Source organism: Williamsia limnetica, assembly GCF_003217475.1.
Classification (GTDB): Bacteria; Actinomycetota; Actinomycetes; order Mycobacteriales; family Mycobacteriaceae; genus Williamsia; species Williamsia limnetica.
On the sequence record NZ_QJSP01000001.1, the window covers coordinates 461373 to 519043 of the forward strand.

Here is a 57671-nt window from a genome sequence, read left to right on the forward strand (position 1 = left end):
CGCCGACGGCGGTGACTGCTCCGGCCCCATCGGTCCGGGTCCCGGCGGCCGGGACGACGTCGCAGGCGGCGGCGGTCGGCGGCCACCGTCCGATCCGGGCGGAGACCACGGCGAGCCGGCCTGCGGCGAGGTGTCCCGGCGGCGCGGCGGGTCCCGGCGAGGCTCACCCGCACCCCGAGGAGGGATGGCCCGAGGCCCGTGGCGGCCACCTGAACCGTGCGCACCGTCTCCGTGGGTGAAGTACCTCAGTCGTTCAGGGTCGGGATGACCATCGGAACGTCGCCGGCGGTGCGCGGCCCGCTCCTGCTGTTCGCGGCGGTCGCCGTGTTCGGGACCCTCGTCCCGTCCATCGGGTCGGTCGTCGTTCACCCGAGTCCTCCTTGACGGCCCGACTCCAGATCGTGGCGATGTGTCTGTAAATCCAACCATCCCTGCAGGATCGCCACCGCGGCAGCCTGATCGACGACTCCCTTTTGCGCCTTCGCGCGCACCCCGGACGAGCGCAGGGCCTGCTGGGCGGTGATCGTGCTCAAGCGCTCGTCGCTGTAGACGACCGGTACCGGTGAGATCCGCACACCCAGTGCTTCTCCGAACTCGGTGGCCAGTTTCGCGGCATGACCATGTTCATCGCGCAGGGTTTTGGGTAGGCCGACAATCACCTCGATGGCCTCGTACTCCTCGACGATCGCACTGATACGACGCAGGTCCCCGTCATCTTTCGGTGTCCGTGCGACGGTCTCGACCGGAGTGGCGAGGATGCCGTCGGGATCACACGAGGCGACCCCGATGCGGACACTTCCGACATCGATGGCCAGCCGGCGACCGCGCGGCGTCAAGGTCATCGAATCTCGCCGACCAGTTCGCGCAGGCGCGCCAGCGCGGGCCCGATACCGGATGCGTCGGACCCCGATCCCTGTGCCAGGTCTGGTTTCCCGCCACCTCGACCGGACACCAGTGGAGCGAGTTCGCGCACCAGATCACCCGCCTTGATACCACCACTGCGGGCGGATTCGGTGGTGGCGATGGCAAACGGCACCTTGTCGCCGGACGCCGAGAACAGCGCCACCACAGCAACATCGGACGCCACCCGTCCACGAAGGTCGGCGGCGAGGGTACGCAGGTCGCCGGCGTCGAGACCGTCGAGTGAACCGGAGACCACCAGAACGTCGCCGACCCGGTGCGCATCGTCGATCAACGACCCGACCGAGGCGCGGGCGGCATCGGCCCGCATCTTCTCGATCTGCTTCTCGGCTTCCTTGAGTTTGGTCACGAGGTTCTCGACCCGCGCGGGAACCTGGTCACTGGGAACCTTCAGCGACGAGGCCAACCCGGCGAGCAGAGAGCGTTCCTTGGCGAGATAGCGGTAGGAGTCGAGTCCCACGTACGCCTCGATCCGGCGCACGCCCGACCCCACCGACGATTCGCCGAGCAGGGTGACCGGGCCGACCTGCGCCGACGTCGAGACGTGGGTGCCTCCACACAGTTCCATCGAGAAGGGACCGCCCATCTCGACGACCCGCACCACGTCTCCGTAGTTCTCGCCGAACAGCGCCATCGCGCCCATTGCCTTGGCCTCGGCCAGACCGGTCTCGAAGGTGTTGACCGGATAGTTGGCCTCGACGGCCGAATTGGTGATCTCTTCGATCTCGGCGCGCTGGGACTCGGTGACCGGACCTGAAGCGCTGAAGTCGAAACGCAGATATCCGGGTCGATTGAGTGATCCGGCCTGGGTGGCCGAGGGACCGAGGACCTGGCGGAGTGCGGCGCCGACGAGATGTGTGCCCGAGTGGCCCTGCGTCGCGCCGTGGCGCCACGCGTTGTCGACCTGGGCGAGCACGTCATCGCCCTCGGTGATCTCCCCCTCTTCGACGACGGCCTTGTGCAGCCATACCGTCTTGCCCAGCTTCTGCACGTCTTTCACGGTGACCCGCAGGCCCGCTGACGTGGTGATCGTTCCGATGTCGGCGATCTGCCCGCCCGATTCTGCGTACAGCGGGCTGCGATCGAGGATCACCTCGACCGTCTGCCCCTTCGTCGCGCTGCGGACCCGGCCACCATCGGTCACCAGACCCAAAACCCTGGCCTCGGTCACCAACTCGTCGAAACCCGTGAACAGCGTCGGGCCGCGGTCCAAGAACTCGCGATAGACACTGAGGTCGGCGTGTCCGGACTTGCGTGCGGTGGCGTCGGCCTTGGCACGGCTGCGCTGCTCGGCCATCAGCTCCGTGAACCCTTCGCGGTCCACCGCCAACCCGGCCTCTGCCGCCATCTCGAGGGTGAGGTCGATGGGGAAACCGTAGGTGTCGTGCAGGGCGAAGGCATCGCCGCCGCTGATCCGGGTGGCGCCGGACGCCTTCGTGGCGGCAGCGGCGTCGTCGAACAACTTCGACCCGGCCGACAACGTCTTGAGGAATGCCTCCTCTTCACCGACCGCGATCGAAACGATCCGCGAACGTTGTTCCGGCAGGTCAGGATACGACGTCGCCATGGTCTCGATGACGGCCTCTATGAATGCACCCATCGTTGCCTCGCTCGCTCCGAGCAGACGAGCGGATCGGACGATTCGCCTCAGCAGGCGGCGCAGCACGTAACCGCGGCCGTCGTTGCCGGGGGTGATGCCGTCGGCGATGAGCATCACCGCGGTTCGCGAGTGGTCAGCGATGACCCGAAAACGGATTGCATCGGCGGCGTTGGTCGCGGTGTAGGTGCGGCCGGTGAGGCGCTCGGCGACGGCGATGACCGGGGCCAGCAGGTCGGTCTCGTAGACATTGTCGACGCCCTGCAGGATGCAGGCCACGCGCTCGATGCCGAGTCCGGTGTCAATGTTCTTCTTGGGGAGCGGACCGAGGATCTCGTAGCCTTCTTTGCCACCACCGGGCCCGCGCTGGTTCTGCATGAAGACGAGATTCCAGATCTCGATGAAGCGGTCCTCATCGGCTTCCGGACCACCGTCGACCCCGTATTCGGGTCCACGGTCGTAGAAGATCTCCGAACAGGGTCCACATGGACCGGGGACACCCATGGACCAGTAGTTGTCCTTGAGACCGCGCCGCTGGATCCGCTCCGCGGGGACACCGATCTCGTCTCGCCAGATCGCTTCGGCCTCATCGTCGTCGAGATAGACGGTCGGCCAGAGCCGGAGCGGATCGATGCCGAACCCACCGTCGGCCACCGGATTGGTCAGCAGCGTCCACGCGAACGTGATCGCCTCGCGCTTGAAGTAGTCGCCGAAGGAGAAGTTGCCCGCCATCTGAAAGAAGGTGTTGTGACGGGTGGTGATGCCCACTTCCTCGATGTCGAGGGTACGGACACACTTCTGGATGCTCGTCGCGCGGTCGTAAGGCGGTGTCTGCTCACCGAGGAAATACGGTTTGAACGGCACCATTCCGGCATTGACGAACAGCAGGTTCGGGTCGTCGAGGATCAGCGACGCGCTGGGTACCTCTGTGTGCCCGGCCTTGATGAAGTGATCCAGGAACCGCTTCCTGATCTCATGCGTCTGCACTGGAGGTCCTCACGTTTCGACTGCATTTGCTACCGGCCCGCGAACGAACCGAATCCACCCTACTGGCATCAGCGCGCCGAGTTGGTCATCGCCCGTCATCGCCGACCGCGGACGATGTTGCGCAGCCGGCCGAGGCGTGGGCCGATCTCCCGTTCGTGGCCGTGGTCGGTCGGGACGTAGTAGTCGACGCCGACGAGTTCATCCGGAGGGTATTGCTGCGACACGACACCGCCGGGATCGTCATGCGGGTATCGGTACCCGACCGCATTGCCGAGTTTCGCTGCGCCCGCGTAGTGACCGTCGCGCAGATGGGCGGGGACCGCTCCGGCCTTGCCGCCCTCCACGTCGGCGACCGCCGCCCCGATCGCGGCGACCACACCCGCCGATTTGGGCGCGGTGGCAAGGTGAATCGTGGCCTGGGCCAGCGCCAGCCGCGCTTCGGGCATACCGATCAGCTGTACGGCCTGCGCTGCGGCGGCTGCGGTCTGCAACGCGGTCGGGTCTGCCATCCCGATGTCCTCACTGGCGTGGACGACGAGCCTACGCGCGATGAAACGGGGGTCCTCGCCGGCGCTGATCATGCGGGCCAGATAGTGCAGCGCTGCGTCCACATCGGACCCGCGGATGGATTTGATGAAGGCACTGATGACGTCGTAGTGCTGATCGCCGTCGCGGTCGTACCGCACCGCGGCCCGGTCGACGGCGGACTCGACGTGGCTGAGGGTGACCGCCACGGGGGTGACCGCCACGGCCTCCCCGTCGCGGGTGTTCGCGTCGGACAACGCAGCGTCGGCGGCCGCTTCGAGCGCGGTCAGTCCTCGCCGCGCGTCGCCCGCCGAGATCTTTTCCAGATGATCGAGCGCGTCGTCGTCGATGGTCACGGCGCCCGCAAGCCCACGTGGGTCTGCAGCGGCGCGTATCAACAGCTTTCGGATGTCCGGTCCGCCGAGCGATCTCAACTGCAACACCAGCGATCGCGACAACAACGGGGCGACCACCGAGAACGAAGGATTCTCCGTGGTCGCTGCCACCAGCAGCACGATCCGGTTCTCCACCGCATCCAGCAACGCATCCTGCTGCGTCTTGGAGAAGCGATGGACCTCGTCGATGAACAGCACCGTCTGCGTGCCGGAGATCAGCCGACGCCGGGCCGCGTCGATCACGGCCCGCACCTCTTTGACCCCCGAAGACAGCGCCGAAAGCGCTTCGAAGCGACCACCGGCAGCTGCGGAGATCAGGGCTGCCATCGTCGTCTTGCCGGTTCCGGGAGGTCCGAACAGCAGCACCGACGCCGCACCCGAACCGTCGATCAATCGCCGTAGCGGCGATCCGGACTCGAGCAGATGCTCCTGCCCGACAATCTCTTCGAGCGTTGCCGGCCGCATCCGCACGGCGAGCGGTGCACCAGCGGTCGGCCGCGGTAGTCCGGCAGTGATCGTGGCGGGCGGGGCCTCGGGGGCGGCGAACAGGCCGCCCTGGTCGTCAGTCATCGCAGGTGGTGATCAGTGCAGCCAGGAAGAGTCGAGCGCCTGACCGACGGTGTCTGCGAACCCGGCGAGTCCCGGTGCATCCGCCCGGCGGGCGGCGTCGGCGAGACCTGCCCAGCGGTCGACGATCACGCGGGGATCGGAGGTGCTCAGCGCCAGCCCGTGCGGCTCGTCCGTGCGACCGACGTCGGACTCGTCCACCGGGAGCATCCACATCGTCGACAACCACACCCATGCCAGCCGCGCCAGCACCGTTTTGCGGGCGAGTTCGCGGTCCGAACCCAGCGCAGGCCAGATGCCCTGGACCTCGGAACGCCATGCATCGATCATCGAGGTCTCGAGATCCACGCGACGCGCACCGCTGTCGCCGGACAGCCATGGGGTGAATGTCACGAGCGCGTAGGCGATGTCGAGGGAGGCGTCTCGGAATCCGCCCCACTCGTAGTCCATGAACTGCACACCCTCGTCGTTGATCAGGATGTTCTCCGGGCCGACATCGGACGGGCTGAACGCGCGATGTTCGCCTTCCCGGAAGAGTTCGCCTGCCTTTCCCAGAGCGTCGAGTACCTCGGGGTCGACGGTGAGACCGAACACGTCCGCGATCACCCGCGGAGCAGCACGAACCGCAGCATCGAACTGGGCTCGGAGCGCATCGACCGCGATGCCCTCGGCGCCCTGCCGGAGCAGCGCCGCAAAGTCGTTCTCGCCGCCGACCGTCGCGGCATGCATACGGCCCAGTGCCTGCCCCCACGCGCTGACGGCGTTGAAGGTGGCCACCACATCGTTGCTGCCGAGCAGTTCGGTCATGGATTTGCCGTCGCCGAGGTCGCTGAGCACCAACACCCGGGCACGCAGATCGAAAGCGATCAGTGCAGGTCCAGGCCGTGATTCCGTCGGTAGCGCCGTTGCGTACTTGTAGGAGGCGACCTCACGGATGAAGGCCTCGCCCGACACGGCGTCGCCGTCGCCGAGCACCTTGATAACCAGGGTGCGGTCGCCGGAGAACGGGTTCTGCGCTACACGCACCCGAACGACTTCGGTGCGTCCGCTCCCACCAAGGTCTTGCGGGTCGGCTAAAGACACCGGGGAGCCGGCGCGAGCGGCGAGAAGCCGCTCGGCTGCCTGCACCGCGCCGGTGATGTGGCTATCGGCTAGAACAGTCATCCCCTACAACCTACCGAACCGGGCCGCGAACCATAGCCGATAAGGCAACTCGTGTCAGGGATCTGGGGAGACATCCACCGACACTTCGATTTTGCTCTTACGGGATTCGGTGTAGATCACCCCCCGGAGTGGAGGTACATCCTCGTAGTCGCGCCCCCAGGCGACCGTGACGTGCCGTTCGCCGACCAGGGTGTCGTTCGTGGGGTCGAATGCGATCCACCGGTCGCCCGGTAGCCATACCGCGGCCCAGGCGTGGGATGCATCGGCGCCGAAGATGCGTTCTTTGCCAGGCGGCGGGTCGGTGGCGAGGTACCCGGAGACGTACCGGGCGGCCAGCCCCTGCGAACGCAGACACGCGATCGCGACGCGGGCGAAATCCTGACAGACCCCTTCTCGACGGTCCAGGACCGTGGCGACCCGGGTGCTGATCTCGGTCGAGCCCGATCGATAGGTGAAGTCGCGGAAGATGCGCCGGGTCAGCTCGATCACCACGTCGATCAAAGGCGCGCCGGGGATGAAGATCGTCGCGGCGTACTCGTGCACGGCGGGGCTGATCTCCGGGGGGAACAGATCCAGCCGGAACTCGACCGCCCGTGCGGACGCCGAACCGAGCGGCCGGGCGGCTTCCCACGGCCCCTGTGCCGTCGGCGTGTCGAGCAGTCTCTGGTCGATCGGATCGACCTCGACCAAGGACGTGCCCGTGACCTCCAGCCGGCGGTGCGGTGTACGAACATGGAAATAACTGTCGTGGTTGCCGTAGATGTCGACTCCGGTCGACCGGTCGGATGGTTCGGGGTCGATCTCGACCGCGCTGGTCAGCACCCGCTGCCCCGGCAGGTCTCGGGGCTGCAGGTACGCGCGCCCGTAGGAACTCGACACCACGTTGTCGTAGTCGTACCGGGTGCGGTGGGTCACTCGATAGCGACGGGACACGGACTGTTGCGATCCACCGCTCTGCAGGTTCACAGCTGCACCTCCGAGCCTGCGCCCCACAGGGGCTGCATCTCCACCGGGTAGGCGAACCGAGTGCGACCCAACACGTCCGAGATCTCCCGGAGGCCGGAGTTCAGCGTGCGCATGAGTTCGTCGAGTTCGACCCTCCTGCCGCCGGAACCGATGGCCGCGAGGTCGACCGGGTCAACGCGGCGCAATTCGGAGACCAGGTCTTCGACGACTCGCTCGGCGGCTGCGGAACGGACGTCGGTGGGCAACGACGTGAGGTCATCCCGCAATGTGGCCAACTGATAGATCATCGCTCTCGGGTTGCCCTCGTCGAACAGCATCAACGCGGCGACCGAACCCAGCCGGACGATTCCGCGGTTACGCCGCCGATAGATGATCGCCGACTCGTTGGCCACCAGATACGCCTCCAGCAAACCCTGTTCGGTGTCCGCGTCGCGCTGCGTCACCAGGACCGCAGCGGTGAGAGAGGCCAGCATCTGTGCTCGCTCTATCCGGCGGCCGATGTCCATGAACAGCCAGCCGGCGTCGTGGACCATCGATTCGGCCTGCAGTCCGGCCAGTGCGAGCAGCCCGTGCAGGATGTCGTCCTGGGCCCGGCCCAGACCCGAGCCGTCGAGATCCAATTCGTCGGCTGCGATGTCGAGGGCCGGTTGCGGTCCGAGTTCGGTGAGTGCGCGGTCGACCGCACCCAAGACCATCCAGGTGCTGGTCGAGAGCTGATCTCGCACCGCCCGCGCGAGTTGCTGCATCCGGTCCACCGCGAATGCCACCGAACCCGGTGACCGGCGGGCGCTGGTCATGGCGTGTAGGCGAAGTGTCGCGGCCTCCACCTCATCCGGCTCGGGTGCGCCCTCCCCTGAGACATCGCCGATGTTCTTGGCACCTCTGACGATCCCGCCCGTGCCGGTGCTCGTGGCGACGGCGGCCAGGAACAACGGGATCGACGCCGTCCCCGTCATCCAGGGTCGGTACCGGTAGTCCTCGTAGCGCTCACGCGCCACCCTGACCATCCGCGTCGTCAGTTCGGCGCGCTCACCGTAGCGTCCGAACCAGAACAGATCCGACAGCACGCGGGGCGAGCTGACCACCGCGGCATCGGTTCCGCGACGTGTCGCCGCTGATGCGCCGGGGCTGACAGCGATCGTCGCGTCCCGCACCGGCCGGTCCGGTGAATCGGGTACCCGGGACTGCGTGCCGGCCGGCTCCACCGTCGTCACCCAGACGTCCTTGCCCGCGATCGACGTCATCGCCGACCCGGCGGGACCGTCGGCGAGCACGTGGCCGAGACCGCCCGGCATCACCGCATAGCCGGACCCTTGCGCGACGCTGAACGCCCGGATACCCACTGGTGCGGCACGTAGCGGAGAGCCGAGCACCGACTGCCGAAACGGTCCCGGGGTGGTCGACGGTGCCACCGAGAACGGGGTCAGGCGTCGACCGACCCACTGCCATGGTTCCGATTCGATCTGTGCGGCGAGGGCAGAGCTGTCCCCCGCGGACAGCATCGGCCCCAGGGTCTCCTCGCCTGTCCGGAAGTTTGTCACGGTCATGTCCGACAGCTCGGCCAGCAACTTCGATCGCTGGAGATCGTCGCCCGCCCAGTAGGTTTCGACCGAGTTCAGCAGCAGGTCTTCGTCGAGGAGATACCGGCCGGCGGCCGCGAGCACCGTGTTCAGGGCCGGGTTCTCCACCACTGCACTACCGAGGGTGTTCAGTACCGTGACCGCACCTCGCGAGATCGCCTCCACGAGCCCGGTGACACCGAGCCGGGAATCGGTTCGCAGATCGAGCGGGTCCGAGTAGCTGGAGTCCACGCGGCGCAGGATGACGTCCAGGCGTTTGAACTTGCCGAGCGAACGCATGTAGACGGCCCCGTCACGGACCACCAGGTCGGCTGCCTCCACCAACGGGAACCCGAGGATGGAGGCGAGGTAGGCCTGGTCGAACGCGGTTTCCGATAACGAACCCGGGGTCAGCACCGCCACGGTGGGGTCTTCGATGCCCTGCGGTGCGTACTCGAACAGCGCGAGCCGCAGGGTGGCGGCGAACGCCGCCGTGGGACGCGGAACGCAGCGTTGGAACAGACGCGGGAACGCGCGCGACATGAGTCGGCGATCAGCGATCGCGTAACCGATGCCGGACGGCGCCTGTGCCCGGTCGGCGAAGACGAGATGTTCGCCATCGGCAGCGCGACCGATGTCACAGGCGTGCAGGAACAGGCTGTGGGGCTGGGTCTGCGGAAAACGCGCGGCCTTCCGGATGTATCCCGGATGTCCATAGACCATCTCCGGCGGGAGCACACCCGCCGTGATGGTCCGCTGATCGGAGTAGATGTCCGAGAGCAGCGCGTCGAGGACGCGGGCGCGCTGCGCGATCCCCTTCTCCAACTCCTGCCAGCGGGCACCGTCGACCAGGAGCGGAACGCAGTCGAGTTGCCATCGACGTTGCTGCGTTCCAGCACCCGCCGGAGCGTTGTAGGTGATCCCGTCGTCGTCGACGAGCGTCCGCACTCGACGGTCGGCCTGGCGGAGGCCGTCATCGCCGAGGCGTTCGTAACCGTCGATCAGTTCGGCCCACTGGCCACGCAGTGCCCCGGCCCCGTCGAGCAATTCGTCGAAGGTACCGGTCGGCGCCGTGGTCGTGCCGGCGGCCGACGTCGCGTCCGGGCGCCCCGGCATGGAGGCAAGATCGAACAATCCGTGCCGGTCAGACCGATATCGGTCCAGGATTCCGGCGGGTTCAACCCTGGGCAATGTCACCGAAGGACTGTACGTGCTCGCCGCATGTCGAGAATCATCGGTACGCCGGAGTCGGTCGCGAGACGAGCTGCGAATTCGCGCAGCTTCGCGGTGTCGACGGCGTCTGCACGGTGCCCGGAGGCCTCGAACCGCCCGTTGCGACGGGACTCTGCCTCCACCGCGTTGACGGGCGGACGCTCATAAGCCCGGCCCCCGGGGTGGACGACGTGGTACTTCGCGCCTCCGACCGAACGACCGTTGTGGGTGTCCACGAGATCGAATACGAGCGGGGTGTCGATGGTGATCGTCGGGTGGAGCGCGCTCGGGGGCTGCCACGCCCGGAACCTGATACCTGCGACCGACTCCCCCGCCCTGCCGGTACCCGTCAGCGGGACGGGGACCCCATTGCAGGTGAGGATGAACCGATTGTGGTCACCGCCGAGCACGCGCACCTGCACCCGCTCGATCGAGGAATCCACGTAGCGCGAGGTACCGCCGGCGGTCGATTCCTCGCCGAGGACGTTCCAGGGCTCGATCGCGCCGCGCAACTCGATCTCGACGTCGCGGATGTGCACTGTTCCCAGCCGCGGGAAGCGGAACTCGGTGAACGGCGCCAGCCAGGCGGTGTCGAAGTCGTATCCGGCCTCCCGGAGGTCCTCGGCCACGTGCGCGATGTCATCGATCACATAGTGCGGCAGCAGGTGCCGTCCGTGCAGGTCAGCGCCGTGACGTTGCAGTCGAGCCCGGTACGGGTCGTCCCAGAACCACGAGACGAGACTGCGGACCAGCAGCGACTGCACCATGGCCATCTGGTGGTGAGGCGGCATCTCGAAACCGCGCAGTTCCAGTAATCCGAGTCTGCCGCGGGTGGAGTCGGGGCTGTACAGCTTGTCGATGCAGAACTCGGCCCGGTGCGTGTTGCCGGTGATATCGGTGAGCAGGTGCCGTAATGCTCGGTCGGTGACCCACGGCAGGTGATATCCGGTGGCGCCTGCCTGGATCTCCTCGGTGATCCGGTCGATCTCGGCGAACGCGACCTCGAGTTCGTACAGGGCGCTCTCGCGTCCCTCGTCGGCGCGGGGAGCCTGCGAGGTGGTCCCGATGAATCGTCCGGAGAACAAATAGGACAGCGACGGATGGAGCTGCCAGTAGGTGAGCATGGAGACGAGCAGGTCCGGACGTCGCAGCATCGGCGACTCGGACGGACGGATGCCGCCCAGCGTGATGTGGTTACCACCACCGGTGCCGCCGTGACTGCCGTCGATGTCGAACGACTCGGTGCCCAGGCGTACCCGGCGCGCCTGGTCGTACAGCGTCTCGAGGAGCTTCGATTGCTCGGTGAACGACGCGGTCGGCTGGATGTTCACTTCGATCACGCCGGGATCGGGCGTGACCGTCATCGACGTCAGCCGCGGATCCGCAGGCGGGCCGTACCCCTCCACCACGACGGGTTTTCCGATCTCCGCTGCGCTGCGCTCGACCAGATTGAGCATCTCGGCGAAGTCGTCGCCGGTCTCGGTCGGGGGCAGGAACACATAGAGCACACCGCCGCGTTCTTCTGCGACCAGCGCGGTCACAGCACGCCCGCTCGGCTCGACAAGGCCCTGCTCGACATGGCTCGGCTGCGCCCCGGCGGCCTCGTCGGTGGCAGCGTCCTCCGCTTCGCGTGCGGCCTGCGCCGCCGCAGCCCGTTCGATCTGCATCTCCGGGGTTATCCACAGCGGCTCGCCGTCGCCGTGCGTGCCGTGAGGTGTCAGGGATGTGCCGGGACGCGGGCGCGGCAAGGGCTCCCCTGCCATCCCGGTCGGCGGTGCCTCGGGTGCGGCCGCATCCGGTTCGTCCGATTCCTGCGCAGCCACGTCGATCGCTTCGGGCGGCGGCGGGAAATCCGCCATCGCGGTCAGATCTGGCAACGGCTCGATGTCGAATGCAGTGGGATCGGCGTGGAAGAACTGCGGTTGCCCCTCCCAGAAGAGAGCGCTGAGCGGCAACCGCAACCCGGCGGGTGAGTTGCCCGGACTCAGGACAAGACGTCCGCGTCGGGTACGCCACAGGGAGCTGACCCAGCCCGTACCGCGCGGGGCCCGGCTGATCGGCAGCAGGTAGGCCGTCGGTGTGCTCACCGATGAATCGAGTTCGGCCAGCAATTGCCGGCGCCGGTCATCGGTATCGGTCTCGGGGTCGATGTCCTTCTCGACGGCCGCGGTCGCATCCGCTTCTTTGTCCGGCGGTACGCCGACCGGTAGCCGAACGAGCTCGGCCAACCTCAGCAGCGGATCCTCGTACGCCGGGATCACTTGCGAATCGGGCAGCCGCAGCCGGCGAGCCAGCGATTCGATGAACGCCTTGGGCGCCTTCGCCGTCGTCGGATCGGCCGGACCCAGTCCGCCCGGCGACTGCCAGTCGATGGTCGTCTGCGCAGCGGCCTTCGTCGGCCACGGGTCGTCCAGCAGGTCGGGGTCGTTCCACAGAGCCTTGCCGTCCGCACGCCAGATCAGATCGATCTGCCAGCGCGGCAACGGCTCACCGGGATACCACTTGCCCTGCCCCCGCTGCACCACACCAGAAGGCGCGTAGATCTTCTTGAGTCGATCGGTGAGGTCGGAGGCCAGTGACCGCTTGTGTGGTCCGTCGGCCGCGGTGGTCCACTCGGGATCGACCTGGTTGTCGAGCGAGACAAAGGTCGGTTCTCCGCCCACCGTCAGCCTGACATCGCTGGCGACCATCCGGGCATCGAGATCGGTGCCGAGATTCACGATCTTGCCCCACTGGTCACCGGTGTACGGCAACGTCACACGCGGGTCCTCGTGGAACCGGGTGACCTCGTTCGAGAAGTCCATCACAGCATGGCATTTGCCGGTGGCACCGGTGATCGGGGCAGCTGCGCCGGGATGCGGTGTCGCGGCCAGCGGGATGTGACCCTCACCCGCGAACAGACCTGACGTGGGGTCCATCCCCACCCATCCGGCGCCGGGTAGATACACCTCGGTCCATGCGTGCAGGTCGGTGAAGTCGGCATCGGGACCGGATGGGCCGTCGATCGACTTGATGTCGGAGGTCAGCTGGACCAGATACCCGGAGACGAAACGCGCGGCCAACCCCAGCCTGCGGAGGATCGCCACGAGGAGCCAGGCCGAGTCTCGGCACGAGCCGATCCCACTGTCGAGGGTGAACTCGGGCTCCTGGACGCCCGCTTCGAGTCGCACCGTGTAGCGGACGTCGTCGCGAACGGCACTGTTGAGCGCCACCAGGTAGTCGATGATCCGGGTCTTGCCGGTGACCCGGTGATCCTCCACCCATTTGCTCACGAGCGGATCGTCGCCCGCCGAATCCACCGGTCGGAGGTAGACCTCAAGGTCGCGGCGCAACTCCTCGGGGTAGGCGAACCCGACGTGTTCGGCGAACTCTTCGATGAAGAAGTCGAATGGATTGATCGATGTCAGATCGGCGACCAGGCCGATGATGAAACTCAGGACATTGGTGGGCTCCGGGAACACCAGCCGCGCAAGGTAGTTGCTGAACGCGTCCTGCTGCCAGTTGATGAAGTGATCAGCCGGTTCCACCTTCAGCGAGTAGGCCTCGATGGGTGTGCGTGAATGCGGTGCCGGACGCAGCCGCAGAACATGTGGATAGACCTTCGTCAACCTGTCGAAGTTGTACGTGGTCCGGTGTTCGAGTGCCACCTTGATGGTCAACGACCGATACCTCCATGCGCCGGTAAAAACCCTGGCTGCAAGTTGATCACAACTTCGGCGATGACGCCGGGCTCACTGATCGCGCAGGCCGTTGAAACCTGCAAACCCAGGTCGTCCAGGCACATCCAGGTACTGCAACAGCTGGGTGTGCCTGGACGACCTGGGTTTGTGCGCTAGTGCTTGGTCGACGCCACCTTCCGGGTGGTGCGACGGCTGTGTGCCCGGTGGATCAACAGCACCGCGATGCCGGCGACCACGATGCCGACGAGGTTGATCACCAGCTGCCCGGCCGATTCCGCGGCCACCCGCCATTGTCCGAGCGTCGCCGCGATGACGGCGTATCCGGCTGCGGGAACGGTGGTGACCGAGATGAACACCCCCACCAACGCGGCCGACTTCGACGAGACGATCGACAACATCCCCGCGGCGCCTGCCAGCAGTGCGACCACGAGTGAGAACGGGCCGACCTGATAGATTAAGTCGAGTTGATCTGCGGTCGTCACGTCCGTCATCTCGATCCAGCCGAGACGCTCCGCCATTTGGGCGCCCATGCCGGTCACCACCATGGCCAGCGGAAATCCGACAGCAAGCGCCAGCACCGACCGCCGCGCCAGTTCGAAGCGACGTCGAACGATTGCAACGGCAATCCCCGCCAGCGGTCCGAACTCGGGCCCGACCACCATCCCGCCGACGACGGTGACGGGAGAATCCGTCACCACACCGACCGCGGCGAGCAGGCAGGCAAGACAGAGAAAAGCCAGGAACGTGACGCTCAGAGTCGCTTCCTCGTTCGTGTGCTCGAGCAGCTCATCCCACACGACCGCATCGCTCGGACCGCCAGGGGCATCGCGTTCTGCCTGCTCGGCAGCGTTCGACAGCACGGTGTCGAGCAATTCGACGACTATGGCGCCCTCGGCGGGTATCTCCATGGCGCGCAGCGCTTTGAGCACCTCATTCGCCGCTTCCCGCGTGACATCGGCCTCTATGAGGTCGCCAACCGGTTCGAGCGCAGCGCCCGGCACCCTGGTCACGTGCGTGACACCGACCGCGTCCCGCAGCGCTGAGACGACTTCATCAGACCGACTGTCCGAACTGATGATTCGCAGATGCAGCACGCCTGATTATGTATCGTGCTGCCCTGCTTGGGGCGTGGTTTCCCCTTTGCGTCAGCTCTGCGGCGCCGCGGCAGCCTGTTTCGGGGCGGGTGGTTTGGCGTCGATCCCGGATTCTTTGCGCTGGGCCGGGGTGATCGCTGCCGGAGCGTCGGTCAGCGGATCGACACCGCCGCCGGACTTCGGGAAGGCGATCACGTCGCGGATCGAGGGCTGCCCGGCGAGCAGCGCGGTGATGCGGTCCCAGCCGAATGCGATACCGCCGTGCGGGGGCGCACCGAATGCGAATGCATCGAGGAGGAACCCGAACTTCTCCTGGGCCTCCTCGGTGCTGATGCCCATGATCTTGAAGACGAGCTCCTGGACCTCACGCTTGTGGATACGAATGGATCCACCGCCGATCTCGTTGCCGTTGCAGACGATGTCGTATGCGTAGGCGAGCGCTGATCCCGGGTCCGACTCGAGCACGTCGAGCGATTCCGGCTTCGGTGAGGTGAAGGCGTGGTGAACCGCGGTCCACGCTCCCGACCCCACCGCCACGTCGCCGCTGGCTGTCGCGTCGTCGGCCGGTTCGAACAGTGGGGCGTCAACTACCCAGGTGAAGGCCCAATCGCCTTCTTTGATCAGTCCGAGGCGTTGCGCGATCTCACCGCGAGCTGCGCCGAGGAGTGCACGCTGGGCCTTCGCCGGGCCTGCCGCGAAGAACACACAGTCCCCCGGCTCGGCGCCGACGTGTGCGACCAGGCCCGCGCGCTCGGCCTCGGAGAGGTTCTTGGCGACGGGGCCACCGAGCGAACCATCCTCTTGCACAAGAACATAGGCGAGACCCTTGGCGCCGCGCTGCTTCGCCCATTCCTGCCATGCGTCGAGCTGCCGACGCGGCTGGCCGGCCCCACCGGGCATCACCACTGCGCCGACGTAGGGTGCCTGGAAGACCCGGAACGGGGTGTCTTTGAAGTACTCCGCGCATTCGACGAGTTCGAGCCCGAATCGCAGATCGGGCTTGTCGCTACCGAATCGGCGCATCGCGTCGGCGTAGGTGATCCGCGGGATCGGGGTCGTGATGTCGACTCCGATCAGCTTCCACAGGGCGGTCAGGATCTCCTCGGCGACCGCGATGACGTCGTCCTGCTCGACGAAACTCATCTCGACGTCGAGCTGGGTGAACTCCGGCTGGCGGTCGGCACGGAAATCCTCGTCGCGGTAACAGCGTGCGATCTGGAAGTAGCGCTCCATCCCGGCCACCATCAGCAGCTGCTTGAACAGCTGCGGGCTCTGCGGCAATGCGTAGAACGTGCCGGGCTGCAGTCGTGCGGGCACCAGGAAGTCGCGGGCGCCTTCCGGGGTCGAACGCGTGAGTGTCGGTGTCTCGATCTCGATGAAATCGTGGCCGAGCAAGACGTTGCGAGCGGCCTGGTTGACCTTCGACCGCAGGCGCAGCGCATTCCCCGGGCCTTCGCGGCGCAGGTCGAGATAGCGGTATTTGAGTCGGGCCTCTTCCCCTGGGTTCTCGTCGAGCTGGAACGGCAGCGGAGCCGACTCGTTGAGGACGACGAGTTCGGTGGCGTTGATCTCGATGTCACCCGACTGCAGGTTCGCGTTCTCGCTGCCCGCGGGGCGCTGCTCGACCAGACCGGTGACCTGGACGCAGTATTCGGCGCGCAGTCGGTGCGCCGGCGTGGCGACGGCCTCGTCTCGGAAAACCACCTGCGCAAGTCCGGAGCTGTCTCGCAGGTCGATGAAGATGACCCCGCCGTGGTCGCGTCGGCGCGACACCCAGCCGGTCAACGTCACCGTTTGCCCGGCGTTCTCGGCTCGCAGTGATCCGGCGAAATGGGTGCGCAGCACAGTGTTCCTCTCGAAGCTGACTGAAGTCGTATCGTGCAACATCCTACGGCGACGACATTCGGCCGAGAATGCCCCTGCTCATGGGATGCTGGTCGAATGACATTCCGAGGTGGCGGACCACTCGACACGAGCAACGTTTCCGGCGGCGGCGGGGGTCGCGGCAAACTTGCCGTCGGCGGCGGTGCCGGTCTCATCATCGTCATCGTGGCCGCACTGTTCGGCTTCGATCCCGGAGTGCTGGGACTCGGTAGCGACAGTACGAGTTCGTCGACGTCGTCGCAGGATCAGTCGGCGATAGACGAGCAGATCAAGAGCTGCACCATCGAGCAAGCCAATGAGGACACGGTCTGTCGGATCGTGGCGACCACGAACAGCCTCGACGCCGTGTGGGCCGACATCATGCCCGGCTACGAGCCCCCGCAGACCAAGATCTTCGAAGGAAACGTCGACACCGCGTGCGGGCCGGCCACCTCGGACGTCGGCCCCTTCTACTGCCCCGGTGATCAGACCGCCTATTTCGATCCGTCGTTCTTCGACGTTCTCACCGATCGCCTCGGCGGTGGCGACGGCCCCTTGGCACAGGAGTATGTCGTGGCGCACGAGTACGGCCACCACATCGAATACCTGACCGGGGCGCTGCAAAAGGGTCAACGAATGGGTGCTGCGGGCCCGACCTCGGGATCGGTGCGCATCGAACTGCAGGCCGACTGCCTCGCCGGGGTCTGGGCCTTTCACGCGGACAAAGGTCCTGACGCGATGCTCGAACCACTGACCCAGCAACAGATCAACGACGTCATCCAGACGGCCAAGGCGATCGGCGACGACGCAATACAGGGTGACAGCTCGAACCCAGAGGGCTGGACGCACGGCTCGTCCGATCAACGGGTGCGCTGGTTCAACGTCGGCTACGGCGCGGGTGACCCGAACTCCTGCGACACCTTCGCTGCGGGGAACCTGTGACGCGCGCGGCCACCGGGGTCGACCACATCGCCGACGGATATCTCGAGCGTTCCTGCGCTCTGAACCCCATCGAGGCCACGCACCTCGGCGTGACCGGCCACGATCATCTGCTGACCGACTTCTCCCCCGCCGGCGAGGCCGATCGGGCAACGGCTCGTGGTGACGCGCTCGCAGCGTTGGCGGGCGAGCCGGCTGCAGATGACGTCGATCGCGTGACGGTGGCGACCATGAGCGATCAACTTCGTAGGTCGCTCGCCATCGACGATGCGGGTTTGCGTCTCGGCGAGGTCAACGTCATCGAATCACCGCTGCAGTCGGTCCGCGACGTCTTCGACCTGATGCCGACCTCCACCGCCGCCGAGCAGGACATCTTCCTCGCCAGGCTCGCGCAGATCCCGGGCAGCGTCGATTCGATCATCTCGGGCTTGCGATACCGCCTCGAATCCGGTCCACCGCTCACCAGCCGACAGGTGGGCCTCGTTGCCGAGCAGGCCGACACCGCGACTGCGTCGATCTTCAGCAACGCGTCCGCCATCGAGTCCACCGATCAGGTTGATCTCCTCGACGATCTCCGCGGCCGGGTGGGAACTGCGATGACAACCCTTGCGGCGGTGTTGCGTGAGGAGGTGCTCCCCCGGACCACGGATGTCGACGCCGTCGGCAGAGATCGCTACCAACTGCACTCTGCCGAGTTCGTCGGTACGGACATCGACGTCGACGATGCCTACGCCTGGGGACTGGACCTCCTCGAATCGATTGTGGCAGAGCAGGAAATGCTGGCCGAGCAGATCGCTCCCGGAGAAGGGATCGCCGGGGCGCTGGCAGCCCTGAACGCCGACCCGCGCTATCAGATGACGGATCGCAACGCGTTCGTCGCCTGGATGCAGGACCTCTCCGACCGCGCGACCGCGGAAGTCGGGGCGGTTCACTTCGACATCCCCGCGGAACTGACCGCGCTCGAATGCCGGCTCGCACCGTCTGCGACGGGGATCATCTACTACACGATGCCCAGCGAGAACCTCTCACGACCCGGTCGGATGTGGTGGTCGGTTCCCCAGCAGCAGAACGTCTTCCACACCTGGCAGGAAACGACCACGGTTTTCCACGAAGGCGTACCCGGCCATCACCTGCAACTCGGTTCGGCGATGGTCAGCCCCGAGTTGAATCGATGGCGAAAGCTGGCCTCGTTCACGTCCGGCCACGGCGAGGGTTGGGCGCTGTACGCCGAGCGGCTCATGGGCGAACTGGGCTGGCTCGACGATGCCGGTGACCGCATGGGAATGCTCGATTCACAACGTCTTCGAGCCGCCCGGGTGGTCGTCGACATCGGCGTCCATTGCGGCCTGCAGGCACCGAGATCGGTCGGGGGCGGTATCTGGGACGCCGAAAAGGCCTGGGCCTTCCTCGCGGCAGCAGTCGCGATGGACCGCACCGTGCTCAGATTCGAACTCAACCGCTATCTCGGTTGGCCCGGACAGGCGCCGTCCTACGCGCTCGGCCAGCGGGTGTGGCAGCAGGCCCGCACCACCTATGCCCGCACCAATCCGACCCACTCGCTCAAAGATTTTCACAACAAGGCGCTGGCCCTCGGCGGCGTCAGCCTCGATGTCCTACAGGCCGAGTTGGGCTGATCGGCCGACATTCTTGCCCGGCCCACCCATCCGCTACTCGGGTGGGTTCTCTGCGACCGGGAACGTCGGGGTGTGGGCCTGACTCCCCCAGGTCCGGCCCGTGTGTGGAGCCGGGGTGGGATCACCGCTGACCGTGAACGTACAGGCCACGGATCCGGCCATGATCACCACACTCAGCGCGAATGCGGACCACCACAACCGGATCCGCCGGTTCATGTAGCGGACGCCAACTGCGTACTGATGTGTGTCACGACGTCGTCGAGTTTGACTCGCCGCTGCTCGCCATTGGCGAGATCCTTCACCTCGACCTCACCAGCGTCGATCTCGTTGTCTCCGAGCACCAGTGCGAACCTTGCGCCGGATCGGTCGGCGGCCTTCATCGCACCCTTGAGTCCGCGCCCTCCGTAGGCGATGTCGACGCGAACGCCGCCGGCGCGCAGTCGTCCTGCGACAGCGACCAACTCGCTCTTCGCCGCGTCCCCCATCGGTACCCCGAAGACTTCGCAACGCGCATCACCGGCCGCGGCGATGCCTTCGGCCTCCAATGCCAGCACCGTGCGGTCGACCCCGAGTCCGTAGCCGATGCCCGACAACTCGAGTTTGCCGCCCAGCTGCTTCATCAGTCCGTCGTAGCGGCCGCCGCCGCCGATACCGGACTGCGCGCCGAGCCCGTCATGGACGAACTCGAACGTGGTCTTCGTGTAATAGTCGAGTCCCCGCACCAGTCGCGGGTTCTTCTCGTACGGAACACCGAGGCGATCGAGATGACCGATGACCGCGTCGTAGTGCTCGCGCGCGGAGTCGGACAGATAGTCGATCATCAACGGCGCACCTGCTGTGGCCTCCCGGATGTGGGGCCGCTTGTCGTCGAGCACCCGCAGTGGGTTGATCTCGGCACGACGCCTGGTGTCCTCATCGAGATCGAGGCCGAAGAGGAACTGCTGCAGCGCTTCTCGATATTGCGGACGGCACGTGTCGTCACCGAGCGAGGTGATCTCGAGGCGAAACCCCGTCAGACCCAGTGCGCGGAATCCTTCGTCGGCGATCGCGATGACCTCGGCGTCCAGCGCTGGATCGTCGATGCCGATCGCCTCGACGCCCACCTGCTGCAGTTGACGGTAACGGCCGGTCTGGGGTTTCTCGTATCGGAAGAACGGCCCTGCGTACGACAGCTTGACCGGCAATTGCCCCCGGTCGAGACCGTGTTGGATCACAGCCCGCATCACGCCTGCGGTCCCCTCAGGACGCAGCGTCACCGACCGGTCGCCGCGATCGGCGAAGGTGTACATCTCTTTCGACACGACGTCGGTGGATTCACCGACACCGCGTGCGAACAGTGCGGTGTCCTCGAAGATCGGCAGTTCGACGTGCGAGTAGCCGGCCAGCCGTGCTGCCCGCGACAACGTGTCGCGGACAGCCACGAATTGCGCGGACTGCGGTGGGAGGTAGTCGGGAATCCCCCGCGGAGCCTGAAATCCGGCGTTCACAATCCGTGACGTCCCTTCTGACGATCGTTTGTCGTCCCATCCTGCCCGGCACCGGGCAGATCGACCAAAAAGGGATTGGCGGCACGCTCCTGGCCGATGCTGGTCTGCTCTCCGTGCCCCGGCAGCACGACGGTCTCGTCGGCCAACGGCAGCATCCGCTCGGCGATCGAGTCGAGCAATTGCTGGTGATCGCCCCCGGGGAGGTCGGTTCGACCGATCGATCCCGCGAACAAGACGTCGCCGGAGAAACAGACCGGCACCTGACCGTCCGGGCTGTCGACCGATATCCCGAACAGCACCGACCCCTGCGTGTGCCCGGGCGCGAGATCAACCGAGAACTTCAGGCCGGCGACCTCGAGGTCTTCACGGTCGACGAGATCGATCACCTTGTCGGGTTCGCGGAACACGGTGTCGCCGATCATCGCTCCGAGCGCTCGACCGATCCCGGCAGCCGGATCGGCGAGCATGTGCCTGTCAGCCGGATGGATGAATGCCGGTATCCCGAATTCGTCGCACAATTCGGTGGCATTCCAGGTGTGGTCGAGGTGCCCGTGCGTGAGTAGTACCGCCACCGGGTTCAAATCATGTTCCGCCAGCAGCTTGCGAACGCCCGGGGCTGCATCTTGACCTGGATCGATGATGATCGCATCGGAACCGGGGTGCTGCGCCACCACATAGCAGTTGGTGGCGAACATGCCCGCGGGAAAGCCCGTGATCAGCATGGTCTGTACTCCTGGGTCGGGGGAACGTGTACGACCATCATCCCAGCGACGGTAAAACGCTTTTGCCCCGGCCGGGGCGTGCACGGCGGCGCGCCCGCACCACACTCATATAACGTGCTCTCAGCAACTGCTGGCAGACTCGCACCGGTGCCCTGTCCCGGGGCGACGCGAGTACATGACGACTTTTGACGGAGGATCTCTGCGGTGTCGAGCAACGAGCAACGACGGCTGGCTGCGAAACGCAAGCTGGAGAAGCGGTTGGAGCGGCAGCAGCAGGCTGCGCGCAAGCGCAAGATCATCATCATCTCCACGTCGGTGGTCTTGGTGGTGGCCGTCGCCGCGGTGGCCACGACACTCATCGTGAAGAAGGTCGCCGACGACAACGAGAAGGCTCGCTGGGCCGCCTGCACCTTTGTCGAGGATCCGGCGGATCCGTTCGCGGGCCTGCCGGACACCGTTCCTGCCGAGGTGCCCGCCGATCAGCAGCCCAAGTTCCAGCAGTTCCTCGATGAGCTCAAGGCGGGTGCGCCCAACCAACGCAAAGCGCCCATTCCCGGGGACAAGCAACTCAAAGAGGGCACGATCGACGCGGTCTTCGCGACCAGCCAGGGCGACATCCCGGTGCAGTTGAACCGGAAGGACGCTCCCTGCAACGTCGGAGCATTCGAAGGCCTCATCAAAGAGAACTACTTCAACGACACCTCGTGCCACCGGCTGACCAACGATCAGCTCAAGGTGCTGCAGTGCGGCGACCCGACTGCGACGGGTCGCGGCGGACCGGGCTGGCAGAGTCCTGATGAGCCACCCACCGGTTTCGCACCCGCCGGTCAGCCCGATCCGACATCCGGTGCGCAACCGGTGACCTACCCTCGCGGCACCATCGCCGTCGCCAACAGCGGCAAGAACCAGGACACCGGAGCCGGCACCGGTGGCAGCCAGTTCTTCATGGTGATCCAGGACGGCGTCCTGCCTGCGGACTACACGGTCATCGGCACGGTCGAAGAGCCAGGGCTGCAGGTCCTCGACAAGGTGCTCGCGGGCGGGATCACGCCGGGACTGCGTCCGAATCAGCAGACCGGATCGCTCGACGAGAACCCCACCGACGGCAAACCGGTTCTGCCGGTGGAGATCACCACCGCCACCATCACGAATTGAACGTGCCCCTCGGCCGCCGCCAGTGCTAGGCGGCCGAGGTGACGCGGTAGACGTCGTAGACGCCCTCGACGTTGCGAACCACGTTCAGCACATGGCCGAGATGTTTCGGATCGCCCATCTCGAAGGTGAACTTGCTGATCGCCACGCGGTCGCGACTTGTGGTCACCGAGGCCGACAGGATGTTGACGCGCTCGTCGGCCAACACTCTGGTCACATCTGAGAGCAGTCGCGACCGATCGAGCGCTTCGACCTGAATGGCCACGAGGAACACCGACGACGGCGACGGCGCCCATTTCACCTCGATGAGCCGTTCGGACTGTTCGCGGAGTGCACTGGCATTGGTGCAATCGGTGCGGTGCACGCTCACACCGCCCCCGCGGGTGACGAAGCCCATGATCTCGTCCCCGGGTACAGGAGTGCAGCACTTGGCCAGTTTCGCCAGCACGCCGTCGGCGCCGGGGATCACCACGCCCGCATCGCCGGTCTGCCGAGCCGGAGACGGCATCGTCGACGGCGTCGACCGCTCGGCGAGTTCTTCCTCGGCGTCCTCGAGCCCTCCGAGTTGAGCCACCAGTCGGCTCACGACGTGACGCGCCGACACGTGACCCTCACCGACCGCCGTGTAGAGCGCCGAGACGTCCACGAACCTCAGTTCGTTCGCGATGGCGCCCATCGAGTCGCTGTTGAGCAACCGCTGGATCGGTAGACCGCCTCTGCGAACCTCTTTGGCGATCGCATCCTTACCGCTCTCGAGTGCTTCCTCGCGACGTTCCTTGGCGAACCACTGTCTGATCTTGGCCTTGGCCCGCGGGCTGACCACGAAGGTGGCCCAGTCTCGGGATGGTCCGGCTGTGGCGGCCTTGGACGTGAACACTTCCACGACCTCGCCGTTTTCGAGGGTGCGTTCGAGCGCCACGAGACGGCCGTTGACACGAGCGCCGATGCATCGGTGACCGACCTCGGTGTGCACCGCGTAGGCGAAGTCCACCGGTGTCGATCCGGTCGGCAGCGTGATCACGTCACCCTTCGGCGTGAACACGAAGATCTCCTTGACCGCCAGGTCGTAGCGCAACGACTCCAGGAACTCACCGGGATCGGCGGCCTCCCTCTGCCAGTCCAGCAGTTGCCGCATCCAGGCCATGTCGTCGATCTCGGCCGAATCGGAGCTGTGCTTACCCTTTGTCTCCTTGTACCGCCAATGCGCAGCGATGCCGAACTCGGCGGTGCGGTGCATGTCGCGGGTACGGATCTGGACCTCGAGCGGTTTGCCTTCCGGCCCGATGACGGTCGTGTGCAGGGACTGGTAGACCCCGAATCTCGGCTGTGCGATGTAGTCCTTGAAGCGGCCTGCCATCGGCTGCCACAGCGAATGGACCACACCCACCGCGGCGTAGCAGTCGCGGAGGTCGTCGCACAGGATGCGCATGCCGACCAGGTCATGGATGTCGTCGAACTCGCGGCCTTTGACGATCATCTTCTGGTAGATCGACCAATAGTGTTTCGGCCGGCCTTCGACCGTCGCGTCGATCCGGGAACCGGTGAGCGCATTGACGATATCGGCGCGTACCCGAGCCAGATAGGTGTCGCGCGAGGGCGCCCGGTCAGCAACCAGACGGACGATCTCCTCGTACCGCTTGGGGTGCAGGATGGCGAACGCGAGATCTTCGAGTTCCCACTTGACCGTTGCCATACCGAGCCGGTGCGCCAGCGGCGCGATGACCTCCAGGGTCTCGCGCGCTTTACGCGCCTGCTTCTCGGGCGGCAGGAAGCGCATGGTGCGCATGTTGTGCAGTCGGTCGGCAACCTTGATGACCAGCACCCTCGGGTCCCGTGCCATCGCGATGATCATCTTGCGGATCGTCTCGGCCTCCGCAGCATTCCCGAGCGCGACCTTGTCCAGCTTGGTAACACCGTCGACCAGATGCGCGACTTCCTGCCCGAAATCCTCGGACAACGCCTCCAGGGAGTAGCCGGTGTCCTCGACCGTGTCGTGCAACAGTGCCGCGACCAGCGTGGTGGTGTCCATCCCGAGATCGGCGAGGATCGTCGCCACGGCCAGCGGATGGGTGATGTACGGATCGCCGGATTTGCGGAACTGCCCACTGTGCTTCGACTCAGCGGTGTCGTAGGCACGCTGCAGGACGGTGACATCGGCTTTCGGATAGCCGTCACGGTGCAGGGCGACAAGTGGTTCCAGCACCGGCCGAATGGAGCTCTTGGTCGCAGTCATACGTCGCGCCAGTCGGGCCCGCACCCGGCGGGAAGCCGATGTCGGGACCGGACCGATGGCGCTCTTGCCGGGCTCACCCACCGCCTGTGGTGAAGCGGCGGCGTCGTTCAACTCGCCGCCCGAGGTCTGCGTGAGAGCTCCGGGAGTCTCTTCTGCCATCTCACCACCTCCTGATGTGAACATCGCCCGCTGTCCGATCGAAACCACCGTTCGATCCGAGATCACAGACGATATCGATCAACCCTAGTCGCCTGATCTCGTTGTACGCGTGATGGCTCCGAGCTACCCCGGCGCGAGCGCCGCGACGTCGATGTCGCCGCAGGCCGCCGCTATCGCCGCGCGACCGTCGAGTTCGCCGAGTTCCATCACCACCGCGACGGCCACCGGCACGGCGCCCGCCTGCCGCAGGAGTTTCACTGCAGCGACGACCGTCCCGCCGGTCGCCAGGACATCGTCGACCACGAGCACCCGCACCCCCCTCAGGTCCAGTCCGTCGGCGGGGATCTCGAGACAGGCCGTCCCGTATTCGAGGGTGTACGCCTCGGTGTAGACCGGTGGTGGCAGCTTCCCTGCCTTGCGGATGGCCAGCACGCCCTTGCCGAGATGCAACGCCACACCTGACCCCAACAGGAATCCGCGGGCGTCGATTCCCGCCACCAGGTCGATCTCGTCGCCGGCGAAACCGGCGAGACCGGCGATCACCGCCCGCAGACCGGCAGCGTCGGCGAGAACCGGCGAGAGATCCTTGAATTGGATGCCGGGAGCGGGAAAGTCGGCCACTCTTCGGGTCAGTCGCTCTATCGCCGACAACGCGTCGCGGCCGGTCTGTGTCTGGGCGTTCATCGCCTTGTCCTCACGCTGTGGTCGGTGTGGTGCTGTACGTTGCCGGTCCGTCGTGTCCGGTCGTTCACGGCCGGGCCACCATCCAGCGGTCGATGTTCCACCCGGTCCCCGCCCGTGACAGTCCCGGCACGACGTTGTCGACATTGTCTCCCGCGCGCCGCGTCCGGGGCGAGGTGAACAACGGTAGCGCCGGCATGTCCCGCCACAGGAGGCTTTCGATCTCGCGTACGAGCGACAGACGATCCGCGGCGGGCACGGTCACCGCGAGCTGGTCGATCAACGCGGAGACCCTGACGTTCCGGTAGCCGCCGACATTGCTGGGGTCACCGCCGTAGAAGGCGTAGGTGTCGCGGGTCGGATCGGCGGCGCCTGTCGCAGCGAACCCGTTTCCGGAAGCCGTGATCAGCGCATCCGCATCGCCGCCGAGGCTGGTCGGACCGACCGAGTCGGAGGCGACGTCGGTGACGGTGATGCCGGCCGCCTGACAACTCGCAGCGATGGCAGCCACCATCTGGGCCCTGCGACCATCAGGCGCCAGGTACCCGACCCGGATCGTCAGAGGTCCATTGCCACGGCGTGCATCACGCGCCTCGCCTTCCGCCCGAACCGGGTCGGCGCGGAGATAGTCGCGCCCGAATTCGGCGTTGATGGTGCCGGTCAACAGTTCGTCCGGCCCGAGCAGATGGTTGTTGCTGACCGGCGTGCCACGGCCGAATTCCCGCGCCAGACCGTCGCGGGGAACGCAGGCAGCGAACGCACGGCGCAGAGCAGGACTCGCCAGGACACCTGTCCCGGCCATGACGATCCGTTCGGTCCCGAGAGACGACAACGGTGCGAGTCCGGCCGCAGGTGCGGGCGGGATGCTCGGCGAACCGCGCGGCACCGGGTCCACGCCGTAGGTACCGGCTGCGATGTCGAGCACGTCCAGGGTGTCCCCGCCCTTTCCGTCGGCCAAATCCTCCGTCAGAGCGGAATGGCGTGGCCAGAGCGCGATCCGGCGGTCACCGGCAGGCTGACCCCACCACCGGTCGTTTGCGCGGAGGATCAGACCACCGTCCTCGGTGTAGTCGGCCACCCGCATCGGGCCCAGGGCCGGGTACCTGTCGGAATCGAAGTCTCCCGGGGTCATCGCCCATCCGGTACTCCAGATTCTTGCGATGTCTGCGAGCTTGCGGCGATCCACCCGGCTGATCGGGTCCACGACGTCCGCGACTCCCGCAGCACGGGCCACAGCCTGCGGGGGCAACAATGTTCCGGGCCCGAACAGAGCTCGCCAGTCCCGGTATGCCCGGCCGCGGGCAAACGTCACGGTCGCCGTCTTCGAGCCTGGTCGGCAATCGACCGTGTCGATGTCTCGGTAGCCGGCGGTGCTGATGGCGTCGAAACCATTGAATCGCCCACTGTGGGCGGCCCACGCCAACACCAACGCGTCGCAGGTCAGCGGGACACCGTCCGAATACACCGCGGCCGGGTTGATGTCGTACCGGATGGTGAGCGCACCCGACTCCGCGGGTTCGACCACTGTCGAACCGATGTCGGTGTCGGCGATGACCCGGCCGTCCGGACCCAGGTAGCTGAACCCGGGCAGGACGCGTGACAAAGCCATCACCGCGCCGCCCGTGGAGCCGGACAGGGTCTCGGTGTTGTAGGTGGTCACCGCCGCATCGAGGACATAGTTGATCGTCGGTTCGGCGGGGTCCGAGCAGGCCACCAGCAGGCCCGCGACGGACACCGCCGCCACTGCGGCACCGACGACCGCGCGGGTGCTCATGACCCGTGAGGCTAGCGCTTGCGCCTGCGTTTACCGGAAGGGCGCGCCCCGGGCTGCGGCGAGACCGCCGTACGCCGGGCCGCGGGGGCCGTTTTGGTGAGAGTCGTCGTCGAACCGGGGCCTGCCGACCCGGTCTCGATGGCACCCGAGCCGCGCGTGTCCCGCTCGACGCGCTTCGCCAACACCTTGCGGGTGTGGGACCCGATGTCTCGACGGCGTTCTTTCAACGTCACCAGCAAAGGGGTGGCAAAGAAGATAGACGAGTAGGTACCGGTGATGACACCGACCATCTGCACGAGCCCGAGGTCCTTGAGCGTCCCGACGCCGAGCAGCCACACCGCGATCACCATCAACGACAGCACCGGCAGCACAGAGATCACCGTCGTGTTGATGGACCGCATGAGCGTCTGGTTGACGGCGAGGTTCGCTTGCTCCGCGTACGTTCGTCTGCTGGTGTGCAGTACGCCGCGGACGTTCTCCTCGACCTTGTCGAAGACGACGACCGTGTCGTAGAGCGAGAATCCCAGGATCGCGAGGAAGCCGATGACGGTGGCCGGGGTCACCTCGAATCCCACCAGCGAGTAGATGCCTGCCGTCGTCGCGATGTCGAAGAAGAGCGCGGCCATCGCTGCGAGCGCCATCTCTTTGTCGAAACGGATGGCGATATAGATGGTCACGAGGACGAGGAACACCAACAACGCGATGAGCGCCTTCTCGGTGATCTCACCGCCCCATGTGGAACTCACATCGGACGAACTGACGTCGTTGGGCGCGATCTCGAACTCGTCGGCGAGCGCGTTGGTGATGGTCACCAATTCCGCAGCGTTAAGCGTTTCGGTGCGGATCTGCACGGTCTGACTGCCGCCCGACCCCGCAGTCTGAACGGTCTGCGGATCTTCACCGAGGGCGTTCGAATAGGTTTCCTCGACCTGGCTGGTCGACACGTCCCCTGTCTTCGGGAAGGAGATCTGCGTGCCGCCCTCGAACTCGATTCCGAGGGTGAAACCACGGAAACCGATGCTCGCCAGCGAGATGATCACCATCGCGGCGGTGATCATGAACCACATCCGGCGGCGGCCGACGATCTCGAAGGCCCCGGTACCGGTGTACAGGCGCGAGAGGATCGAGCGATTCTTGGCGGACACGAAGTTCGCGTCGCTGGTCGGTGCCAGACGATCTGCTTCAGCCATTGGGCTCTCCTCCCGAGGTCGGTTCAGTGTGCGAACCCGGACTTGTGGTGACCGTCGCACGTTCGTCGGCGGCCTGCCGGCGTTCACGCGCAACTTCTGCCACCGCGCCGAGCCCGTTGACGCTCGGTTTGGACAGGAACTTCGAACGTGAGGCGTAGACCACCAGCGGGTGGGTGACCATGAATACCACCGCGATGTCGAGGATCGTGGTGAGGCCGAGCGTGAACGCGAACCCTCGCACGTCGCCGATCGCAAGGAAGTACAGCACCGCGGCCGAGATCAAGCTGACCATGTTGCCCGACCAGATGGTGCGTTTGGCGCGTGCCCAGCCACGGGGTACCGCCGACCGGAAGCTCCGGCCCTCTCGCATCTCGTCCTTTATTCGCTCGAAGTAGACGACAAACGAGTCTGCTGTCATACCGATACCGATGACGAGGCCGGCGATTCCGGCGAGGTCGAGGGTGAAGTTGATGTACCGGCCGAGCAGCACCATTATCCCGTAGACCATGATCCCGGAGGCCACCAGCGAGAGAATGGTGAGGATTCCCAGCATTCGGTAGTACGCCAGTGCGTAGATGAACACCGCGATGAGACCGATCAGACCCGCGATCAAACCGGCTTGCAGCGAAGCCCATCCCAAGGTGGCCGACACGGTCTCTGCGTCAGATGCCGCGAACGACAACGGAAGTGAGCCGTATTTGAGGACGTTGGCCAAATCTTTGGCCTCCGTCTGGGTGAAATCGCCGCTGACCTCGGTGGTGCCGTTGATGGCACCGTTGATCTGCGGTGCGCTCACCACCTTGGAATCGAGTGTGAAAGCGGTTGCCTTGCCGATGTTCTGAGCCGTGTAGCTCGACCAGCGCTCACTCGCTCCACCCTTGTAGTCGAGGCGGACTATCCACGCTCCCGCACCCTGCGTGGTGCCCGCTTCTGCCTCGGCGATGTCGCTGCCGCGCAAGATCTGCGGCTCGAGGAGATAGACCTGCGTCCCGTCTTCCGAACAGGTCACCAGGTACTCGTCTGGATTGTCGTTGCCCTGCAACGGGTCCGGCGCGGCCGGATCGCAGTTCATCTTCGCCATCTGCGCGGTCAGCGCGTCGAGGTTGGCGTCCTTGGGTGCCTGCCGGAGCGCTTTCGCCTCGGCAATCGCCTCTTCTGCGGTCTGGCCTTCGGGCGCAGGTGGAGCATTGGGCTGAGGAGTCGCCGGTTGCACGGTGGCGACCGGACGTACGTACAGGAGTGCGGTCTGCCCGAGAGTTCGGGCTTGTTTGCCGTCGTCGCCGGGAACGGTGATCACGAGGTTGTCGCCATCGATGATCACCTCCGAGCCGGACACACCCAGACCGTTGACCCGGTTCTCGATGATCTGCTTGGCCTTGTCGAGCTGATCACGGCTCGGCGCATTGCCGTCCGGGGTACGGGCGGTCAGCGTCACCCGGGTCCCACCCTGCAGGTCGATGCCGAGTTTGGGGGTCGGGTCCTTGCTACCGGTGAAGAACACCAGTCCATACGTAACGATCATCAACAAGAAAAAGACGATCAACATCCGTGAGGGCGGTACCTCACGGTTCGACGACGATGCCACGCTGCCTACGTCTCCTCAATAAGTTCACAAAACCCCATACGCACCGCAGGGGCGCCTGCCACGGTACGTGCCGCGATCACCTGCGTGTCGCGGCACCTGCCGTGTGGCGCCCCTCGGTACGGGTCGGCCTTACGCTTTGTCTTGCTCTCCGCGCGACTTGTCCAGACTGATGTGGTCGTCGCCGTCGCCTCGGACGTCGAGATCCGCGTCGTCATCGTGGATCCCGGCGTTCTCGAAACCGTCGGTATCGAAGGCGTCTGGGTCGATCAGTCCGACGCCGGGGTAGCTGTCGGCCAGGTCGTCGGCATGGACGACCTCGCGGATCGCCAAGCGATTCCAGCGGGTGACCACTCCGTCGGCGATTTCCAGGTCGACGGTGCCGTCTGCAAGACCCGCGATGGTGCCGTACATGCCGGAGGTCGTCTGGATCCGGGCACCGATCTGCAGGTTCTCCTGCATCTCCTTGGCCTCGGCGACCGCCTTTTTCTGGCGGCGCATGGACAGGAACATGATGCCGACCAGGAAGACCAGCAGGATAGGGAATATCAATTCCATGATGGTGTGTTCAATCCTCGATTGTGTATTCGTGGTCACGAGCAGCGCCCGCAATCACGACCAGTGTGCCATCTCAGCGCCGAAGCGCCCGAATTCGGCTCTCAGAGCTGTTCGTCGTCCGGGTCGAAGAGCGAGACCATCCCGGCACCTTCGTCGCGCGCACGCACCCCGAAGGCCGCGTTGAGGGCGCCCGCCGGTGGGGTCAGTCCCAGGTGGTGCCAGGCCGCAGCGGTCGCCACCCGGCCTCGCGGAGTGCGGGCGATCATTCCCGCCCGCACCAGGAACGGCTCGCACACCTCTTCGACGGTCGCAGGCTCCTCCCCGACCGCGACCGCCAAGGTGGACACCCCAACCGGTCCGCCGCCGAAGCCGCGGACCAGGGCTGCGAGCACTGCCCGGTCCAGGCGATCGAAACCGAGTTCGTCCACGTCGTAGACCGACAGGGCGGCCCTGGCGATGGGCAGGGTGACGATGCCGTCGGCCCGTACCTCGGCATAGTCACGCACACGACGCAGCAGGCGGTTGGCGATGCGGGGTGTGCCCCGGGATCGTGACGCGATCTCGGCACCGGCGTCGGGTTGCATGGTGATCCCGAGAATTCCGGCCGACCGGGTCAGCACCCGCTCGAGTTCGCCGGTGTCGTAGAACTCCATGTGCGCGGTGAAACCGAAGCGGTCCCGGAGTGGGCCGGTCAGTGCGCCCGATCGGGTGGTGGCGCCGACGAGGGTGAACGGCGCGACATCGAGAGGTATCGAGGTGGCACCGGGCCCTTTGCCGACCACCACGTCGACACGGAAGTCTTCCATCGCGAGGTAGAGCATTTCTTCGGCGGGGCGTGCAATGCGATGGATCTCGTCGATGAAGAGCACGTCGCCTTCGACAAGGTTTGACAGCATCGCGGCGAGGTCGCCCGCGCGTTCGAGCGCTGGGCCGGACGTGACCCGTAGGGCTGCACCCATCTCTCCCGCGATGATCATGGCCAGCGAGGTCTTCCCCAGCCCGGGAGGCCCTGACAGCAAGATGTGATCGGGCGTCCCGCCGCGCCCGCGGGCGGCCTGAAGGACGAGGTCGAGCTGTTCGCACACCCGGGGCTGGCCGATGAACTCTCCGAGCGATCTGGGTCGCAGGCTGTTGTCCAGGTCGCCGTCGCCGCCGATTCGGCCGGCGTTGACGGTCCTGTTGGCGCTGTCTGTCCCGGTCGCCCGGTCCGGCTCGAATGCGTCGCCCTCGCCGAACCCGCCGGGGTCGAAGGTGTCGTCGGTCATTTCGATCTACCCAGCGACGCCAGACCGGCGCGCAGGACAGTCGCCGAATCAGCGCCCGGCTGCTCGGCCAGCACGGCGATCACGGTCTTCTCTGCGACCGGGGCGGCGAACCCCAGCCCGACGAGCGCCTCGATCACCTGATCGCGGACCGAGGAGCTACCGGGCCCGGCCGCCGTTCCGGTCGCGGAATGCGGGCGGTCGACCTTGTCGCGCAGTTCCACGACGAGACGTTCGGCGACGCGTTTGCCGATCCCCGGAACGCTCATGAGTGCCTTTGTGTCCTCGCCGGCCAACGCATGCCGGAGCGCGTCGGGTTCGAGGACCGCCAGCGTGGCCATCGCGAGTCGTGGACCGACACCGGTCACCGTCTGCAGCAGCGTGAAGAGCGATCGTGCGTCTGGCTCGGTGAACCCGTAGAGGGTCATCGAGTCCTCGCGGACGATCATGGTCGTCAGCAACGTCGCCTCGGAACCTCGATGCACCGATCCCGCGGTGCTCGGCGTCACGAGGACCCGGTACCCGACCCCCGCGCAATCGATCACGACATGATCGAGAGCCACATCCACCACCGGGCCGCGGACCGAGGAGATCACCGCTGTACCGCCTTCTTCGCCTGGGCAACTCGTTCTCGATATGCCTTTTGTTGTGCCAGTGCCTGAGCCTGGGCCTGGGCCATTCGCTCAGCCACCGGCCCTCGCCAGCAATGGCAGATCGCCAGCGCCAGCGCGTCCGCGGCATCGGCCGGTTTGGGTGCCTGCTGCATTCCCAGGATCCGGGTCACCATCGCGGTGACCTGGGCCTTGTCGGCCCGGCCACTACCGGTGACGGCCGCCTTCACCTCGCTCGGGGTGTGGAATCGAACCGGGATGTCGCGTCTGGCAGCTGCCAGCGCAACGACACCGCCTGCTTGGGCTGTGCCCATCGCGGTACTCACCTGATGCTGGGCGAAAACCCGCTCGATCGCCACCACGTCGGGACTGTGGACGTCGATCCAGTGCTCCGCCGCGTTGTAGATCGCGAGCAACCGATTCTCCAGGGCCATCTCCGGTGGCGTCCGCACCACGTCGACGTCCAGGGCGGTGACAGCACGGCCTGCACCCGATTCGACCAGTGCGATGCCGCATCTGGTCAGACCTGGGTCGACACCCATCACCCGCATCTACGACAACCTCACCAGACCTCGAGCGAACGCGAACAGTTGTTCGATATAGTAGCCGGACGCCAAGACAATCCGGGGTACCAACACACCCGAGTCCCGACCGCGGTCGGAACGACTCGCGCCGACACCGCCCGCGTGCGGCCCCGCGTGCTCTGGACGCAGGAGCGAGGGAGCGCAGCGACTGAGTCGACGAAGGAAGAGCACGCGATGAAGGGCCGCACGCCCCGCGCAACGAAGCGGAGCGAAAAGACACCGTGGCGACACAAGCGCACACTCCCGGCCCGACCCGGCCGGGACAGCAGCCCCTAGTCGTCTTCTTCCAACTGAGCCAAGACCTCATCACTGATGTCGACATTCGAGTACACATCTTGCACGTCGTCGGAGTCCTCGAGGGCGTCGATCAGGCGGAACACCTTACGGGCTCCGTCGGCGTCGACGGGCACTTCGACGGACGCCCGGAAACTCGCTTCTGCGGACTCGTAGTCGATTCCGGCTTCCTGCAGGGCCGATCGGACGGCGACGAGGTCGGTTGGCTCGCTGACGATCTCGAAGGTGTCACCGAGATCGGTGATCTCTTCTGCGCCTGCTTCGAGGACAGCCATGAGCACGTCGTCCTCGGTCTGACCTGCCTTCTCGAGGGTGACCACACCCTTGCGGTGGAAGAGATAGGAGACCGAGCCCGGGTCCGCCATGTTGCCGCCGTTGCGGCTCATGGCGGTGCGCACCTCGGTGGCTGCGCGGTTCCGGTTGTCGGTGAGACATTCGATGAGGATCGCAACGCCGTTGGGGCCGTATCCCTCGTAGGTGATGTTCTGCCAGTCGGCACCGCCGGCTTCTTCGCCGCCGCCGCGCTTGCGGGCTCGCTCGATGTTGTCGTTGGGAACCGACGACTTCTTGGCCTTCTGAATGGCATCGAACAACGTCGGGTTACCACTCGGGTCACCGCCGCCGGTACGTGCGGCAACCTCGATGTTCTTCACGAGCTTGGCAAACATCTTGCCGCGCTTGGCATCGACCACCGCCTTCTTGTGCTTGGTGGTGGCCCATTTGGAGTGGCCGCTCATTGGCGCAAGCCCCTTTCGTGATGCCCGGCGTAGGCACCCGGTCTGTTCGTGGTCGGTGGCGGGTCTTTGAACTGCGGACCGATCCTACTCCCGCACCGAGGTGCTCAGATGCAGGCTGGGCGGGTTACTACTGCGCAGATCGCGCCATATCGACAAAGAACTCGTGGACGCGACGATCACCGGTGACCTCGGGATGGAACGAGGTGGCCAGGACGACGCCTTGGCGGACCGCGACGATCCTGCCCTCCGCGGGCCCGTCCGGGACCACTCCCAGCACCTCTACCGAATCTCCGGTCGACTCGACCCAGGGTGCCCGGATGAACACCGCCCGCATCGGTCCCCCGGTGACGCCGTCGAGCTCGAGGTCGGTCTCGAACGACGCGACCTGCCGACCGAACGCATTGCGGCGCACCGTGATGTCCAACGCATCGAGGTGTTGTGCGTCTGGCCGGGTGTCGAGGATGTTGCTTGCCAGCATGATCATTCCCGCGCACGATCCGAACGCGGGCAGGCCATCGGCAAGAGCTTTGCGCAACGGGTCCAGGAGGTCGAGGAGGACGAGCAACCGGCTCATGGTGGTCGATTCGCCGCCCGGGATGATGATCCCGTCGATCGAGCCGAGTTCGTCGGGTCGCCGCACGGAAACGGATTCCACGCCGATGGCGGCGAGCGCGGCGTGGTGTTCGCGGACATCGCCCTGCAGCGCGAGGACGCCGATCCGCAGCGTGGGGCTCAACTGTCCCGCTTGGCGTGTTGGTCCTTGGGCACCTCGCGGCCGGTGCGGGTCAGACCCTCCTGGGTCACCGCCGCAACCATCACGCCGCGGTGGTCGTAGATCCGGCCCTGCGTCAGCGCCCGTCCACCACCGGCGGACGGCGACGTCTGGTCGTACAACAGCCATTCGTCGGCGCGGAACGGACGCATGAACCACATGGCGTGGTCGAGTGACGCGAACTGCGCGTCCTCATCGGGGTGGGCGACCTTGGCGGAACCGAGCAGCGTCATGTCGCTCATGTACGCGAGAGTGCACACGTGGAAGACCTGATCGTCTGGCAACCGGTTGCGGTACCGGAACCAGACCTGCTGTTGTGATGCCAGGTCGCGGCTTCCGATCAGCTGGTCGCGGGGAACGATTCTGACGTCGAAGTTCTCCCACTCGCGATACGGAGCGGTGAGATCCGAGTCCTCGGAATCGAGGAGGTCGGGCAGATCCTCGGGACGGGCCACCCTCGGCATCGTGTCCTGATGCTCGTATCCCTGATCCTCGACATGGAACGAGGCCGACATCGTGAAGATCGCCAATCCGTCCTGGATCGCGGTGACGCGACGGGTGCAGAACGAGCGACCGTCCCGTACCCGGTCGACGAGATAGACCGTCGGCTCTTTCGGGTTGCCGCCCCGGAGGAAGTACCCGTGCAGCGAATGCACCCGAAACCGGTCTTCGACGGTGCGGGTCGCCGAGACCAGCGACTGTCCGGCAACTTGACCGCCGAACGTCCGCTGCAGAAAACTCGGATGTACGTGTCCTCGGTAGATGTCCTTCTCGATCGCCTCGAGCTGCAGGATCTCCTCGATCATCGCCATGGCCATGTGACCCCTTTCCGACAACGATTATTGCCCACCGTCGTCAGTGATCGTCACCACGCACCATGGCGCTGCACTCACAGGTCGTCGATGTGCACGATCCCGTCCTGGATCGCACGCGCGACCAGCGCGGCCTTGGTGGGCGCACCGCGTCCGACCTCGTTGTACTTCACCCGGATTCGGGCGAGATGCGTATTGACCGTTCCCAGTGAGATGAACAGCGACTCGGCCACCGCCGACTTGGAATCGAGGTTCAGCCACGCCCGCAACACCTCGATCTCACGCTGCGACAGTTTGGGTTTGGGGTAAGCCACCGGCGCCGCTTCAGGGGCCATCGGCGGGTACCCGCCTCGCGACTGATGGCCGCCTGAGGTGGGCGCCCCCGGCGTGGCGCACGTGGCGCCGGACGTTGCGTGGCCCGGCCGGCCCGGCAGGGGCATCGTGCGTTGCGCCAACCTGGCAAGTGCCTCTTCCCGGGTCATCCGGGCCGGGGTCGCCGGTCGATATCCGACCCGTGTGCGAGCCGGCGCGCCAAAGGTGTTGTGCAATACGGTCATCGAAGGTCTCCTGTGAGTGTGGGGCCGGCTCGCACCGCCGCGCTGCCTGTGGACTGACACAACACTAAGACGACCTCCCAGTGGTGTCGATGGGGAGAACTACCCACCCCATCTACGCAGGTTAAAGCCATTTTGTGCAGAATGAACCCATCCGGTGCGCCCGATGGTGCAGACAATGGGGCACACCGGTACCACGCGCGGGATTCAGAACCCGTTGAGCTCTGCCTCCGCGTCGATCAGTGGAAGATCTGATCGGGTCACCAGCCGCGAGGCCACCGCATACTCGACGAGTTTGACCCGTCGGTTGCTCGCCAGCCGACCTGAGCCACCGCGCATGCCGGAGACACCGATCTGGTCGAACTTGTCGCAGACGTTGTCGAGCTTTCGATTGAACTTGGTGATGGACCAACCCAGTCGCCTGGCAGCTTGCGCCGACGACGGAATCGAGCTCGCGCCCGTCCCATTGCGCCGCAACACTTCTTCGGCCAACACCACGATGAGCAGCTTTTGGCTCTCGGTGAGCGACACCACACCGATAGTGGTCTCACCGCTCTGCGTCGGCTCAGCGGGCGGTTCGATGGTCACCAGTGGTGTTGTGCCGGAATGTATATCGAGCTCGTAGGTCGTCGGTCCAGCAGAGAACACCACCGCAGTGACACCGGAGACCAGAGGTACCCGGGCGCCGGGAGCGAGAGTCGCCTGAAAGCCCGCGTCGCCCGCAACCACCCCGGCCGACAGATGCGAGCCGACATTGGACAACCACCACAAGCCCTCCTCGTGATGGAGCATGAGGAACTTCCGATGGAGGTAGGGATTGTCGTCGACATCGAGATCTGCCTCGCGGCCGATATGGAACGGTTGATCAGGACTGACCGGAAATCGCTCGCCGCAATAGTCGACAAAGGTCTCGGCGATGCCGCGATCGAACCGCTGCGCGAGGACCGGCGTGTCGTCCGGAGAGTTGGTTGTCGTCATGGGCATCTCACCGGTCAGCGGACTCCAGGGTCTGCGACTCCGCGGCCTGGGGAATCGCCGTCGCGTCGGCGATCACCACTGTGATGTTGTCCCTTCCGCCTGCTTCCAAGGCGGCCGCCACCAACGCTTGGGCAGCCTGCGCAGGGTCGGTCAGTTCGAGGAGCACCGCCGCGATCGAATCGTCAGTCAGCTCCCCGGTCAGACCGTCAGAACACACCATGATCCGGTCGCCCACCTCCACCGGGAACGTGAAGAAATCGGCTTCCTGCTCCATCCCGGCACCCAGAGCCCTGGTGATCACGTTGCGCCGCGGATCGACCCTGGCCTGTGCCGCGGTCAGGAAGCCCGCATCCACGAGTTCCTGCACCTGCGAATGATCGATCGTCACCTGCTCGAGGCGACCATGGGACATCCGGTAGGTCCGAGAATCCCCGATGTTCAGAACCAACCAGTGCGGGACGCCCTCGTTGTCGACCAGCATCGCCCCGGTGATCGTCGTACCCGCTCGCCGACCCGAGTCCGCGGTGTCGATGTCCTCGATCTGGCGTTGCGCCTCACTCAACAGGCCGATGACCGAATCCCGGGTGCGGTTGATGCCCGTGATCGCAGTGTCGGACAACGCCGACAACGCGGCCTCGCTGGCGAGTTCGCCGCAATCGTGGCCACCCATGCCGTCCGCCACCAGCACCATCCCAGGCCCCACCAACGCCGCATCCTCGTTGGTCTCCCGCAACAGACCGACGTCACTGACGACCGCCCAACTGATCTCGACCTGGCCGAACTCGCCTACCCCACTCCGCATCTCATCACGGACAGTCCCGGTCGTCTCCATCGTCATGGTCGAGCTCCGCCTTCGGCTGCGTCTCCGGTCATGGTCGAGCTCCGCCTTCGGCTGCGTCTCCGGTCATGGTCGAGCTCCGCCTTCGGCTGCGTCTCCGGTCATGGTCGAGCTCCGCCCCCGATAGTCATCCGGCGACCTCGAAACTGCGGCGACCAAAATGCACCACAGTGCCCGGACCCACCTCGTAAGGATGCCCGGGACGCATGGCGGTGACTGCTTCACCGTTGTCGAGGACGGATCCGAGCGCAGGACCCGTACTGATCATCCACAATCTGCCGCCCGAGACGCTGAATTGGAGGTGCGTGTCGCCAGAGAGCGCAGATTCTGCCGCCACCGCGACGATCCCTGCGCGACCCTCGGACCACGCGACCGCCGGAACGCCGAGAAAGCCGGATCCCGACAGATCGGTGAAACTGCCGTCGTCCATCCGCAGGCGGAGTGGGCGGTGGTCGGATTGCAGAGGCATGGTGCGGGCGAATGGCCGAGGATCGAGGAGATCTGTGGGGAGCTCATCGGGATCGCCGCTGCCGGTGAAACGTGGAGGCACTGCGACGACCTCGTAACCGGCTGTGCCCACACTGCCGGTCGTCGTCGTGCCGGAGACTTTCTCGTGCCACCCGCGCCGGGGGCGACCACGATCGACGAGGACAGACAAGGCACCCGCGAAGAGGAAGAGATTGCTGACGTGCAGAACTGCGGTACGCGACAGTTGCCGCCAGAAGCCTCCGGGGTGACCGGCGACGCGACGCCCGACCGTCGTCCTGCTCAACACTTGTCCAGGGGTTCGACGCCCGGCGGCCCGGACCAGCGCGCTACCCACCAGGGCGAGCAACGGCACACCGACAGCGACTGGGACCGCAATACCGAGACCGAGGACGAGTTCAACCCACAGCAACACAGCCACAGAACCGATGACCAGCGCGGCATCGATCAGGTAGGCCGACGTCCTGGCCCCGATCGACGCGGGGGTCCGGTTCGCCACAAGAAATTCTCGCGGGGACTTCGGTACACCTGCACCGGGGCTGACGAACATCTGCTGCCCACATTCGGGACACCGCGCAAGCGCGGACGGGATCTGCGTCCCACAACGGCCACAGCCGAGTGGGATCGCCTCGAAATCAGCAGAAGCGCTCGTCATCGAATTTGTCGGACCCCCGCATCCGTGTCAGATCACCAGCCGCGTTCGGCGAGCCGGTGCGGTTGTGGGATGTCGTCGACATTGATACCGACCATCGCTTCGCCGAGCCCCCGTGAGACCTTGGCCAGCACATCCGGGTCGTCGTAGAAGGTGGTTGCCTGCACGATCGCGACCGCACGCTCCGCGGGATTGCCGGACTTGAAGATCCCCGATCCGACGAACACACCCTCGGCGCCGAGCTGCATCATCATCGCCGCGTCGGCCGGCGTCGCGATACCACCCGCAGTGAACAGCGTGACCGGGAGCTTGCCGCTCTCAGCGACTTCGACAACCAGGTCGTACGGTGCCTGCAGCTCCTTGGCCGCAACGAACAACTCGTCCTTCGGCAACGACGTCAGCCGGCGGATCTCGTCGCGGATCTTGCGCATGTGCGTCGTCGCATTGGAGACGTCGCCGGTACCGGCCTCACCCTTGGAACGGATCATCCCCGCACCTTCGGTCAGCCGGCGAAGGGCCTCACCCAGGTTGGTGGCACCGCACACGAACGGAACGGTGAACTGCCACTTGTCGATGTGGTTGGCGTAGTCGGCAGGGGTGAGGACCTCGGACTCGTCGATGTAGTCGACGCCCAGGCTCTGCAGGATCTGTGCCTCGACGAAATGCCCGATCCGGGCCTTGGCCATCACCGGGATCGACACCGCGGAGATGATCGAGTCGATCATGTCCGGATCGCTCATCCGCGACACCCCGCCTTGCGCACGGATGTCGGCCGGTACCCGCTCGAGAGCCATGACAGCGACAGCGCCCGCATCTTCGGCGATCTTCGCCTGCTCGGCGGTGACGACGTCCATGATCACGCCGCCCTTGAGCATCTCGGCCATACCGCGCTTGACACGCGCGGTTCCGGTGCCGGAGGTCTCCGGCTTCACCGATGAACCAAGGTCTGGGGCACTGCTCACGTCTACTGCTCCTACAAGTCGGTCGATTGCTGAGCTTCCAGTCTAGGCTTTCTGCGGCGCGCCTGTCGCCGCGCGGTCCCGCAGTACCGGGACAGCGCTGTCGTGCCTGATCAGGCGGCTGCCCGCTCGACGATCTCGAAGTACATCGGGGTCGGTGCGGTGCCACCGAGATGCAACCATCGGACCGGGCGTCTACCTCGCAGAGCGAGGGTGTCCCGGACCGCATCGTTGTGAAATCTGCGGGCGATCATCACGCGGGTCTCGGCATCCGCGAGTTCGGTGACCAGCTGCGACCGCAGCGAAGCGCTGTCGATCTGGGCCAGCGCGGCGGAGACGACGTTCTCTGCGCTTTCGCGGCCCGCCCGGGCAGCGCCCTCCGCACGGTCGGCTGCGAGGATCAGCTCTCGCCCCTCCCCTCCGAGTCCCGCACCGATCGACCGGGCGACCACCGCTCGCCGGGCCAGTGCCGCGTCCAGCGCCTGCCAGGCGAGGTCCACCCGAACGTGCAGACGATCGAGCCGGTTCGCGGTCTTGTACGCCCAGCCGAGACCGAGCAAGACCACCGCGGTGATGACGCCCAGGATGAGGACGGTCAGGGCGGAGACGGTCATGAAGTCCTTTCAGGCGGTTCTTGCTTGACGAGTCGGGTCGATACAGATCAGTCCGAGACGACGACCTTGCCGGCCGCCACGGTCACGGTGTCGTAGACGCGCAGTATCTGGTCGGCAACCTGTGACCAGTCGTACATTCCGGCGCGGATGCGCGCGCGCTCGACCATCGCGGCGCGACTCTCGTCGTCGCCGAGGGCGGCGATGATCCCGTACGCCAGCTCGTCGGAGTCGCCGACGTCGACCAGAACTCCGGCCCGTCCGTCGTCGAGAACTCGGCGAAAAGCATCGAGCTTGCTCGCCACCACTGCCGCGCCGGCGGCCATGGCCTCGACGAGCACGATGCCGAAACTCTCGCCGCCGAGGTTGGGCGCACAGTAGACGTCCGCAGATCGCAGAGCACGGGCCTTCATCTCGTCATCGACCTGACCGAGGAAGACCATGTGATCGGCCAGCTCGCCGGCCTTTCCGCGAAGCGTCCGCTCGTGTCCACCGCCTACGACCAGCACCCTCAGATCGGGATACCGCGCCACCACCGCCGGCAATGCCTTGAGCAACACGTCCATGCCCTTGCGGGGCTCGTCGTAACGCCCGAGGAACAGGACGGTCCGACCCGGGTGCGGGTAGCCCTCGAACGGTTCCGCGTCCGAGAACGCATGCGTGTGAACACCATTCGGGATCTCGACTGCGTCGGACCCGAGGGACTCCATCTGCCAACGCCGCGCCAGTTCGGAAACCGCTATCTTACCCGCGATCCGTTCGTGGTACGGACGCAAGATGCCTTGGAATACGCTGAGCAACAACGACTTCGTGGTCGCGGCGTGAAAGGTCGTGACGATCGGCCCCTGTGCCACCATCAGCGACATCATCGAGATACTCGGCGAGTTGGGCTCATGTACGTGAAGGATGTCGAAGTTCTCTTCACGAATCCAACGACGCAGACGCGCATACGCTTTCGGACTGAAGTTCAACCGGGCCACCGACCCGTTGTAGGGAAACGGCAGCGCTTCACCCACCGACACCACGTACTCCGGTAGTTCGGTGTCCTTACCGGACGGCGCGAGAACACTCACCGTGTGACCGCGATTGATGAAGACCTGCGCGAGCTCCATGACGTGGGCCTGCACGCCGCCGGGAACATCGAAGGAGTAAGGGCAGATCATCCCGATCTTCATCCGGCCGCCTCACCTTCGATACGCCGACGCCGGGTGTCGGACCAGTCGGCTTCCCAGAGTGGCTGCAGCATGTGCCAGTCCTGCGGGTGTGCCGCGATATTGGTCTCGAACTCGTTCGCCAGCAACTGCGTGGCGGCCGCGACTCCCCCGGAGGTGTCCAGCGGACCGGACAATCGAAATCGGGAGGTGTCCGGACCCGTGAACCAATGATGAACCGCGATCAGGGCGGCACCCGTATCGATCGCCAGCTTGGCCGGGCCGGCAGGCATTCGGGTGGGCTCGCCGAAGAATGTGACGGGCACCCCGTGTTCGGCCAGGTCCCGTTCTCCCAGCAGACAGACGACTCCCCCGGCCCGGAGACGGTTCGCCAACTGCCCGTAGGGTGGCTGCTCGCCTCCGCTGAGCGGAAAGATCTCGAAACCCAGGGACTCGCGATAACGAACGAATCGCTCGAACAGCGACTCTGGAGACAGTCGTTCGGCGACAGTCGAGAAACTGCCGACGTTCTGCACGAGCCAGACACCGGCCATGTCCCAGTTACCGCTGTGCGGAAGCGCCAGCACCACGCCCTTGCCTGCCGAGAGCGCGTCGTCGAGCAGCTGGTGATCGGGCGCCGGTAGGTCGACCCGTGCCGCGGCAAGCGCAAAATCCATGGTCGGGAGCCGAAAAGCCTCACGCCAGTACCGGGCATAGGACCGCATCGACTCGCGCATCAACGAGTCCGGGACCTCGTCGGGCGCACAGCCCACCACGCGCGCCAAGTTCTTCCGAAGCTGCGCGGGGCCGCCGTTTCGGCCGCCGACGAAGTCCCCGGCCCGATCGAACACGTTCCGTGCGAGTGACTCCGGGAGCAGGCGCACCAGCGACCAGCCGGCTGCGTAACCGGCGTCCGCCAGCCGCTCGCCCACCGAACTCACGCGGTGGTTCCGTCCTCGTCCCCGACGGGAGCGGGGGCGGCGATGGGTTGCAGATCGGTGGCGCCGGGAGACTTGTAGACCGACCACATGCGCTGGAAGACGGTGATCACGCTGCCCACCGCCAACAACCACATCGCGATGTGGATCGCCCACGACAGACCGAGACCGGTCAGACCGGTACCGACGAGAACGATGATCAGGCGATCAGGGCGTTCGATGAGTCCGCCATCGCCATTGAGTCCACTGGCCTCGGCACGGGCTTTCGCGTACGAGATCACCTGCGAGGTGACCAGGCAGATCATCGTTGCGACGAAGAGCTGTTTGCTCGGCTCCTCGACCAGGCACCACCACCCGAGCCCGGCGAAGATCGCGCCGTCGGCCAGCCGGTCGCAGGTGGAGTCGAGCACAGCACCGAACTTTGTGCCGCCACCACGAGCCCTGGCCATCGCGCCGTCGAGCATGTCGAACATCACGAACAACCAGATCACGAGGGTGCCCACGAAGAGGTATCCCATCGGGAACAGCGTCACCGCAGCGGCGATGGTCGCGGTGGTCCCGATCATCGTCATCGCATCCGGGGTGAGGCCTGTCTTGATCAACGCACGCCCGAGCGGCAGCGTCACCTTGGACACCGACGCCCGGCCCAACACGCTCAACATGGCTTGCCGCTCAACATGGATTCAGCATGCTCTCCATCAACCTTCCAGCCTCAACCAGGCCTGTGCGAGCAGACCTCTGGTGTCGCGCAACAGCTGCGGCATCACTTTCGTCTCGCCGACCACGGTGATGAAGTTGGCATCGCCGCCCCACCGCGGGACGACATGCTGATGCAGGTGCTCGGCCAGCGATCCGCCCGCTGCGGCTCCCAGGTTCAGCCCGACGTTGAACGCGTCCGGGTTGGACACGGACTTGATCGCACGGATGGTCTTCTGTGTGAAGTCCATCAGCTCCCTGCTCTCGGCCTCGGTGAGATCCTCGAGATCGGCGACCTGTCGGTAGGGCACGATCATCATGTGGCCCGGGTTGTACGGGTAGAGGTTGAGCACTGCGTACACCGATTCGCCACGCGCGACGATCAGGCCCGCCTCGTCCGACATCGTCGGGATGTCGAGAAACGGGTGCACCGACTTGGCCGACGACGACTCGTCACCGGACAGTGGGGCCGCCGTGATGTACGACATCCGATGCGGGCTCCACAATCGCTGCAACCGATCGGGATCGCCGGGCCCCTCGTCGCGGAGGATCCCGGGGCCGTCGGCCGAGGTCACGGGGCCTCCCCACCCGCGGGAACCTGGCGAATCGCTTCGATCAGGTCGGCGGTCGGGGATTCGTTGCGCCGCGCGGCCGACCAGTCGGCGATCAGCGTCACCGCCTCTGCGACCGGCACCCCGTTGACCTGGGTGCCGTCACGGAACCGGAAGCTCACCGCCTCCGCTTCCACGTCGCGCTCCCCCGCCAGCAACATGAAGGGCACCTTACCCGTGGTGTGGTTCCGGATCTTCTTCTGCATCCGATCGTCGGAGGCGTCGACCTCCGCGCGCAGTCCCCGATCCCGCAGTTGTGACACAACGGTTTCCAGGTGCGGGACAAAGGCGTCGGCGACGGGGATACCCACCACCTGCACCGGTGAGAGCCAGACCGGGAACGCGCCTGCATAGTGCTCGGTCAGAACTCCGAAGAAGCGTTCAATCGATCCGAAGAGCGCCCGGTGGATCATCACCGGCCGATGCTTGGATCCGTCGGGGCCGGTGTACTCCATCTCGAACCGCTCCGGCAGGTTGAAGTCCAGCTGAATGGTCGACATCTGCCAGCTGCGCCCCAGGGCATCCTTGACCTGCACCGAGATCTTGGGCCCGTAAAAGGCGGCCCCACCCGGATCAGGGACCAATCGAAGGCCCGACGCCTCGCCGACCTCCGCGAGGGTTGCGGTCGCCTCATCCCAGATCCCGTCGGACCCGACGGACTTCTTCGGGTCGCGGGTGGAGAGTTCGAGGTAGAAGTCGTCGAGCCCGTAGTCCTTGAGCAGGCCCAGCACAAAGTTGAGAGTTGTCGTCAGCTCGCCGCGCATCTGCTCTTTGGTGCAGTAGATGTGGGCGTCGTCCTGTGTCATACCGCGCACCCGGGTGAGTCCGTGGATGACACCCGACTTCTCGTAGCGGTACACCGACCCGAACTCGAACAGCCGCAACGGCAGCTCGCGGTACGAACGCCCACGGGCGTTGAAGATCAGGTTGTGCATCGGGCAGTTCATCGGCTTCAGGTAGTAGTCCTGACCTGGTTTGCGTACGGCGCCGTCCTCGTCCAGTTCGGCGTCGAGATGCATCGCCGGGAACATGCCGTCCTTGTACCAGTCGAGGTGGCCGGAGATCTCGTACAGATTGCCTTTGGTGATGTGGGGGGTGTTGACGAACTCGTACCCCTCGTCGATGTGGCGGCGACGCGAATAGTCTTCGAGCTCCTTGCGGATGATCCCACCCTTGGGGTGGAACACCGGCAGGCCCGATCCGAGTGCATCGGGGAAGCTGAACAGATCGAGTTCGGCACCCAGCTTCCGATGATCCCGTCGTTCGGCCTCGGCGAGGAGTTCGAGGTAGGCGTCCATCGCCTCGGCCGATTCCCACGCAGTGCCGTAGATCCGCTGTAGGTCGGCGTTGTCCTGGTTGCCGCGCCAATACGCGGCAGAACTGCGGGTCAGCTTGAACGCGGTGATGTATTTCGTCGTCGGCACATGGGGTCCACGGCACAGATCGCCCCAGATCCGTTCGCCTGTGCGCGGATTGAGGTTGTCGTAGGCGGTGAGCTCACCGCCGCCGACCTCCATCACCTCGGGATCGTCCGCCGAACCCTTGTCGTCGACCAGCTCCAGTTTGTACGGCTCGCCCGCCAACTCGGCTTTCGCCTCGTCGACCGTGCCGTACACCCGCCGCGAGAAGCGCTGACCGGACTTGATGATCTGCTTCATCTTCTTCTCGAGCGCGGTCAGATTTTCCGGTGTGAACGGCTGATCGACATCGAAGTCGTAGTAGAAGCCGTTCTCGATGGGAGGGCCGATCCCCAACTTCGCCTTCGGGTCGAGTTCCTGGACGGCCTGGGCCAGCACATGGGCCGCGGAGTGCCTGATGACGCTGCGGCCGTCTTCGGTGTCGGCGGCGACGGGTTCTACGATCGCGTCCTCGGCTGGTGACCAGGACAGATCCCGGAGTGCGCCTCCGGCGTCACGGACCACGACGATCGCGTCCGGGCCCTTGTTCGGGTGCCCGCTTTCGCGCAGCGCCGCGCCCGCGGTGGTCCCGGCCGCCACCGTGATCGTGGCAGCGGGCAAGACAACTGGGTTCTCGGACACCTGGAAAGCTCCTGTCGACATAAAACCGCCACGACCGGATCGGCCGAGCTGGCTCATCAGTCCATGATGTTAGTGCCGCGCGCGTGAGCGTCCCACGTCCGGTGGTACCGCGGCATGTCCGCTTTCTACAAAATCGGGCTTTGCAACCACGACCAGTCGATCCCGACCCAACCGCCGACCAGGCCCAATGCGCCCAGCAGCCACAACGTCGCGAGTACGACAGCGCAGGTGAGCAGACCCAGTAGTGCCTGCACGGTCCAGTGCTGCTCTTTGACCCAATCCATCCACAGGTCGTACTTTCCCCGGGCGAACTTCAGCAAGCGGTGTGCCCATTCGAACTCCGACGCGAGAATGCCCAATCCGGCGAATACGATCAGCCAGCCGGGGCCCGGGTACGGGATCAGAACGAGTCCGCCGACCAGTACCGCTGCCCCGACGACCCCGACCACGCAACGATAGATCAGGTTGAGCTTCTTCTTGTCGCGAATCTCGTTGCGCTTGTTGGAGATTGCCGCAAGAAAGCCCGTGGCTGGGCGGTTGCGCTCGACGTCGACACCGGCTTCATCAGGCACTGCAGCGTTCCTTCGTCCGAAGTTGAGCGATCACGAACTCTCCCCGACAGACTACGGAATACCCGGCCGGGCTAGGTCGCCGACCGGTTCTTCGGAACGTCCCGGAATGCGAGCCCGACGTCGTGTGTGTGCTCTCGCGGCATGCCGAGAACGCGCTCACTGATCGCATTGCGCGCCATCTCGGTCGTGCCGCCCGCGATGCACGACACCTGCTGCATGAGGTAATCGGTGCCACGCTCGACCACCGCTCCGTCTGCGGAATCCCACGCGGCGCCCGACGCCTGGGTGAACTCGTAACCGATGGAGGTCATGCGCGTGGCAGCCAGACCCGACATCAACCGGGCAATGCTCGCCGACTGGTCGGAGATGGATCTCGAGGCGATTCCGTGACCGATGCGCTCACCGAGCGCCGCCTTGACGACGTCGAGCATCTTGGCCTCCCCGAGAAGGTCGCGGCTGATGGGGTCATCGAGCCGGCCGGCGTCCCGTGCGACCTCGAAGAGCTCGGTCACCCGGGATCCGCCGCGTGAGCCGCCACCGGGCAACGTCGTGTAAGGCGAGTTCGACGCCATCCGCTCATGGAACATCCATCTGGTTCCGACCTTCCAGCCGTCATCGACCTGGCCGACGCGATCGGTGTCCGGAACCCTGACATCTGTCAGGTATTCCTGGCAGAACTCCCTCGAACCACTGAGCATCTCGATTCTGTGTACCTCGATCCCCGGGGCCTTCAACGGGAGCATGAACACCGTCAACCCGCGATGCTTGGGCACGTCCCAGTTGGTCCGGGCCAAGCACAGGGCCCAGTCGGACCACCACGCGCCCGTCGTCCAGATCTTCGACCCGTTCAGAACCCATTCGTCGCCGTCGCGGACGGCGGTCGTCAGGGCGGCGGCAACGTCCGAGCCACCGCTGGGTTCGGAGAGGAACTGCATCCAGATCTCCTCACCGCGCAAGATGGCGGGGATGTGTTCCAGCTTCTGTTCTTCGGTACCGAAATCCATCAGCACACCGACGCAGGGGGCGAATGTCGGCGACTGCAGGCGGGCCGGGTATTCGTAGCCCGTCATCTCGTCGTTCAATGCCCGTTGATGGGCCGTGGTCAATCCCTGACCGCCGTATTCGGGCGGGATGCACAGGCCGGCGAAGCCTGCGTCGAACAGCTTCCGTTGCAGCGTGCGTTCATGCTCGACGTGGGCGAGTTCGTCCTCGTCGGCCCCCTCGTCCCTGAGGACGCCGATGTGGGCGGCAGGGTCGGCTCGCTCGAGGTTCTCCTGGATCCAGGCGCGCGCCCGGGCCCGGAAGCTGTCGACCGATTCAGCCGGATCCGACTCCGCGGCACGCACATCGACCTGCTGTGTACTCACGCACTGACCTCCTGGCGCTCGACGATGTCGGCGAGTTGCTGTCGATGTTCGGCGGGTGTCCCGAAGTTCGATCTGTTTGCCGCGGCGCGGCGTGCGAACAGGTGCAGGTCGTGCTCGAAGGTGACGCCGATACCTCCGAAGATCTGCACGCAATCCTGCATCAGTTCTCCGCCGTGGCCTCCGACATAGGCCTTGGCCGCGCTGACCAGTTCTGCGGCGTCAGCAGAGTCGGCTGCGACTGCGGCCGTGGCTTTGTCGGTGATCGCGTGACTGGCCTCCAGCCATGCCTTCATGTCGGCGAAACGGTGCTTGAGCTCCTGATACGACGCCAACGGGCGCCCGAACGAGTATCGATCGAAGGCCCATGCCAGGGTCATCTCGAACGCGGCCTGCAGGGCGCCGACCGATTCGGCGCAACCGGTCACGATCGCGATGTTGCGACCGTGCTCGACGTCCTCGTGGGCTTGGCCCGCAACACCGACGAGCGCGCTGGCCGGCAGACGCACCTGGTCGAACTCGACCACCCCGTAGCGACGGGTGACATCGATCGACGTCAGCGCGCGCACTTGCACCCCGTCGGCATCGCGAGGCACGAGAACCTGAGACACGCCGGCCCCGGTACGCCCGGTGACCAACAGGCTCTCCGCCGTGCCCACCGCCTCGACCGGACGTTTGGTCCCCTGCACGATCACCTCGCTCCCGTCGACCTCGACCGATACGGCGGGCGCGGCCGCCGTCGATTTCGGATTGGGTTCGCTCACACACCATGCTGCCGTGGACGTTCCGGCGATCAGCGACTGCAGCAATCCTGCGCGGGTGTCCACCGGGTTCCTGCTCAACATCGCGATCACCACATTCGTCGGTATCAGTGGACCGGGCGCGGCATGCCGGCCGAACTCGTGGGCAATCAACGACAGATCCTCGAGACCCGAGTCGCCGATGATCCCGCCACCCTGGTCCTCGGGCGCCAGCAGGCTCGTCCAGCCCAGTTCCGCACCTCGCCGCCAGTAGTCGACGCCGAATCCCCTGGATTCGCCACGAAGGCGGCGAAGTTCGGCGGGCGGTACCTGCTCGCGAAGAAATTTTGCGGTGTTGTCCCTAAAGAACTCCTGATCGTCCGTCAGCTCCAGCAACATGGGCGTGAATGTCCTAACCTCGGTCGACCTGCGAATACATAAATCTCTCGCAGCGAGAATATTATTCTCATCCGGATTCCATTAGTAGCCTCTTCGGGCCTGCCGAGGCAAGCAGAACTACCCCGATCCACCTCGAACGTACGATCTGGCGATGAGTTTTCAGGGATTTCCCGAGGCCGCGCTGGACTTCTATGACGACTTGGAGCAGGACAACTCCAAAGCCTTCTGGGAAGCACACAAGGAGACGTACCGTCTTGCCGTGGCAGACCCGATGAACCAGCTCGTCGAGGCGCTGGGCGAAGAGTTCGGTCAGCCCAAGGTGTTCCGCCCCTACCGCGACGTCCGGTTCGCGAAGGACAAGACCCCATACAAGACACATCAGGGAGCATTCGTCGCCGTCGGACCGGCCACCGGTTACTACGTGCAAATCGGCGCACCCGGAGTAAAAGTCGCCGTCGGTTATTACGAGGCCACACCGGAGCGACTGGCGAACCTGCGTGCGGCGATCAACCACGATCTCCACGGACCCGCACTCGAGGAACTCATCGACGCCCTACACGTGGACGGGTGGGAGATCGGTGGCAGTGCCCTCAAGACCGCACCCCGCGGGTGGGACAAAGACCATCCACGAATTTCGCTACTGCGCCACAAAACCCTCACCGCTTCACGGGACTACGGATTCCAAGACTTCATCCACAGTCCGGCACTCGTCGATCGCATACGCGCGGACTGGAGGTCGGGCACCCCTCTTGTCGACTGGGCGCTTCGCCACGGATGATCCGGGTGCAATCTGCCCTCGAATATTGCGACACTCTCAAATTATCGTCTCGATATGGCAGGCAACAACGCTGCGTTTGTTCATGTGCTGAAGTGGACTTATCAGCGAGTCGTCGATGGAGTTGTCGCGAAATTCATCGCGCGCGCCGACATTTGAAACCACTATCTCAATAGTTTTGCGATAGCGTGATGATCATGAAACCAGGTACGACCACGGCGAGCCCCGGCATGTTGCTGGGATACGCCCGCGCAGGTGCCGGGCGCCGCAGCCTCGAGTCCCAGATCGACGAGTTGACCGATGGGGGTGTCGAGCCGAATCGGATCTACAGCGACAACATCGCCGACCTCACCACCGCACGCCCGGGCCTTTCCGCCCTGCTCGACTACGCGCGAGCCGGCGACACGACCGTTGTGGTCGGTATCGACCGGCTCGGGCGCACCATCGACGAAGTGTTCGTCACCGCGAGGGAACTTGCCCGACGCCACATAGGTATCCGCTCACTCGACGAAGGTGTCGACTCGACCGAGGTGGCAGGCGGAATGATCGTCGGCGTGCTCGCCTCGCTGGCCGAGTTGGACGACGAGAACCGGTCGGTGAGGCAGTCGAGGGCCACGCATCCCCGTCCGGACAGCACCGCAGTCGGTCGACCGCGCGCACTGGACGACGATCAAGTCGCGTTGGCCGAACGCATGCGCGCCCGCGGCGACTCGGTCCCCACGATCGCCACCCGACTGGGGGTCAGCCGAGCGACGCTCTATCGATCCCTGGCAGAACGGAGGTCGGTGCGGTGACAACCATCGAACCCGACCTCCCCGAACTCGACATCGTCACGCCATACGGTGTCGCGACCCGCCTACCGACCTCGTTTCCGCTCATAGATCCGGAATTGGACGTCGCGCTCGACCACGACCTGTTCCAGCAAGGTTTCGACGACGCGCTCACCCGACTGGAGTCGATGCCGACACCCTGGGCGCACCATTTTGCGACACTGACGATGGCAGCCGAACCTGATCTCACAGCGCACGAACCGAGCTATATCCGCGGATACCGAGCGGCGCTGTACGGGTATCTCCGACACGGGAATCGACAATCACCACGGTGAACACCTGGTGCCCACGAGAGCAGAAGCGGCCCGAGCCACTCGGCGTCGACCTCACACTCGTCGAAGCAGGTCCGCACCGCATGTAGCGGGGGCGGCCGAAGTCGATGGGCCGTTCGATCATCAGAACAAATTCCACGCCTACGGGGCGGAGTGGTCCCGGCTGGGATCGAACCAGCGACCTTCCCGGTGTGAACGGGACGCTCTTCCACTGAGCCACGGGACCGCGCATCACACCCGACGAAGCCGGGGTCTGCGACCGGAAGACATTAACACGCTCACCCCGTCCGGATACAAATCGCCGACGGGTCGGCCACCGAACCTGCCGCCGTGGCCGACCCCACGTCACACATGCTCGGGCGTAGGCCTGTGACCAGCGGATTTGTTGCTTTGCCAGTACGTCCGATAATGTTCAGCACCGCAGCCAGAGAGCAACAATCTGGCAGCGTGCGGATGTGGCGCAGCTGGTAGCGCATCACCTTGCCAAGGTGAGGGTCGCGGGTTCGAATCCCGTCATCCGCTCGGAGATAGTTTTCACTGTGGCGGTGTGGCCGAGTGGTGAGGCAACGGCCTGCAAAGCCGTGCACACGGGTTCGATTCCCGTCGCCGCCTCCACTAGTTCAGATTCGACAACTAAACACAGTCTCGCGCGATTAGCTCAGCGGGAGAGCGCTTCCCTGACACGGAAGAGGTCACAGGTTCAATCCCTGTATCGCGCACCAGCTCACGACAGAAATGACCCGGCATCCGGCGGGTCATTTCTCATGTCCTGAGCACAGAGCACCGTCCGATCCCCGGTACCCACCTCAGGAATGCACATGAACGACAGCCACGACCGCGATGCGCTCCGCTTCACCCTTGGCTGGGTCAGCACCCACGACTACGCTGTCAGCGGTAGCCAGGTCTTGCTCGAACTACTGCCGATCACTCGCACGCACACCGACATCGTCGAACGCGAAGAGGCGCTACACCGTGCGGCCCGTCGCATCACCGCTGCCGATCAGGTGTTGGCCTCTGTCTGACAGGGACCAGCACACCTCCCCTGCAGGCCCGAGCGGAACACCCGCCTCGGTGACCCTCACGACCGATCCGGCCGACGCGGACGAACTCGCCGCCGTCGCGGCCCTCACTTTTCCTCTCGCATGCCCGCCTGAGCTGAGCGCCACGGACGCCGCACACTTCGTCGCCGACAATCTCTCGACGCACCACTTCCGGTCCCACCTCGCTGACCCGGACAGTCATGTTTTCAAGGCCGTCGAACCCGAGTCCAGCGCGATCGTGGGTTACGCGCTGCTCCTCGACGGCGAGCCCACCGATCCCGATGTGTGCGAGGCGATCACCGCTCGTCCACTGACGATGATCTCGAAGATGTACGTCTTACCGGGCTTCCACGGTCGCGCCGTGTCGGCAGGACTCATGGACGCTGCGCTCTCACACGGCCGTACGCGCCACAGCGCGCTGGTCTGGCTCGGTGTGAACGAGCAGAACGTACGTGCCCAGCGCTTTTACGAGAAGATGGGTTTCACCGTCATGGGCCGCAAATCGTTCATAGTCAACGGCAAACGGTGTAGCGACTACGTGCTCGCCCGACCGCCTGCCGTCTGACCGAAGTGCTCCGCCTGAGTCAGGCCCTGAGCACTTCTCCGCGAATCGTCTTCTGTGCCGCGAACCTAGCTCTTCTCCGCGAACCTCGACAGCGCCAGCAGCCGCGAGGTGGCCCGGAGATACTTCTTCCGATATCCGCCGGAGAGCATCTCCTCGGTGAAGATCTCGTCGAGCTTGGAACCGGACACCATCAGAGGCGTACCCGCGTCGTACAGGCGGTCGGCGAGAACCACGATGCGCAGAGCGACGGTCTGGTCGGCTGCCGGATGCACGCCTTCCACACAGGCCAGCGTGACCCCCTCGACAAGCGCCTTGTACTTGGACGGGTGGAGCTTGGCCAGGTGGGCGCAGAGGTCGTCGAAGTTGTCGAGCGTCGCGCCGGGCGTGCTCTCCGCCAACGCCTCGAGTTCGGCGTCGGTGTGGGGATCAGGTGCCGGGGGCAGGTCACGGTGTCGATAGTCCGGACCGTCGACCCGGATTGCCTCGAAGACCGCCGACAGTTTCTTGATCTCGCGCAGGAAGTCCTGGGCGGCGAAGCGCCCTTCTCCGAGCTGGCCCGGAAGCGTATTGGACGTCGCCACGATCGAGACGCCCTTCGCGGACAGTTCGGTGAGCAGACGAGAGACCAGCATCGTGTCGCCTGGATCGTCGAGTTCGAACTCGTCGATGCACAGCACCGAATGGTTCGACAGTCGCTCGAGGGCGTTGACGAACCCCAACGCGCCCACCACATGCGTCACCTCGACGAACGTCGCGAATGCCTTGGGCCCCGGCATCGCGTGGTAGATCGACGCCAGCAGGTGGGTCTTGCCGACGCCGAAGCCGCCGTCGAGGTAGAGACCGAGGCCTGCCGTCGGCGTCGATTTCCTGCTGAACAGGCCTTTTTTGCCACCTTTGATCTTCGTGGCGCGCTCGACGAAGTTGCGCGCGGCCGTGACCGCCTGCGCTTGACTCGGCTCGTTCGGGTCGGGGATGTACGAGTCGAAACTGACCTCGTCGAACATCGATGGCGGGACCATCTCACCGATTAGGGCCTCGGGTGCGACCTGCGGCGTGCGGTCACTCAGACGTGCTGGCATGCGCAGAGCCTAACGATGCGATCAGAATGACTCTGTGCACCCACTGTTGAAAGCGACTCAGCTCACAGACCGCGAAGCCTCGACGCCACTGACCGATGCAGAGCTGGCGGAGATGTACGCCTATCCATCCGGCCCGCCGACCGGCGTGGTCGTGCGCGCGAACATGGTCGGTTCGATCGACGGCGTGGCGACAGTCGACGGACGATCTGGTGGCCTCGGAGGCCCCGGCGACAAACAATTGTTCATGGTGTTGCGAGCGCTGGCGGACGCCGTCGTCGTCGGCGCCCGCACGGCGTTCGCCGAAGGTTACGGTCCGGTGCAACCGCACGCGTCACTCGCAGACCTACGGCAGCGATCCGGGCAAGCACCGACAGCGAAGCTGGTATTGCTCAGCAGTTCACTGTCCATCCCCACCGACGACCCGCTGCTCGCCGACCCCGAGACGGTCGTCGCGACCTGCACCGGCGCGCCCGCTGACGCCCGGTCCCGGCTGATCGACGCCGGCGCAACGCTCATCGACTGCGGGGACGAAAACGTCGACCCCACCGCGCTCACCCGACATCTCGCAGGCATCGGTGCCTGGCGGGTGCTCTGCGAGGGCGGCCCGTCCCTGTTGGGATCGCTCGTCTCCGCCGATCTGCTGGACGAATTGTGTATCACCGTGAGTCCATTGCTGACCGCCGGCGCAGGAAAACACATCACCGCGGGTGACGGCGTCGCCCACCCGATGCGACGTACGCATGTCCTCGGGGACGACGAGGACTACCTGTACATGCGGTGGGTGCGCGAGCAGCGTTGAGGCAACGCGCCAGTACCCTCGCCGGTATGCCTCTCGCCGGTACACGCCGACGCCTTCGGGTGCCCTTCGAACACCGGTTGCCGGTATCCGCTCGCCGGTCTCCGGCGTCGGCACCCCGGTCTCCGGCCCGCCGTTTGCCTGTCGCGTTGCTGCTCGTGGTTGCTGTTGTCACCGGGTGTTCCGCAGGGCCCGACCCCGGGCCGGATCTCGTGATCGACGAGGGCAACGGCGCCGGCCCGCCGCCGACCACGGTGCCGCCACCTCCGGAGCTGACCGCACCGACCAGCGATCTCGATTGGTCCGATTGCGCGGCCGACACCCGGCAACGGTTCGGTACCGCAGCATTGCCCCCAGGCACCACCCTCGACTGTGCGACGTTCGACACCTCGGTGACGCCCGGAACCCAGAGCATCGACACCGTGACCGTCGCGGTGATGCGGGCCAAGACTGCCGACACGCCGCCGGACGCCGCGCCCCTCATCCTGAGTTCGGGCACCGACATCGCTTCTGCGAGAACACTGGTGTCGCTGGCGCAGGGCGGCGGCGCCGCAATGCTCGACGCGCACCCCGTCGTCGCGATCGACCGGCGAGGAACCGGCGAGTCGACCCCCCTCGATTGCATGACCAACCTCGAACGCAGCACGTTGCTGACAAACGGGTTCAGCACGAACTCCACCGACAACCCCGCCCGCGAGCAACGACTCACCGCAGCAGGCACCTCCGCGTCCGACGGTTGCACCGAGACACTGAGCCCCCACCAGGTGCAGTTCACCGCCAACAACGCCGCCGCAGATATCGAGACGCTGCGCGGGATCTGGGGCGTCGACCACGTCGGACTGATCGGCGTCGGCGAAGGTGCAGGCGTCGCGCTGGCCTACGCGGGGCTCTACACCGACCACCTCGGTCGACTCATCCTCGACACCCCTGCCCCCTACCGGGTGAACGCTCAGGTCACCGCGCAACAGACGGCCGACGGGACCAACGCAGCGTTGCGAACCTTCGCCGACCAATGTCGGGCGTTGAGCTGTTCCCTGGGCGCCGACCCCGCCGCGGCCATCGCAAGCCTTCTCGAGCGGGCACGTGCCGGGGACGTCGACGGTCTCTCCGACACCGACATCCTGTTGGCGCTGACGACCACGATCGCGGTGGCCCCCGGAGACAGGACGGCCGTCATCACCGCCGCCGCCGACCTGCTCTCATCCGCCGATGCCGGGGACGTGGGCCCGTTGCGCGCTGCGATAGCCCAGGCCCGCCAGTTGCGCGGTGGCGACGGACAACTGCTGTCTCGATGCAACGACACCACCGAGCCCGTGGGCCAGAACCAGATCGCCGGCCTGCTCGACGAGTGGACCAAGCTGTATCCGCTGACAGGCCTCAACTCAGCGCTGGGGTTGCTGCGATGCAACGGCTTCCCGTCCGGAGATCAGCCCCCGACCCTCGGCGAGCTCCCGGTTCCGGTGTTGATGTTTCGCGGCGCGGGAGACCCGATCACCGGACCTGTGGCCACCGACGGCATCAACGGCGCCCTGATCGGCGCAGGGGCCGCCTTCTCCACCCTCACCTGGGAAGGACTCGGTTATTCGGTCCTGGCGCACTCGGACTGTGCCGGTGAAGCCGCCATTGCGTACACCCGCTCCGCGGAGCCACCCGCCCAAGGTGCCTGCCCGGCCTGACGACCATGTCGAATGTCCGTATCTTGCCGGTGTCGGACGCTGGGCGTGCGCCCGTCCGTAGTACGGTTCGGCAGTGCCGAACAATGACACCACCCCGCCCGAACCAGTGAACTCACCGCAACCGACCGTTGCCGACCGTGTCCTGTTCCCGCAGGTGGACATCGGTCAAATCGTGTCCCTGGTGCTCTGGCCGGTCGCGATCCTGATGGTGTTCCAGCGGTCGGTGATCCTCGGGGTCAACGGCGACCGGACCGACGACTTCGCACCGGTGTATCGCGCGGCGCTCGCATTTCTGCGCAGTGAACCGGTGTACACCGAGAACTACAACACCGTCGATCCGCACTACCTCTACCCACCATCGGGTTCGATGCTGATGGCGCCCCTGGGCTATCTCGACCCCGAGCGCGCCCGCTGGCTGTTCATCTTCGTCTCGGTCGTCGTCCTGGTCCTGTGCGCCTACCTGATCACCCGGATGTTCGGCTATTCGCTGAAATCTCCGGTAATGCCCGTCGTGCTCTTCGTGTTCTTCCTGTCGGAGACCGTCGCACACACCCTGATCTTCGTGAACTTCAACTCGTTCGTGTTACTGGGCGAACTGGCGTTCATGATGCTGGCACTCAAGCACAAGGATCTGTGGGCCGGCATTCCGCTGGGCATCACATTCGCCGTCAAACCGGTACTGGCCGTCTTGCTGCTGCTGCCGTTGCTCAACCGCCAATGGAAGGTGTTCATCGGAGCCGCCGGTGTCCCGATCCTGCTGACCGCGATGGCATGGCCTTTGTCCGCCGACCCCGGGTCGTTCATCACACGCACCGCGCCCTACCTCTTCGAGGCCCGGGACTACTACAACAGTTCGATCGTCGGCAACGGTGCCTACTTCGGCGTGCAGACATGGCTGGTGGTGCTGCTGCGCATCGCGTTCGTCCTGATGGCCGCGTTCAGCCTCTGGTTCCTGTACCGCCACTACCGCAAGACCGATGAATTGCTGTGGCTCGCCACCTCGTCGGGGGTTCTGCTGTGTACCTCGTGGCTGGTCGGCTCGCTGGGCCAGGGCTACTACTCGATGTTGCTGTTCCCCTTGCTCATGACCGTCCTGATGCGCGGGTCGACGATGCGCAACTGGCCGGCCTGGCTGGGCGTGTACGGGTGCTTCACCTTCGACGCCTTCTATTCCGACCGCTGGGAGGCTTTCGGTCGGGCCGTCGAGTACAACAAGGTCACCTGGGGTTGGTCGCTGCTGATGATCTCGGTGTTCTGTGTGTTGCTGTTCCGGTACCTCGACCTTCGCAAGACCGATCAGGTCGAGGTCACCGGCAGCTCCACCCGGCCGGCAGCAC

The 57671-nt window shown here is 65.6% G+C and carries 50 protein-coding genes, 4 tRNA genes and 1 pseudogene (2 of these 55 cut by a window edge); 14 read left to right on the forward strand and 41 right to left on the reverse strand.

Going from position 1 to position 57671, the window contains the following annotated elements; translation table 11 throughout:
- The 10 genes from mltG to aspS form a co-directional block, all read right to left on the reverse strand.
- Nucleotides 1-369, reverse strand: partial view of an endolytic transglycosylase MltG gene (gene mltG, locus DFR67_RS02195; RefSeq protein ID WP_245937659.1) — the start only. 1392 nt of this gene lie to the left of the window's left edge; 369 of the gene's 1761 nt are visible here — the first part of the coding sequence; the start codon lies at nucleotides 367-369; its stop codon lies off the left edge, out of view.
- Nucleotides 366-842 (reverse strand): Holliday junction resolvase RuvX, encoded by a 477-nt coding sequence (gene ruvX / locus DFR67_RS02200; RefSeq protein ID WP_110467740.1) that lies wholly within the window; start codon nucleotides 840-842, stop codon nucleotides 366-368. The genes mltG and ruvX overlap by 4 nt, the downstream gene beginning before the upstream one ends.
- Nucleotides 839-3505 carry an alanine--tRNA ligase gene (gene alaS, locus DFR67_RS02205; RefSeq protein WP_110467741.1) on the reverse strand — a complete coding sequence of 889 codons (2667 nt, stop codon included), beginning with the start codon at nucleotides 3503-3505 and terminating at the stop codon, nucleotides 839-841. The genes ruvX and alaS overlap by 4 nt, the downstream gene beginning before the upstream one ends.
- A gap of 95 nt (nucleotides 3506-3600) precedes the next feature.
- The gene (locus tag DFR67_RS02210) at nucleotides 3601-4995 is read right to left on the reverse strand and encodes a replication-associated recombination protein A (RefSeq protein WP_110467742.1); all 1395 of its coding nucleotides are present in this window, start codon (nucleotides 4993-4995) and stop codon (nucleotides 3601-3603) included.
- 12 nt (nucleotides 4996-5007) lie between these two features.
- Nucleotides 5008-6156, reverse strand: coding sequence for a hypothetical protein (locus DFR67_RS02215; RefSeq protein WP_110467743.1), 1149 nt, complete (start codon nucleotides 6154-6156; stop codon nucleotides 5008-5010).
- Between the two features lie 54 nt (nucleotides 6157-6210).
- Nucleotides 6211-7122: a transglutaminase family protein gene (locus tag DFR67_RS02220; protein WP_110467902.1), complete on the reverse strand. Its 912-nt coding sequence runs from the start codon at nucleotides 7120-7122 to the stop codon at nucleotides 6211-6213.
- Entirely contained in the window at nucleotides 7119-9797 is a 2679-nt protein-coding gene (locus tag DFR67_RS02225; protein ID WP_110467903.1) for a circularly permuted type 2 ATP-grasp protein, read from the reverse strand. The genes DFR67_RS02220 and DFR67_RS02225 overlap by 4 nt, the downstream gene beginning before the upstream one ends.
- Before the next feature lie 77 nt (nucleotides 9798-9874).
- Nucleotides 9875-13552 carry a transglutaminase family protein gene (locus DFR67_RS02230; protein ID WP_110467744.1) on the reverse strand — a complete coding sequence of 1226 codons (3678 nt, stop codon included), beginning with the start codon at nucleotides 13550-13552 and terminating at the stop codon, nucleotides 9875-9877.
- Nucleotides 13553-13725: 173 nt separating this feature from the next.
- Nucleotides 13726-14667: a DUF389 domain-containing protein gene (locus DFR67_RS02235; protein ID WP_110467745.1), complete on the reverse strand. Its 942-nt coding sequence runs from the start codon at nucleotides 14665-14667 to the stop codon at nucleotides 13726-13728.
- A gap of 51 nt (nucleotides 14668-14718) precedes the next feature.
- The gene (aspS, locus tag DFR67_RS02240; protein ID WP_110467746.1) at nucleotides 14719-16512 is read right to left on the reverse strand and encodes an aspartate--tRNA ligase; all 1794 of its coding nucleotides are present in this window, start codon (nucleotides 16510-16512) and stop codon (nucleotides 14719-14721) included.
- A 96-nt stretch (nucleotides 16513-16608) separates the two neighbouring features.
- On the opposite strand from aspS, the gene ypfJ reads away from it, so the two are divergent.
- Complete coding sequence (gene ypfJ / locus DFR67_RS02245; protein WP_110467747.1) at nucleotides 16609-17472, forward strand: KPN_02809 family neutral zinc metallopeptidase; 864 nt, start codon at nucleotides 16609-16611, stop codon at nucleotides 17470-17472.
- Nucleotides 17469-19103 (forward strand): DUF885 domain-containing protein, encoded by a 1635-nt coding sequence (locus tag DFR67_RS02250; RefSeq protein WP_110467748.1) that lies wholly within the window; start codon nucleotides 17469-17471, stop codon nucleotides 19101-19103. The genes ypfJ and DFR67_RS02250 overlap by 4 nt, the downstream gene beginning before the upstream one ends.
- A 33-nt stretch (nucleotides 19104-19136) precedes the next feature.
- Here the strand turns inward: DFR67_RS02250 and DFR67_RS02255 are convergent, their stop codons facing one another.
- The 3 genes from DFR67_RS02255 to DFR67_RS02265 are packed head-to-tail and all read right to left on the reverse strand — an operon-like array spanning nucleotide 19137 to nucleotide 21312.
- On the reverse strand, nucleotides 19137-19319 hold the full coding sequence (locus DFR67_RS02255) for a hypothetical protein (protein ID WP_110467749.1): 183 nt from the start codon (nucleotides 19317-19319) through the stop codon (nucleotides 19137-19139).
- On the reverse strand, nucleotides 19316-20590 hold the full coding sequence (gene hisS, locus DFR67_RS02260; protein WP_110467750.1) for a histidine--tRNA ligase: 1275 nt from the start codon (nucleotides 20588-20590) through the stop codon (nucleotides 19316-19318). Before hisS ends, DFR67_RS02255 begins: the two co-directional genes overlap by 4 nt.
- On the reverse strand, nucleotides 20587-21312 hold the full coding sequence (locus tag DFR67_RS02265) for an MBL fold metallo-hydrolase (protein ID WP_110467751.1): 726 nt from the start codon (nucleotides 21310-21312) through the stop codon (nucleotides 20587-20589). Before DFR67_RS02265 ends, hisS begins: the two co-directional genes overlap by 4 nt.
- Before the next feature lie 204 nt (nucleotides 21313-21516).
- Here DFR67_RS02265 and DFR67_RS02270 point away from each other — a divergent pair, with 204 nt between their 5' ends.
- On the forward strand, nucleotides 21517-22467 hold the full coding sequence (locus tag DFR67_RS02270) for a peptidylprolyl isomerase (protein ID WP_110467752.1): 951 nt from the start codon (nucleotides 21517-21519) through the stop codon (nucleotides 22465-22467).
- 25 nt (nucleotides 22468-22492) lie between these two features.
- Here DFR67_RS02270 and DFR67_RS02275 read toward each other — a convergent pair whose 3' ends face one another.
- The 26 genes and pseudogenes from DFR67_RS02275 to DFR67_RS02405 form a co-directional block, all read right to left on the reverse strand.
- On the reverse strand, nucleotides 22493-24856 hold the full coding sequence (locus DFR67_RS02275) for a RelA/SpoT family protein (protein ID WP_110467904.1): 2364 nt from the start codon (nucleotides 24854-24856) through the stop codon (nucleotides 22493-22495).
- Between the two features lie 123 nt (nucleotides 24857-24979).
- Nucleotides 24980-25540, reverse strand: coding sequence for an adenine phosphoribosyltransferase (locus DFR67_RS02280; protein ID WP_110467753.1), 561 nt, complete (start codon nucleotides 25538-25540; stop codon nucleotides 24980-24982).
- A gap of 64 nt (nucleotides 25541-25604) precedes the next feature.
- Nucleotides 25605-27311: an ABC transporter substrate-binding protein gene (locus DFR67_RS02285; RefSeq protein WP_110467754.1), complete on the reverse strand. Its 1707-nt coding sequence runs from the start codon at nucleotides 27309-27311 to the stop codon at nucleotides 25605-25607.
- A gap of 11 nt (nucleotides 27312-27322) precedes the next feature.
- Nucleotides 27323-28501, reverse strand: coding sequence for a protein translocase subunit SecF (secF, locus tag DFR67_RS02290; protein WP_110467755.1), 1179 nt, complete (start codon nucleotides 28499-28501; stop codon nucleotides 27323-27325).
- Nucleotides 28494-30047, reverse strand: a complete 1554-nt coding sequence (gene secD, locus DFR67_RS02295) for a protein translocase subunit SecD (protein WP_211324920.1) — start codon at nucleotides 30045-30047, stop codon at nucleotides 28494-28496. Before secD ends, secF begins: the two co-directional genes overlap by 8 nt.
- 168 nt (nucleotides 30048-30215) lie before the next feature.
- Complete coding sequence (gene yajC / locus DFR67_RS02300; RefSeq protein WP_245937660.1) at nucleotides 30216-30641, reverse strand: preprotein translocase subunit YajC; 426 nt, start codon at nucleotides 30639-30641, stop codon at nucleotides 30216-30218.
- 101 nt (nucleotides 30642-30742) lie between these two features.
- Nucleotides 30743-31906 (reverse strand): Holliday junction branch migration DNA helicase RuvB, encoded by a 1164-nt coding sequence (gene ruvB, locus DFR67_RS02305; RefSeq protein ID WP_245937661.1) that lies wholly within the window; start codon nucleotides 31904-31906, stop codon nucleotides 30743-30745.
- On the reverse strand, nucleotides 31903-32499 hold the full coding sequence (gene ruvA, locus DFR67_RS02310; RefSeq protein ID WP_110467757.1) for a Holliday junction branch migration protein RuvA: 597 nt from the start codon (nucleotides 32497-32499) through the stop codon (nucleotides 31903-31905). Before ruvA ends, ruvB begins: the two co-directional genes overlap by 4 nt.
- Nucleotides 32496-33065: a crossover junction endodeoxyribonuclease RuvC gene (gene ruvC, locus DFR67_RS02315; RefSeq protein WP_110467758.1), complete on the reverse strand. Its 570-nt coding sequence runs from the start codon at nucleotides 33063-33065 to the stop codon at nucleotides 32496-32498. The genes ruvA and ruvC overlap by 4 nt, the downstream gene beginning before the upstream one ends.
- A gap of 305 nt (nucleotides 33066-33370) precedes the next feature.
- Nucleotides 33371-34129, reverse strand: a complete 759-nt coding sequence (locus DFR67_RS02325; RefSeq protein WP_110467760.1) for a YebC/PmpR family DNA-binding transcriptional regulator — start codon at nucleotides 34127-34129, stop codon at nucleotides 33371-33373.
- A gap of 127 nt (nucleotides 34130-34256) precedes the next feature.
- A complete protein-coding gene (gene pdxT, locus DFR67_RS02330; protein ID WP_245937662.1) occupies nucleotides 34257-34865 on the reverse strand; it encodes a pyridoxal 5'-phosphate synthase glutaminase subunit PdxT in 609 nt (202 codons plus the stop codon).
- Nucleotides 34862-35713 (reverse strand): acyl-CoA thioesterase, encoded by an 852-nt coding sequence (locus DFR67_RS31040; RefSeq protein WP_245937679.1) that lies wholly within the window; start codon nucleotides 35711-35713, stop codon nucleotides 34862-34864. Before DFR67_RS31040 ends, pdxT begins: the two co-directional genes overlap by 4 nt.
- Nucleotides 35714-35790: 77 nt before the next feature.
- Entirely contained in the window at nucleotides 35791-36270 is a 480-nt protein-coding gene (locus DFR67_RS02340) for a response regulator transcription factor (RefSeq protein ID WP_110467763.1), read from the reverse strand.
- Nucleotides 36271-36474: 204 nt separating this feature from the next.
- The gene (locus DFR67_RS02345) at nucleotides 36475-37245 is read right to left on the reverse strand and encodes a hypothetical protein (RefSeq protein WP_245937663.1); all 771 of its coding nucleotides are present in this window, start codon (nucleotides 37243-37245) and stop codon (nucleotides 36475-36477) included.
- 7 nt (nucleotides 37246-37252) lie between these two features.
- Nucleotides 37253-38083, reverse strand: coding sequence for a PP2C family protein-serine/threonine phosphatase (locus tag DFR67_RS02350; protein ID WP_245937664.1), 831 nt, complete (start codon nucleotides 38081-38083; stop codon nucleotides 37253-37255).
- A 127-nt stretch (nucleotides 38084-38210) separates the two neighbouring features.
- Complete coding sequence (locus DFR67_RS02355) at nucleotides 38211-39068, reverse strand: RDD family protein (protein WP_158539879.1); 858 nt, start codon at nucleotides 39066-39068, stop codon at nucleotides 38211-38213.
- Between the two features lie 188 nt (nucleotides 39069-39256).
- Nucleotides 39257-40183: a pyridoxal 5'-phosphate synthase lyase subunit PdxS gene (gene pdxS, locus DFR67_RS02360; RefSeq protein ID WP_110467765.1), complete on the reverse strand. Its 927-nt coding sequence runs from the start codon at nucleotides 40181-40183 to the stop codon at nucleotides 39257-39259.
- Between the two features lie 113 nt (nucleotides 40184-40296).
- Nucleotides 40297-40794, reverse strand: a pseudogene (locus DFR67_RS02365) (LemA family protein); the annotation flags it as partial.
- Nucleotides 40795-40841: 47 nt separating this feature from the next.
- On the reverse strand, nucleotides 40842-41966 hold the full coding sequence (locus tag DFR67_RS02370; RefSeq protein WP_110467767.1) for a glycosyltransferase family 4 protein: 1125 nt from the start codon (nucleotides 41964-41966) through the stop codon (nucleotides 40842-40844).
- Nucleotides 41963-42883, reverse strand: coding sequence for a phosphatidylinositol mannoside acyltransferase (locus tag DFR67_RS02375; RefSeq protein WP_110467768.1), 921 nt, complete (start codon nucleotides 42881-42883; stop codon nucleotides 41963-41965). Before DFR67_RS02375 ends, DFR67_RS02370 begins: the two co-directional genes overlap by 4 nt.
- Nucleotides 42880-43542, reverse strand: a complete 663-nt coding sequence (pgsA, locus tag DFR67_RS02380) for a phosphatidylinositol phosphate synthase (protein ID WP_110467769.1) — start codon at nucleotides 43540-43542, stop codon at nucleotides 42880-42882. The genes DFR67_RS02375 and pgsA overlap by 4 nt, the downstream gene beginning before the upstream one ends.
- A gap of 36 nt (nucleotides 43543-43578) precedes the next feature.
- Nucleotides 43579-44151 (reverse strand): ATP adenylyltransferase, encoded by a 573-nt coding sequence (locus tag DFR67_RS02385; RefSeq protein WP_110467770.1) that lies wholly within the window; start codon nucleotides 44149-44151, stop codon nucleotides 43579-43581.
- Nucleotides 44148-46226, reverse strand: a complete 2079-nt coding sequence (thrS, locus tag DFR67_RS02390) for a threonine--tRNA ligase (RefSeq protein WP_245937665.1) — start codon at nucleotides 46224-46226, stop codon at nucleotides 44148-44150. Before thrS ends, DFR67_RS02385 begins: the two co-directional genes overlap by 4 nt.
- Before the next feature lie 125 nt (nucleotides 46227-46351).
- Nucleotides 46352-46735, reverse strand: coding sequence for a TIGR02611 family protein (locus DFR67_RS02395; RefSeq protein ID WP_110467909.1), 384 nt, complete (start codon nucleotides 46733-46735; stop codon nucleotides 46352-46354).
- 134 nt (nucleotides 46736-46869) lie between these two features.
- Entirely contained in the window at nucleotides 46870-48165 is a 1296-nt protein-coding gene (locus DFR67_RS02400; protein WP_110467772.1) for an acyl-CoA dehydrogenase family protein, read from the reverse strand.
- Complete coding sequence (locus DFR67_RS02405; protein ID WP_110467773.1) at nucleotides 48162-49301, reverse strand: acyl-CoA dehydrogenase family protein; 1140 nt, start codon at nucleotides 49299-49301, stop codon at nucleotides 48162-48164. Before DFR67_RS02405 ends, DFR67_RS02400 begins: the two co-directional genes overlap by 4 nt.
- Nucleotides 49302-49452: 151 nt before the next feature.
- Between DFR67_RS02405 and DFR67_RS02410 the strand changes: the two genes are divergently transcribed.
- The 3 genes from DFR67_RS02410 (at nucleotide 49453) to DFR67_RS02420 (ending at nucleotide 51181) form a co-directional block, all read left to right on the forward strand.
- Nucleotides 49453-50079 carry a DUF2461 domain-containing protein gene (locus tag DFR67_RS02410; RefSeq protein WP_110467774.1) on the forward strand — a complete coding sequence of 209 codons (627 nt, stop codon included), beginning with the start codon at nucleotides 49453-49455 and terminating at the stop codon, nucleotides 50077-50079.
- Between the two features lie 227 nt (nucleotides 50080-50306).
- Complete coding sequence (locus DFR67_RS02415; protein ID WP_110467910.1) at nucleotides 50307-50870, forward strand: recombinase family protein; 564 nt, start codon at nucleotides 50307-50309, stop codon at nucleotides 50868-50870.
- Complete coding sequence (locus tag DFR67_RS02420; RefSeq protein WP_110467775.1) at nucleotides 50867-51181, forward strand: hypothetical protein; 315 nt, start codon at nucleotides 50867-50869, stop codon at nucleotides 51179-51181. The genes DFR67_RS02415 and DFR67_RS02420 overlap by 4 nt, the downstream gene beginning before the upstream one ends.
- 151 nt (nucleotides 51182-51332) lie before the next feature.
- Here DFR67_RS02420 and DFR67_RS02425 read toward each other — a convergent pair.
- Nucleotides 51333-51404: transfer RNA gene (locus tag DFR67_RS02425), tRNA-Val, on the reverse strand.
- Nucleotides 51405-51627: 223 nt separating this feature from the next.
- Between DFR67_RS02425 and DFR67_RS02430 the strand changes: the two genes are divergently transcribed.
- The 5 genes from DFR67_RS02430 to DFR67_RS02445 all read left to right on the forward strand — a co-directional run bounded on the left by DFR67_RS02430 (nucleotide 51628) and on the right by DFR67_RS02445 (nucleotide 52783).
- Nucleotides 51628-51700 (forward strand) — tRNA-Gly (locus DFR67_RS02430).
- A 19-nt stretch (nucleotides 51701-51719) separates the two neighbouring features.
- Nucleotides 51720-51793: transfer RNA gene (locus DFR67_RS02435), tRNA-Cys, on the forward strand.
- Nucleotides 51794-51825: 32 nt separating this feature from the next.
- Nucleotides 51826-51900 (forward strand) — tRNA-Val (locus DFR67_RS02440).
- Between the two features lie 96 nt (nucleotides 51901-51996).
- A complete protein-coding gene (locus DFR67_RS30895; RefSeq protein ID WP_211324912.1) occupies nucleotides 51997-52200 on the forward strand; it encodes a hypothetical protein in 204 nt (67 codons plus the stop codon).
- Nucleotides 52201-52249: 49 nt separating this feature from the next.
- Nucleotides 52250-52783 carry a GNAT family N-acetyltransferase gene (locus DFR67_RS02445; RefSeq protein WP_211324913.1) on the forward strand — a complete coding sequence of 178 codons (534 nt, stop codon included), beginning with the start codon at nucleotides 52250-52252 and terminating at the stop codon, nucleotides 52781-52783.
- Nucleotides 52784-52848: 65 nt separating this feature from the next.
- On the opposite strand, the gene zapE is transcribed toward DFR67_RS02445, so the two are convergent.
- Nucleotides 52849-53862, reverse strand: a complete 1014-nt coding sequence (zapE, locus tag DFR67_RS02450) for a cell division protein ZapE (RefSeq protein WP_110467777.1) — start codon at nucleotides 53860-53862, stop codon at nucleotides 52849-52851.
- 34 nt (nucleotides 53863-53896) lie between these two features.
- Between zapE and DFR67_RS02455 the strand changes: the two genes are divergently transcribed.
- From DFR67_RS02455 to DFR67_RS02465, 3 genes are all read left to right on the forward strand, one after another.
- A complete protein-coding gene (locus DFR67_RS02455; protein WP_110467778.1) occupies nucleotides 53897-54661 on the forward strand; it encodes a dihydrofolate reductase family protein in 765 nt (254 codons plus the stop codon).
- Nucleotides 54662-54687: 26 nt separating this feature from the next.
- Entirely contained in the window at nucleotides 54688-56334 is a 1647-nt protein-coding gene (locus tag DFR67_RS02460) for an alpha/beta hydrolase (RefSeq protein WP_245937666.1), read from the forward strand.
- Nucleotides 56335-56407: 73 nt separating this feature from the next.
- Nucleotides 56408-57671, forward strand: partial view of a glycosyltransferase family 87 protein gene (locus tag DFR67_RS02465; protein WP_245937667.1) — the 5' portion only. 14 nt of this gene lie beyond the right edge of the window; only the first 1264 of its 1278 coding nucleotides appear in the window; the start codon lies at nucleotides 56408-56410; its stop codon lies off the right edge, out of view.

Excerpts from the sequence above, each read along its gene's own strand:
- ruvX (WP_110467740.1), bottom strand. The coding sequence starts at position 842 with ATGACCTTGACGCCGCGCGGTCGCCGGCTGGCCATCGATGTCGGAAGT.
- DFR67_RS02210 (WP_110467742.1), bottom strand. The coding sequence starts at position 4,995 with ATGACTGACGACCAGGGCGGCCTGTTCGCCGCCCCCGAGGCCCCGCCC.
- DFR67_RS02215 (WP_110467743.1), bottom strand. The coding sequence starts at position 6,156 with ATGACTGTTCTAGCCGATAGCCACATCACCGGCGCGGTGCAGGCAGCC.
- DFR67_RS02225 (WP_110467903.1), bottom strand. The coding sequence starts at position 9,797 with ATGCCGGGGCGCCCGGACGCGACGTCGGCCGCCGGCACGACCACGGCG.
- ypfJ (WP_110467747.1), top strand. The coding sequence starts at position 16,609 with ATGACATTCCGAGGTGGCGGACCACTCGACACGAGCAACGTTTCCGGC.
- DFR67_RS02255 (WP_110467749.1), bottom strand. The coding sequence starts at position 19,319 with ATGAACCGGCGGATCCGGTTGTGGTGGTCCGCATTCGCGCTGAGTGTG.
- DFR67_RS02265 (WP_110467751.1), bottom strand. The coding sequence starts at position 21,312 with ATGCTGATCACGGGCTTTCCCGCGGGCATGTTCGCCACCAACTGCTAT.
- DFR67_RS02275 (WP_110467904.1), bottom strand. The coding sequence starts at position 24,856 with ATGGCAGAAGAGACTCCCGGAGCTCTCACGCAGACCTCGGGCGGCGAG.
- DFR67_RS02280 (WP_110467753.1), bottom strand. The coding sequence starts at position 25,540 with ATGAACGCCCAGACACAGACCGGCCGCGACGCGTTGTCGGCGATAGAG.
- DFR67_RS02285 (WP_110467754.1), bottom strand. The coding sequence starts at position 27,311 with ATGAGCACCCGCGCGGTCGTCGGTGCCGCAGTGGCGGCGGTGTCCGTC.
- secF (WP_110467755.1), bottom strand. The coding sequence starts at position 28,501 with ATGGCTGAAGCAGATCGTCTGGCACCGACCAGCGACGCGAACTTCGTG.
- secD (WP_211324920.1), bottom strand. The coding sequence starts at position 30,047 with ATGTTGATCGTCTTTTTCTTGTTGATGATCGTTACGTATGGACTGGTG.
- yajC (WP_245937660.1), bottom strand. The coding sequence starts at position 30,641 with ATGGAATTGATATTCCCTATCCTGCTGGTCTTCCTGGTCGGCATCATG.
- ruvB (WP_245937661.1), bottom strand. The coding sequence starts at position 31,906 with ATGACCGACGACACCTTCGACCCCGGCGGGTTCGGCGAGGGCGACGCA.
- ruvC (WP_110467758.1), bottom strand. The coding sequence starts at position 33,065 with ATGCGGGTGATGGGTGTCGACCCAGGTCTGACCAGATGCGGCATCGCA.
- DFR67_RS02325 (WP_110467760.1), bottom strand. The coding sequence starts at position 34,129 with ATGAGCGGCCACTCCAAATGGGCCACCACCAAGCACAAGAAGGCGGTG.
- DFR67_RS31040 (WP_245937679.1), bottom strand. The coding sequence starts at position 35,713 with ATGGCGATGATCGAGGAGATCCTGCAGCTCGAGGCGATCGAGAAGGAC.
- DFR67_RS02340 (WP_110467763.1), bottom strand. The coding sequence starts at position 36,270 with ATGACCGTATTGCACAACACCTTTGGCGCGCCGGCTCGCACACGGGTC.
- DFR67_RS02345 (WP_245937663.1), bottom strand. The coding sequence starts at position 37,245 with ATGACGACAACCAACTCTCCGGACGACACGCCGGTCCTCGCGCAGCGG.
- DFR67_RS02350 (WP_245937664.1), bottom strand. The coding sequence starts at position 38,083 with ATGACGATGGAGACGACCGGGACTGTCCGTGATGAGATGCGGAGTGGG.
- DFR67_RS02370 (WP_110467767.1), bottom strand. The coding sequence starts at position 41,966 with ATGAAGATCGGGATGATCTGCCCTTACTCCTTCGATGTTCCCGGCGGC.
- pgsA (WP_110467769.1), bottom strand. The coding sequence starts at position 43,542 with ATGTTGAGCGTGTTGGGCCGGGCGTCGGTGTCCAAGGTGACGCTGCCG.
- DFR67_RS02405 (WP_110467773.1), bottom strand. The coding sequence starts at position 49,301 with ATGTTGCTGGAGCTGACGGACGATCAGGAGTTCTTTAGGGACAACACC.
- DFR67_RS02410 (WP_110467774.1), top strand. The coding sequence starts at position 49,453 with ATGAGTTTTCAGGGATTTCCCGAGGCCGCGCTGGACTTCTATGACGAC.
- DFR67_RS02415 (WP_110467910.1), top strand. The coding sequence starts at position 50,307 with ATGTTGCTGGGATACGCCCGCGCAGGTGCCGGGCGCCGCAGCCTCGAG.
- DFR67_RS30895 (WP_211324912.1), top strand. The coding sequence starts at position 51,997 with ATGAACGACAGCCACGACCGCGATGCGCTCCGCTTCACCCTTGGCTGG.
- zapE (WP_110467777.1), bottom strand. The coding sequence starts at position 53,862 with ATGCCAGCACGTCTGAGTGACCGCACGCCGCAGGTCGCACCCGAGGCC.
- DFR67_RS02460 (WP_245937666.1), top strand. The coding sequence starts at position 54,688 with ATGCCTCTCGCCGGTACACGCCGACGCCTTCGGGTGCCCTTCGAACAC.